46 protein-coding genes and 2 tRNA genes (1 of these 48 running past the window's edge) are annotated in these 57,671 nt (G+C 47.0%); 24 read left to right on the forward strand and 24 right to left on the reverse strand.

Annotation, left to right across the window (positions count from 1 at the left end):
* The first annotated feature begins 675 nt into the window (after window positions 1–675).
* The 6 genes from J3P40_RS17235 to J3P40_RS17260 are packed head-to-tail and all read left to right on the forward strand — an operon-like array spanning window position 676 to window position 6,916.
* Window positions 676–1,608 carry an outer membrane protein assembly factor BamD gene (locus J3P40_RS17235; RefSeq protein WP_256007520.1) on the forward strand — a complete coding sequence of 311 codons (933 nt, stop codon included), beginning with the start codon at window positions 676–678 and terminating at the stop codon, window positions 1,606–1,608.
* 5 nt (window positions 1,609–1,613) lie between these two features.
* Complete coding sequence (locus J3P40_RS17240; RefSeq protein ID WP_305120598.1) at window positions 1,614–1,931, forward strand: DNA-directed RNA polymerase subunit omega; 318 nt, start codon at window positions 1,614–1,616, stop codon at window positions 1,929–1,931.
* Between the two features lie 42 nt (window positions 1,932–1,973).
* Window positions 1,974–3,173: a bifunctional phosphopantothenoylcysteine decarboxylase/phosphopantothenate--cysteine ligase CoaBC gene (gene coaBC, locus J3P40_RS17245; RefSeq protein ID WP_256007521.1), complete on the forward strand. Its 1,200-nt coding sequence runs from the start codon at window positions 1,974–1,976 to the stop codon at window positions 3,171–3,173.
* Entirely contained in the window at window positions 3,170–4,108 is a 939-nt protein-coding gene (gene porD / locus J3P40_RS17250; RefSeq protein WP_256007522.1) for a type IX secretion system protein PorD, read from the forward strand. The genes coaBC and porD overlap by 4 nt, the downstream gene beginning before the upstream one ends.
* Before the next feature lie 57 nt (window positions 4,109–4,165).
* Entirely contained in the window at window positions 4,166–5,821 is a 1,656-nt protein-coding gene (gene recN, locus J3P40_RS17255) for a DNA repair protein RecN (protein WP_256007523.1), read from the forward strand.
* A gap of 33 nt (window positions 5,822–5,854) precedes the next feature.
* Window positions 5,855–6,916, forward strand: coding sequence for a PA0069 family radical SAM protein (locus J3P40_RS17260; protein WP_256007524.1), 1,062 nt, complete (start codon window positions 5,855–5,857; stop codon window positions 6,914–6,916).
* A 13-nt stretch (window positions 6,917–6,929) separates the two neighbouring features.
* Here the strand turns inward: J3P40_RS17260 and J3P40_RS17265 are convergent, their stop codons facing one another.
* The 5 genes from J3P40_RS17265 to J3P40_RS17285 all read right to left on the reverse strand — a co-directional run bounded on the left by J3P40_RS17265 (window position 6,930) and on the right by J3P40_RS17285 (window position 13,875).
* On the reverse strand, window positions 6,930–7,865 hold the full coding sequence (locus tag J3P40_RS17265; protein WP_256007525.1) for a hydroxypyruvate isomerase family protein: 936 nt from the start codon (window positions 7,863–7,865) through the stop codon (window positions 6,930–6,932).
* A gap of 25 nt (window positions 7,866–7,890) precedes the next feature.
* Complete coding sequence (locus tag J3P40_RS17270; RefSeq protein WP_256007526.1) at window positions 7,891–8,898, reverse strand: FAD:protein FMN transferase; 1,008 nt, start codon at window positions 8,896–8,898, stop codon at window positions 7,891–7,893.
* 6 nt (window positions 8,899–8,904) lie between these two features.
* On the reverse strand, window positions 8,905–10,227 hold the full coding sequence (locus tag J3P40_RS17275) for a Gfo/Idh/MocA family protein (RefSeq protein ID WP_256007527.1): 1,323 nt from the start codon (window positions 10,225–10,227) through the stop codon (window positions 8,905–8,907).
* Window positions 10,228–10,259: 32 nt separating this feature from the next.
* Window positions 10,260–11,216, reverse strand: a complete 957-nt coding sequence (locus J3P40_RS17280; protein WP_256007528.1) for a formylglycine-generating enzyme family protein — start codon at window positions 11,214–11,216, stop codon at window positions 10,260–10,262.
* 118 nt (window positions 11,217–11,334) lie between these two features.
* A complete protein-coding gene (locus J3P40_RS17285; protein WP_256007529.1) occupies window positions 11,335–13,875 on the reverse strand; it encodes an ATP-dependent Clp protease ATP-binding subunit in 2,541 nt (846 codons plus the stop codon).
* A 187-nt stretch (window positions 13,876–14,062) separates the two neighbouring features.
* On the opposite strand from J3P40_RS17285, the gene ettA reads away from it, so the two are divergent.
* The gene (gene ettA, locus J3P40_RS17290; protein WP_256007530.1) at window positions 14,063–15,742 is read left to right on the forward strand and encodes an energy-dependent translational throttle protein EttA; all 1,680 of its coding nucleotides are present in this window, start codon (window positions 14,063–14,065) and stop codon (window positions 15,740–15,742) included.
* A 28-nt stretch (window positions 15,743–15,770) separates the two neighbouring features.
* Here the strand turns inward: ettA and J3P40_RS17295 are convergent, their stop codons facing one another.
* Together J3P40_RS17295 and J3P40_RS17300 are read right to left on the reverse strand one after the other, a co-directional pair.
* A complete protein-coding gene (locus tag J3P40_RS17295; protein ID WP_256007531.1) occupies window positions 15,771–16,691 on the reverse strand; it encodes a sugar phosphate isomerase/epimerase family protein in 921 nt (306 codons plus the stop codon).
* 28 nt (window positions 16,692–16,719) lie between these two features.
* The gene (locus tag J3P40_RS17300; protein ID WP_256007532.1) at window positions 16,720–17,208 is read right to left on the reverse strand and encodes a hypothetical protein; all 489 of its coding nucleotides are present in this window, start codon (window positions 17,206–17,208) and stop codon (window positions 16,720–16,722) included.
* 110 nt (window positions 17,209–17,318) lie between these two features.
* Between J3P40_RS17300 and J3P40_RS17305 the strand changes: the two genes are divergently transcribed.
* Window positions 17,319–18,011 carry an SRPBCC family protein gene (locus tag J3P40_RS17305; protein WP_256007533.1) on the forward strand — a complete coding sequence of 231 codons (693 nt, stop codon included), beginning with the start codon at window positions 17,319–17,321 and terminating at the stop codon, window positions 18,009–18,011.
* Here the strand turns inward: J3P40_RS17305 and J3P40_RS17310 are convergent.
* Window positions 18,008–18,454, reverse strand: coding sequence for a DUF5362 family protein (locus tag J3P40_RS17310; RefSeq protein ID WP_256007534.1), 447 nt, complete (start codon window positions 18,452–18,454; stop codon window positions 18,008–18,010). The genes J3P40_RS17305 and J3P40_RS17310 overlap by 4 nt on opposite strands.
* Before the next feature lie 94 nt (window positions 18,455–18,548).
* On the opposite strand from J3P40_RS17310, the gene ychF reads away from it, so the two are divergent.
* Window positions 18,549–19,643, forward strand: coding sequence for a redox-regulated ATPase YchF (ychF, locus tag J3P40_RS17315; RefSeq protein WP_256007535.1), 1,095 nt, complete (start codon window positions 18,549–18,551; stop codon window positions 19,641–19,643).
* Window positions 19,644–19,665: 22 nt separating this feature from the next.
* Here ychF and mgtE read toward each other — a convergent pair whose 3' ends face one another.
* The gene (gene mgtE, locus J3P40_RS17320; RefSeq protein WP_256007536.1) at window positions 19,666–21,036 is read right to left on the reverse strand and encodes a magnesium transporter; all 1,371 of its coding nucleotides are present in this window, start codon (window positions 21,034–21,036) and stop codon (window positions 19,666–19,668) included.
* Window positions 21,037–21,172: 136 nt separating this feature from the next.
* On the opposite strand from mgtE, the gene J3P40_RS17325 reads away from it, so the two are divergent.
* Window positions 21,173–21,244 (forward strand) — tRNA-Arg (locus J3P40_RS17325).
* 20 nt (window positions 21,245–21,264) lie between these two features.
* Here J3P40_RS17325 and J3P40_RS17330 read toward each other — a convergent pair.
* Window positions 21,265–23,217, reverse strand: coding sequence for a sensor histidine kinase (locus J3P40_RS17330; protein WP_256007537.1), 1,953 nt, complete (start codon window positions 23,215–23,217; stop codon window positions 21,265–21,267).
* 136 nt (window positions 23,218–23,353) lie between these two features.
* Here J3P40_RS17330 and J3P40_RS17335 point away from each other — a divergent pair, with 136 nt between their 5' ends.
* Window positions 23,354–24,358: a basic secretory protein-like protein gene (locus tag J3P40_RS17335; protein WP_256007538.1), complete on the forward strand. Its 1,005-nt coding sequence runs from the start codon at window positions 23,354–23,356 to the stop codon at window positions 24,356–24,358.
* On the opposite strand, the gene J3P40_RS17340 is transcribed toward J3P40_RS17335, so the two are convergent.
* From J3P40_RS17340 to J3P40_RS17365, 6 genes are all read right to left on the reverse strand, one after another.
* A complete protein-coding gene (locus J3P40_RS17340) occupies window positions 24,343–25,695 on the reverse strand; it encodes an FGGY-family carbohydrate kinase (protein WP_256007539.1) in 1,353 nt (450 codons plus the stop codon). The genes J3P40_RS17335 and J3P40_RS17340 overlap by 16 nt on opposite strands.
* A 6-nt stretch (window positions 25,696–25,701) precedes the next feature.
* Entirely contained in the window at window positions 25,702–26,982 is a 1,281-nt protein-coding gene (locus tag J3P40_RS17345) for a sugar isomerase (RefSeq protein WP_256007540.1), read from the reverse strand.
* A gap of 15 nt (window positions 26,983–26,997) precedes the next feature.
* On the reverse strand, window positions 26,998–29,118 hold the full coding sequence (locus tag J3P40_RS17350; protein ID WP_256007541.1) for a bifunctional aldolase/short-chain dehydrogenase: 2,121 nt from the start codon (window positions 29,116–29,118) through the stop codon (window positions 26,998–27,000).
* Between the two features lie 22 nt (window positions 29,119–29,140).
* Entirely contained in the window at window positions 29,141–30,220 is a 1,080-nt protein-coding gene (gene rhaT / locus J3P40_RS17355; RefSeq protein WP_256007542.1) for an L-rhamnose/proton symporter RhaT, read from the reverse strand.
* 85 nt (window positions 30,221–30,305) lie between these two features.
* Window positions 30,306–31,337 carry a GntR family transcriptional regulator gene (locus J3P40_RS17360; RefSeq protein ID WP_256007543.1) on the reverse strand — a complete coding sequence of 344 codons (1,032 nt, stop codon included), beginning with the start codon at window positions 31,335–31,337 and terminating at the stop codon, window positions 30,306–30,308.
* Between the two features lie 17 nt (window positions 31,338–31,354).
* Window positions 31,355–34,018 carry a glycoside hydrolase family 78 protein gene (locus J3P40_RS17365; RefSeq protein ID WP_256007544.1) on the reverse strand — a complete coding sequence of 888 codons (2,664 nt, stop codon included), beginning with the start codon at window positions 34,016–34,018 and terminating at the stop codon, window positions 31,355–31,357.
* Window positions 34,019–34,274: 256 nt separating this feature from the next.
* Between J3P40_RS17365 and J3P40_RS17370 the strand changes: the two genes are divergently transcribed.
* Window positions 34,275–34,952: a hypothetical protein gene (locus J3P40_RS17370; protein ID WP_256007545.1), complete on the forward strand. Its 678-nt coding sequence runs from the start codon at window positions 34,275–34,277 to the stop codon at window positions 34,950–34,952.
* Window positions 34,953–35,034: 82 nt separating this feature from the next.
* Window positions 35,035–35,901, forward strand: coding sequence for a ThuA domain-containing protein (locus J3P40_RS17375; protein ID WP_256007546.1), 867 nt, complete (start codon window positions 35,035–35,037; stop codon window positions 35,899–35,901).
* Between the two features lie 6 nt (window positions 35,902–35,907).
* On the opposite strand, the gene J3P40_RS17380 is transcribed toward J3P40_RS17375, so the two are convergent.
* Window positions 35,908–39,084 carry a PVC-type heme-binding CxxCH protein gene (locus tag J3P40_RS17380; RefSeq protein ID WP_256007547.1) on the reverse strand — a complete coding sequence of 1,059 codons (3,177 nt, stop codon included), beginning with the start codon at window positions 39,082–39,084 and terminating at the stop codon, window positions 35,908–35,910.
* A gap of 63 nt (window positions 39,085–39,147) precedes the next feature.
* On the opposite strand from J3P40_RS17380, the gene J3P40_RS17385 reads away from it, so the two are divergent.
* Both J3P40_RS17385 and J3P40_RS17390 read left to right on the forward strand, forming a co-directional pair.
* Window positions 39,148–39,633, forward strand: a complete 486-nt coding sequence (locus J3P40_RS17385) for a TspO/MBR family protein (RefSeq protein ID WP_256007548.1) — start codon at window positions 39,148–39,150, stop codon at window positions 39,631–39,633.
* A gap of 36 nt (window positions 39,634–39,669) precedes the next feature.
* A complete protein-coding gene (locus J3P40_RS17390) occupies window positions 39,670–40,200 on the forward strand; it encodes a hypothetical protein (protein WP_256007549.1) in 531 nt (176 codons plus the stop codon).
* A 3-nt stretch (window positions 40,201–40,203) separates the two neighbouring features.
* On the opposite strand, the gene tamL is transcribed toward J3P40_RS17390, so the two are convergent.
* Window positions 40,204–42,600 (reverse strand): translocation and assembly module lipoprotein TamL, encoded by a 2,397-nt coding sequence (gene tamL, locus J3P40_RS17395; RefSeq protein WP_256007550.1) that lies wholly within the window; start codon window positions 42,598–42,600, stop codon window positions 40,204–40,206.
* On the opposite strand from tamL, the gene J3P40_RS17400 reads away from it, so the two are divergent.
* From J3P40_RS17400 to J3P40_RS17410, 3 genes are all read left to right on the forward strand, one after another.
* The gene (locus J3P40_RS17400; protein WP_256007551.1) at window positions 42,591–43,340 is read left to right on the forward strand and encodes a TrmH family RNA methyltransferase; all 750 of its coding nucleotides are present in this window, start codon (window positions 42,591–42,593) and stop codon (window positions 43,338–43,340) included. The two genes, tamL and J3P40_RS17400, sit on opposite strands and share 10 nt — an antisense overlap.
* Window positions 43,341–43,387: 47 nt before the next feature.
* A tRNA-Cys gene (locus J3P40_RS17405) sits at window positions 43,388–43,458 on the forward strand.
* Between the two features lie 26 nt (window positions 43,459–43,484).
* Window positions 43,485–43,658, forward strand: a complete 174-nt coding sequence (locus tag J3P40_RS17410) for a spore protein (protein ID WP_256007552.1) — start codon at window positions 43,485–43,487, stop codon at window positions 43,656–43,658.
* A gap of 78 nt (window positions 43,659–43,736) precedes the next feature.
* Here J3P40_RS17410 and J3P40_RS17415 read toward each other — a convergent pair whose 3' ends face one another.
* Window positions 43,737–44,768 carry a quinone-dependent dihydroorotate dehydrogenase gene (locus tag J3P40_RS17415; RefSeq protein WP_256007553.1) on the reverse strand — a complete coding sequence of 344 codons (1,032 nt, stop codon included), beginning with the start codon at window positions 44,766–44,768 and terminating at the stop codon, window positions 43,737–43,739.
* Window positions 44,769–44,806: 38 nt separating this feature from the next.
* On the opposite strand from J3P40_RS17415, the gene J3P40_RS17420 reads away from it, so the two are divergent.
* The 3 genes from J3P40_RS17420 to J3P40_RS17430 are packed head-to-tail and all read left to right on the forward strand — an operon-like array spanning window position 44,807 to window position 48,552.
* Window positions 44,807–46,723, forward strand: coding sequence for an ABC-F family ATP-binding cassette domain-containing protein (locus tag J3P40_RS17420; RefSeq protein ID WP_256007554.1), 1,917 nt, complete (start codon window positions 44,807–44,809; stop codon window positions 46,721–46,723).
* A gap of 37 nt (window positions 46,724–46,760) precedes the next feature.
* Complete coding sequence (locus tag J3P40_RS17425; RefSeq protein ID WP_256007555.1) at window positions 46,761–47,993, forward strand: type IX secretion system plug protein; 1,233 nt, start codon at window positions 46,761–46,763, stop codon at window positions 47,991–47,993.
* Between the two features lie 37 nt (window positions 47,994–48,030).
* On the forward strand, window positions 48,031–48,552 hold the full coding sequence (locus J3P40_RS17430; protein WP_256007556.1) for an acyl-CoA thioesterase: 522 nt from the start codon (window positions 48,031–48,033) through the stop codon (window positions 48,550–48,552).
* Window positions 48,553–48,555: 3 nt separating this feature from the next.
* Here the strand turns inward: J3P40_RS17430 and J3P40_RS17435 are convergent, their stop codons facing one another.
* Window positions 48,556–48,972: an EVE domain-containing protein gene (locus J3P40_RS17435; protein ID WP_256007557.1), complete on the reverse strand. Its 417-nt coding sequence runs from the start codon at window positions 48,970–48,972 to the stop codon at window positions 48,556–48,558.
* Between the two features lie 171 nt (window positions 48,973–49,143).
* On the opposite strand from J3P40_RS17435, the gene J3P40_RS17440 reads away from it, so the two are divergent.
* Window positions 49,144–49,377 carry a TFIIB-type zinc ribbon-containing protein gene (locus J3P40_RS17440; protein WP_370687737.1) on the forward strand — a complete coding sequence of 78 codons (234 nt, stop codon included), beginning with the start codon at window positions 49,144–49,146 and terminating at the stop codon, window positions 49,375–49,377.
* 6 nt (window positions 49,378–49,383) lie between these two features.
* Here the strand turns inward: J3P40_RS17440 and J3P40_RS17445 are convergent, their stop codons facing one another.
* Window positions 49,384–52,032 carry a TonB-dependent receptor gene (locus tag J3P40_RS17445; protein ID WP_256007559.1) on the reverse strand — a complete coding sequence of 883 codons (2,649 nt, stop codon included), beginning with the start codon at window positions 52,030–52,032 and terminating at the stop codon, window positions 49,384–49,386.
* 162 nt (window positions 52,033–52,194) lie between these two features.
* Between J3P40_RS17445 and J3P40_RS17450 the strand changes: the two genes are divergently transcribed.
* A complete protein-coding gene (locus tag J3P40_RS17450; RefSeq protein WP_256007560.1) occupies window positions 52,195–52,632 on the forward strand; it encodes a hypothetical protein in 438 nt (145 codons plus the stop codon).
* Window positions 52,633–52,684: 52 nt separating this feature from the next.
* Here J3P40_RS17450 and J3P40_RS17455 read toward each other — a convergent pair whose 3' ends face one another.
* Entirely contained in the window at window positions 52,685–55,219 is a 2,535-nt protein-coding gene (locus J3P40_RS17455; RefSeq protein ID WP_256007561.1) for a zinc-dependent metalloprotease, read from the reverse strand.
* A gap of 143 nt (window positions 55,220–55,362) precedes the next feature.
* On the reverse strand, window positions 55,363–56,388 hold the full coding sequence (gene holA, locus J3P40_RS17460) for a DNA polymerase III subunit delta (protein WP_256007562.1): 1,026 nt from the start codon (window positions 56,386–56,388) through the stop codon (window positions 55,363–55,365).
* A 57-nt stretch (window positions 56,389–56,445) separates the two neighbouring features.
* Here holA and J3P40_RS17465 point away from each other — a divergent pair, with 57 nt between their 5' ends.
* The gene (locus tag J3P40_RS17465) at window positions 56,446–56,907 is read left to right on the forward strand and encodes a type I restriction enzyme HsdR N-terminal domain-containing protein (RefSeq protein ID WP_256007563.1); all 462 of its coding nucleotides are present in this window, start codon (window positions 56,446–56,448) and stop codon (window positions 56,905–56,907) included.
* A 13-nt stretch (window positions 56,908–56,920) separates the two neighbouring features.
* Here J3P40_RS17465 and J3P40_RS17470 read toward each other — a convergent pair whose 3' ends face one another.
* On the reverse strand, window positions 56,921–57,671 hold the 3' end of the coding sequence (locus J3P40_RS17470) for a valine--tRNA ligase (RefSeq protein ID WP_256007564.1). 1,928 nt of this gene lie beyond the right edge of the window; only the last 751 of its 2,679 coding nucleotides appear in the window; the start codon falls outside the window, past its right edge; the stop codon is at window positions 56,921–56,923.

A 57,671-nucleotide genomic window follows, 5' to 3' on the forward strand; every position in this document is an offset into this window, starting at 1 on the left:
AGAAAAAATTCTGCCGCTGTCAAGAACTTTTTTAAAGTTTTTTTTCGTGCCTCAAAGTTTTAAAACCCTTTCTAACACGATCAGCAGATTTCCTACTCAACCTTTCAATCACTGAAGCTTCCCTCAGCCAACCACTTCCTCCGAAGCGGAGTGCAAAAGTAGAAAAAAATCTGCTCCTGGCAAAACAAATCAGCCTTTTATTGGTTTATCCCCTCTAACTTGCTAACTTACAGCAGGGAAAAATTTCATCCTGATTCCTCGATATCTTAAAAGGCCCGCACCTGTTTAGTTTCATACCAGCTGCTCGCTATATAATAACTCCATACATATACTTATAGTATACTGCTTGCAGCGTTGCTATGTCCCTGTATAGCTATAACAGGATAAGACAAAGTAGCCTCCTCGTAGCCAGTGAGTCCGCCATGAGTCCGCCATGAGTCCGCGGTGAGTCCGCCTTTTCCCAGAAAAAACGCGGACTCATGGCTCACTCACACTACTCCCAAGGCGGACTTACCAGCCACTTGGTGCACACCAGGTAGCATCCAAGACAGATTTCGTGAACCAGTAAACGAATGTTAAATAATGTTAACCGCTTTGCAGTAGCCTGCCGTTTATATAGCTTAGCACCCTATATTTTTAATTGACGGTATCGTATTATTAGCTTATCTTTGCACAATGTTTAAAATTAAACACCTATTTATACTAATTTTCACCACTTTAGCTATTACTTTGGCCGGCTGTAAAAGCCAGTTTGAGAAAATCAGGGCAAGTAATGACGTAGGAAAAAAATACCAGGAAGCGCTCCGCCTATATAAAAAGAAGAGTTACTCCAAAGCACTGATCCTTTTTGAGGACTTGTCTCAGAAATACAGGGGAAGAACAGAGGCAGAGGAATTGAATTATTATTATGCGCTGACGCTGTACAATCTGAAAGACTATACCACAGCAAGATATCAGTTTAAGCTGTTTGCAGATACGTATCCTGCCAGTCAGTATGCGGAAGAATGCAGATATATGGCAGCATATTGCTATTATCTGGAATCGCCAAGGCCCTCGCTGGATCAGGAGAACACTTACAAGGCTATAGATGCTTTACAGTTATTTATCAATTTCTATCCCAACAGCGCGCGTGTTGCAGACGCTACCAAGTACATAGGAATTTTACGGGGCAAGCTGGAAGACAAGGCATATGCAAATGCCAAGATGTATTACGAGCTTGGCGGCGTAGGGGTTAATGCTACTAACTATCGCGCCGCAGTTATCGCATTGCAAAATGCCCAGATTGACTTTCCTGACATTAAATATGCGGAGGAAATGGGTTTGCTTACTATTAAAGCCCAATATGCTTTTGCGCAAAACAGTATTGAGGAGCGCCAGGAAGAGCGTTTCAATGAGGCCATTACTTACGCTGACGAATTTGTAGAATCTTATCCTGAGAGCAAGTCGCTTGAAGAAGCTAAAAATCTAAAAAAGGATAGTGAGGCAGCTATTCTGAATGCCAGGAAAGTTCTGGCTGAGAGAAAAGCCAACTATGAAAGAATCAGGGCTGAAATGGCCGAAGACACTAAAAAAGATACTTTGAATTCAGTAAAAAACTCTTTAAAATAAGCACAATGAATAAAAATACTATACCCAATACTACGGTTACCAGAAACGTGAACGATCTGGACCAGCGCACTGAGAATATCTATGAATCGCTTGTGATTATCGCGAAAAGAGCTAATCAGGTCTCTAATAACATGAAAGAAGAACTTCATGGCAAACTTGCCGAGTTCGCATCTTCTAACGATAACCTGGAAGAGATTTTTGAAAACAGGGAACAGATCGAGATCAGCAAGCATTATGAGCGTTTACCAAAACCTACTTTAATTGCTATCGACGAATTTTTGAACGGCAAGGTTTACCATAGAAATCCTGCTAAAGAGCAATAAATTTCGGCATAGGTTTAATATTGCATTACTGCATCACCAACCATGCTAAAAGACAAAAAAATTCTTCTCGGCGTTTGCGGCAGCATTGCAGCGTATAAGTCTGCTTCTTTAGTCAGACTGCTGGTTAAGGCTGGTGCAAACGTTAGGGTGGTGCTTACACAGGATGCATCAAACTTTATTACGCCGCTCACACTTGCTACGCTTTCTAAAAATCCTGTATACACTCAATATTTTGATTCCGAAACCGGAGTATGGAGCAACCATGTTGAGCTTGGCCTTTGGGCCGACTTCATGCTGATTGCGCCGCTGAGTGCCAATACGCTTGCAAAAATGGCTTCAGGCTTGTGCGATAATCTGCTTACAGCAGTATATCTTTCTGCAAAATGTCCTGTTGTTGTTGCCCCGGCTATGGACCTGGACATGTGGAAACACGAACAAACGCAGGCAAACATTCAAAAAATTATTTCTTTCGGCAATACCGTGATACAACCTGGAAGTGGTGAACTGGCAAGTGGATTACATGGTGAAGGGCGAATGGCAGAACCGGAAGACATACTTGAGCAGCTTTCCAAATTGATCGGGTCTGGGCTCCCGCTTCTTGGCAGGAAAGTCATGGTGACTGCGGGACCAACCTATGAAGCGATTGATCCTGTAAGATTTATTGGCAACCATTCCTCAGGAAAAATGGGTATTGCAATTGCCGAAGAGTTTGCGCGCCTGGGCGCGGATGTGACATTGATTTGCGGGCCTACCGGCGAGAAAAGTGCGGATCCGGTAAAGCGCATTAATGTAACTAGTGCGGCAGAAATGCTTGACGCCTGCAAGAGCGTGTTTCCTGAAAGTGATATCACGGTAATGAGTGCCGCTGTGGCAGATTACAGGCCTGCGACGATGGCTGATCAGAAGATCAAAAAAAAGGATAAAACGCTCCACCTGGATCTTGAGAAAACGGTGGATATACTAGCTACCCTTGGTGAGACAAAGCGCACCAATCAGGTTTTGGTAGGATTTGCACTGGAAACCGAGAACGAAGAAGCCTACGCCAAAGAGAAATTAGCCGCTAAGCATCTTGATCTTATTGTGCTTAACTCCTTAAACGATCAGGGTGCAGGATTCAGGTCGGACGCCAATAAAATCACCGTATTTGATAAGGACCTCCGGAAAAAGGCTTTTGAATTGAAACCTAAGACGGAGGTCGCGAAAGACATCTGCATGGAGGTCTTAAAATTACTGACACCATGAAACTGTACGCCTCTGCCCTATTTTTGTTTTTGGTATTTTGTATCAATTTAAGCCAGGCGCAGGAATTAAATGCAAGGGTTCAGGTTTTGGCTCCTCAGGTAAGCAACATCGAAAAGCGGAATCTGGACATCATCCAGAACGTTGTAGCTAATTTCCTGAATAACAATAAATGGACCGACGAAACTTACCTGGCCCAGGAACGGATTGAGTGCGATTTCGTTATTACACTCACCGAGTGGGACGGAAGTTCTGGTTATAAGGCTGAAGCGCAAATTCAGTCGAGCCGACCTGTATATGGCTCGTCGTACAACAGTGTTCTTTTGAATTTGAGCGACAAGGATTTCAGTTTCAACTACGCAGAGGGACAGCCCCTGGATCTTTCCAACGAGACCTTTACCTCCAATCTTAGTTCATTGCTTAGTTTCTACGCATATGTAATCGTCGGCCTGGATAAAGACAGTTTTTCCAGATTAGGCGGAACGCCTTACTACGGTAGGGCTGTTAAAATACTCAATCTGGCGCAGACAGCCGGTTACCCGGGCTGGAAAGCGGGCGACGGTCTGCGAAACAGGTTCTGGCTAAGCGACAACCTGACGAACCAGAACTTTGAGGCGCTCAGATCATTTATATATGACTATCATTTTGGGGGGCTCGACCAGTTGCACGAAAACCCTGCTCGTGGGGTGAAAAGGATCATAGGAATGCTTCCGGACTTGAAACAGATGGACAAGCAGCGACTAGGTTCACCGTTTCCTTCCTTCTATTTTACTTCTAAAGCTGACGAGCTGGTTAAGGTTTGTTCTATCCCGACCGGCGATCCTTCGGACCGGATCAAGGCCTATAATATCCTTGTGGATGTGGATCCGGCCAACATCAGCAAATATGACCTGCTTAAAGCAAACAATGATCAGGCAGGAAACCAGAGACTGAATTGATAAGTATTGCCGCTACGATGAATACGCAATGGCTAAAGTTTGCTAATTTAGCAGCGTATGCTACAAAGACTTTCTATTCGCAATTATGCATTGATCGACAGTGTGGAACTGGAGCCAGATGGCGGTCTGAATATTATAACAGGTGAAACCGGGGCTGGTAAGTCAATCATCCTGGGGGCGCTTTCACTGATATTGGGACAAAGGGCCGAAACGCGGTTCTTCTTCAATCAGGACCGGAAATGTATTATTGAAGGACACTTTCTTTTAAAGAACGAAGCACTGAAAGGGCTTTTTGACAGCATTGATATTGACTTCAGTACGGAGACGATTTTAAGGCGCGAGATTTCAACGGATGGGAAGTCGCGGGCTTTCATTAACGATACGCCGGTCAACCTCTCGCTCATGAAACAGGTAGGCGAGCAACTCATCGACATCCACTCGCAGCATGCAACGCTGGAGCTTAACGATCCTGAGTTTCAGTTGCTCGTGGTAGATACCCTGGCAGATCATCAAGGTTTGCTTGACGACTACAGGACAAAATTTAGGTTGTTTCAGAAAACGCAGCAGAAATTAAAATCACTTCGTGAGCAGGCCGTTGAAGCGAACAGTCGCCAGGACTATGAACAATACCTGTTTAACGAACTGGACGCTGCGCGGCTTAGCAGTGGCGAACAAGAAGTTCTGGAACAGGATCTGGAAACGCTGACACATGCCGAGCAGATTAAGCATGCCCTGGTCGGCACCTACAATATCCTCACTGAGCAGGAAATCTCTGCTTTGCCTTTGCTGAAACAGGCGCTGAGTCAATTGAGCAGCGTTGAGCGGTTTAACACGCAGTATGCCGAGATGGCTGAACGCCTGCGTTCGAGCCTGATCGAGATCAAAGACATTTCTGATGAGGTTTTGTCGGCCGAGGAAAGCATCATCTTTGATCCTGCAAGGATCGAGGAGATTAACCTGCGACTGAGTACCATTTATGCGCTGCAGCAGAAACACAAGGTCTCCTCTGTTGAAGCGCTGATAGCAATAAAACAAGACCTCTCCGACCGCCTCGAGGCGATATCTGCGGGCGACGATGAGATCGCGCAAATTGAAGCTGAGCTGAAGGCGCTGGAGGAAGAGCTAAGAAAAATAGCCGGAACATTGGCTGACAACAGAGGCCGGTCGATAGCCAACGTAGAGGGCCAGCTGGCCGAAATACTGGTGAAGGTAGGCATGCCCAAAGCGAAAATAGTGATTGCGCACGAAATAGGAACGCAACTGCACAAGGACGGGCTTGATCATGTTAAGCTTATGTTTTCGGCGAACAACGGGCAAAACCCGGCGCCGATTGGAAAGGTTGCTTCAGGAGGGGAATTGTCGAGGCTTATGCTTGCGATCAAGTCGGTACTCGCGCAACATACCTCTTTGCCGACCATGATCTTTGATGAGATTGACACTGGGATCTCCGGGGAAATCGCCATGCGGGTAGGCGATGTGATATCAGATCTTCAGAAAAATATGCAGGTTATTTGTATCACACATTTGCCCCAGATCGCTGCAAAAGGCCATAGTCATTATTTTGTGTACAAGCAGGAGGACCAGGGTAAAACGAATACCGGGATCAGAAAGCTGGACCTTTCGGAGCGGGTATTGGCCATCGCGGAGATGCTAAGTGGTAAAGATCCTGGAGAGTCTGCCATCAGTCACGCTAAAGACTTGTTGCGAAACTAATATAATTAGTATATTAGCTAAATATTTTAGCTAATGGAGTTTTCTGAAGATTATTATAAAGGCAGGGGTGCCCAGATCAATCCGGGTAACAAATTTGAGCGTAGCGCACATGAGAAGATACATGCGGAGGGCATAGACGATTGGGCTGAACCTGATCACAAAACGCGCTTTATTACGGGCGCTGCAAAGTCGATCGTGAACAAGGTTGACAGCCCAGATGTAGGGATGTCTTTTTCACTAAACCCCTATCAGGGCTGCGAACATGGTTGCATTTATTGTTACGCGCGAAACTCACACGAATACTGGGGCTATAGTCCGGGGCTCGATTTCGAACGCAAAATTGTTGTGAAGACTGATGCGCCTGAGCTGTTCAAAAAGTTCCTTAACCGCAAGTCCTGGGATGGATCGGTTATTTCAATTTCGGGTAATACCGACTGTTATCAGCCGGCAGAAAAGAAGTTCAGGCTAACCCGGCAGTTGCTTGAGATCGCGCTTGAATACAAACAGCCCATTGGGATGATTACCAAGAATGCGCTTGTTCTGCGCGATCTTGATATTCTGCAGGAGATGGCGAAACTCAATCTTTGTATGGTCTACGTGTCGATCAACAGCCTGAATGAGTCGCTCAGGCAAAAGATGGAGCCTCGGACGACCACGGCAAGTCAGCGGCTCAAAGTTGTGCAGAAACTCTCGGAGGCAGGGATACCTGCGGGCGTAATGGTTGCACCGCTGATACCCGGACTAAGCGATCATGAAATACCGGCGGTGTTAACGGCCGTGGCCCAGGCGGGCGCCGTTGCAGCCGGCTATACGGTGGTACGTCTGAACGGTGCGATCGGCGGAATTTTTAAAGATTGGTTACAGAAGAATTATCCGGACAGGTTTGATAAGGTATGGCATGCCATACAGTCGTGCCACAACGGCCAGGTGAACGACAGCCGCTTCGGTGAGCGCATGCGTGGAGAAGGGAACATAGCCCGGATGATCAGCGATAATTTCAGATTGCATTGTCGGCTAAACGGGCTCAATATACAGCAAGTTGAGCTGGATAGCAGCCGCTTTTGCGTGCCGAAAACCCAACTCAGCTTGTTTTAAATTGATGGTAAACCTACTTTTCGAGGAAGTTATCTACCTCACGATAAGCCTGAATGAGCCGGGTTTCACCTTCTTTTCCTTTGATGGAATTGCCGTGTTCCATGCCCATTATTCCTTTGTAGCCTTTGTTGTAAATATGCTTAAACAAGTTTTTGTAGTTGATCTCCCCTGTTGTAGGTTCGTTTCTTCCCGGGTTGTCTCCTATCTGTATGTAGGCAATTTCATCCCAGCATCTGTCGATATTCACGATGAGCTGTCCCTCGGTTTTCTGCATATGATAGATATCATATAGAATTTTACATGAAGGGCTGTTTACAGCCTTGCATACGGCGTAAGTTTCATGTGTTTGCTGCAGGAACAGCTCAGGCGTATCGCTCAGCGTTTCGAGTACCATGATCAGGCCATGTGGTTCAAAAATCTCCGCACCGGCGCGCATGGCATCTATAATGTTGGCAAATTGATTACCCCAGGGCAAACGGCGCTCATAAAATCCAGGTACTACGGTAAGCCATTTTGCGTTACAGCGCTTCGCTGCTTCCGCCGAGCGCTTGCAGGTTTCTACGAATTTATCTTTAAACTCCTTCTTCCCTGTACTCAGGGAAGTTTTCCAGTTATCGCCGCCGTCGACAACGAATACGCCCATACGCATGCCGAGCTTGGCAAGCAATTCGCCAATCTTGGTTTGCTCTTCTATGGACCGGTTCAGATAGCCATTGTCCTCTATCGACCGGAATCCCTGATCGTGCATGAATTTGATCTGGTCCAGAAAATCCTTCCCTGCATGATTTTGAAACATTCCCTGATGGGGTGCGTAATCAAGGTTAAAAGTCTTTCCTGCATATGCGCTTTGAGTGGCCGACTGATCCTTTGCAGCCGCATTCAGGACAGATCCTGTAGCAATTGCTCCAGTGGCAATGAATCCGTTCCTTAAAAATTCCTTTCTGTTCATACTTTAATATTGTTTGGTTTTCTCATTAATCAATAATCAACTTCCTGAACCCGGAAGTAAGTGTGTCTGCCACGCTTCCGTCGTCACGCTGGTAAATAAGATATGCTTCAAATTTTTGAGCGCGCGCCACAGCCAGAGCCTGTTGCACATCCATTGCCATTAAGGCATTGTCATAACCGTCTGCCGTCAGCGCATCTTTGGCGTAGACCGTAACGCTGATCATTTTGCTTCTTAACGGGTAGCCCGACTTAGGGTCGACCAGGTGACTTATGCGCTCGCCGCCAACATCAATATATTTCCGGTAGTTGCCCGAGGTTGTCACAGCGCCGTTCCTGAGCCCCAATACATGCCGGATGCCTGGCTCCGGGCTTACTGCTGATGCAGGACCCTCTACCCCGACTTTGTACAATGAGCCGTCCGGCTTTCGACCATGAACACGAAGTTCACCGCCCAGCTCTACGACAAAGGAGCTGACGCCTTTTTTTAAAAAGTGGCTGGCCAGTACGTCGACCGTATATCCCTGGGCTATGCCGTTCAGGTCGACCTCCACACAGGGCTGAAGCTTCTTCAAATAACTCCCCTGCAGCTTTAATTTTTCCATCCCAACGCATGGCAGTAAACTACGGATGGTCGCACTGTCTGGTATCTTATTTATTTTGGCAGGACCAAAACCCCACGCATTTACAAGAGGGGCAACCGTAGCATCGAATCGTCCGGCTGTTACTTTATTAATTTGCCAGGCCTTCAAAAGAACCTTCCTGAAATGCTCATCGATCTGAATGCCCTCCTTTGCCTGATTAAACCGTGTAATTCTGGAATATGGTTTATAAAGGGACATGGACGAGTCTATTTGCATTAAGATCTGTTCAATATCCTGCCGGGTAACCACACTGTCTTTTGCGTAGTACTTAATGGTGTAGTCGGTACCTTGTGCAATACCAGAAATAGTAAACTGTCGCTGCTCATCCCTAAAAACAATGGGGACAAGAAGCGACAGCAGACATGTCAGGATCAGGTTCTTGAAGAAAAACACTGCACCCTAGATTACTTTAGTCTTCCCTGGTGTAGGTATCGGGTAACAGCCCTGTGCATCCGGCAGGATTTTAGGGTTTGCATCCCAGGCTAGCTTATCAGGAAATAAGCTGTTCTCGGCCTGAAGGGCAGTATCCCACTTAATAATCTCGCCCGAATAGGTCGCATACCTTCCGATGATAGAGGAGAACGTACTTTTTGCGGTGCGTTCTGCGTCGGTAAATTTAAACTCACCTTTAGCTATGGCCTCAAATAATTCGTCGTGCTCTGTTTGATACGGGTTTTTATTGCCCTTTACATCGTGGTTATACAACTGCTTCCCTGCATAGTCTGATATAATGCCCTGGTTGCCCGCAGAAAGGTACACCTTTCCCTTGGTTCCTTGAAACGACTCATCGACACGATTGGAAATACCTTCAAAGTGCCTGCACTGGCTATGGATTATGGTTCCGTCAGCGTAGGTCAGCTCGATAGAATGGTTGTCATAGATCTCGCCGTATTCTTTTCCGGTGCGCCATGCCCTGCTGCCAGTACCCTGAACGGACACTGGATAGGCGTTTTTCACCCAGTTTGCAATATCAATATTGTGTACATGCTGCTCTACGATATGGTCGCCACACAGCCAGTTGAAATAATACCAGTTTCTCATCTGATATTCCATCTCGGTCTGACCTGGCTGCCGAGGTTTTACCCATACACCACCACTGTTCCAGTATACCTGTCCGCCAGTAATGTCGCCAATTGCACCATCTTCGAGGCGCTTAATGGTCTCGCGATAATTGGTCTGATATCTCCGTTGCAGGCCAGTAACCACATTTAATTTCTTTTGCTTAGCAAGTTCAGCCGCAGCAAGCACCCTGCGGATACCTGGCGCATCAACCGCCACCGGCTTTTCCATGAACACATGTTTCCCTTGCTTTACAGCTTCTTCGAAATGCATTGGTCGGAAGCCGGGAGGCGTAGTTAAAAGCACAACATCTGCCAATGCGATGGCTTTCTTATAGCCATCAAAGCCTATAAACCTGCGTTCTTTTGGTACACTGATTTTATCCTTGAAGCGGTCGGCCAGCGTACCATAACTCTTCTCGAGCCGGTCTTCGAACGCATCGGCCATGGCAACCAGCTTGATGTTATACTTTGTGCTCAGGGCTTGAAATGCGGCTCCTGTACCTCTGTCGCCGCAGCCTATAAGCGCAATTTTAATGGTATCATCTACCGAGGAATGCCCAGGTGCAGCAAATGCAGCACCGTTCAACATCATTCCACCGGCGAATAAGGCTGACGCTCTTAAAAAGTCGCGCCGCCCGTTCTGTGGTTCGTTTTTGTTCATTTTATTCAGGTTATATAAAGGTTTCAGGTATTCTAGTAATCGGAGATCGGCGCCTTGTTATAGTAGGCTTCAATCTCTTCTTTGGAAGGTGGTACCGCCGGACGCACGAGGCGGATGCCTACAAAAGGCGCTTCAGGGAACCACCAGTTGCTCTTTGGTATTTGCGGATCCAGCTGCTTCCAGGAAGGGTCCGACGCCATTCTTGCGGCCGATCGAAGCATAGAGGCCTCATCACTATAGGATCCGCCCCTTACCGCATGCGGATACAATTTCTCGGGAACGGCAACAGGGTTTTCCGCCTGCTTCTGCGTGTAAAAATCTGGCAGATACTGGTCGTAAGTCCATTCCGCTACGTTACCGTATATGTCGTACAAACCCCAGGGATTCGGCTTTTTCTGACCAACAGGATGTGTTTTATTGTCACTGTTGCCCTTATACCATGCGTATTGATCGAGTGAAGCTGCATCGCTTCCAAAGAAGTATTCCGTAGATGCACCAGCCCTGCTGGCATATTCCCACTCGGCCTCCGTTGGCAGCCGATAGAAAACACCCGTTCTGGCATACAACCATTTGCAATACTGAATGGCATTATAATGTGTCATGGCCAGTGCCGGCTGACCAGCCTTACCCATTCCGAAAGTCATATCAAGATAGGGTTTAGTAGGCCGGGTTACGGCGTCCACGTTCGCCGGAACAGGCGAGGTGCTGTGTGTCTTTTCGTAGTCCTTGTACAAAAAGGGTTCATAAATATCCCAGGTTACCTCATGGGTACCAATCCAAAAAGGCGATAGTTTGACCTTGTGAACCGGCGCTTCATCAGCGTTACCACTTTTGCTGCCCATCATAAACTCCCCGCCCGGAACTCCAGCCATGGTAAATGAGAGCTTTGTACCCGATATCTCCTGAGTATAATCTTTTGGTTTCTGCTGAGCGTAACCCGATACACAATTTGCAACAAGTATGGCGACGCTCAAGATTTTCTTTCGCATGTATGTTATATATAATGACCTAACCTAGTAAACCTTAAAAATAAGGTCAATTATCCGTAAATGCAAAAGCCCTTGTCAAATAAATGACAAGGGCCTTTGCATTACAGTTATTGAGAAACTATTCTATATTTCCTTCTTCTTTCTTACGCTTTTTTGAAGGTGCCTTATTTTCAATAACGATTTTATCGGCTTCTGCATCATAATTGATCTCCAGAATATCGCCTTCGTTGATCTCCCCTTTGAGTATCTCTTCTGCAATAGGATCTTCCAGATATTTCTGTATGGCACGCTTAAGGGGTCTGGCTCCAAAGTTAGAATCGAATCCTTTCTCAGCTATGAATTCCTTAGCGTTGTCAGTCAGCTTGATCTCATAACCCAGATTGTGAACGCGGCCGAACAGTGACTTCAATTCAATATCAATGATTCTGAAAATATCTGACTTACCTAAAGAATTAAACACAACCACATCATCCACGCGGTTCAAAAACTCAGGAGCAAAAGCGCGTTTCAATGCGTTCTCTATGACGCCACGTGAGTGCGCATCAACCTGGTTGATTTTGGCCGAGGTTGAAAAGCCTACACCCTGACCGAAATCTTTCAACTGGCGGGCACCGATGTTAGAAGTCATAATGATTATGGTATTTCTAAAATCAACCTTACGTCCCAGACTATCGGTCAGCTGCCCTTCATCAAGCACCTGCAAAAGAATATTAAATACATCAGGGTGTGCTTTCTCGATCTCGTCAAGCAAGATCACGGCATACGGTTTCCTGCGTACTTTCTCAGTAAGCTGTCCGCCTTCTTCGTAGCCAACATATCCCGGAGGAGCTCCTACCAGACGAGAAACCGCAAATTTCTCCATGTATTCGCTCATGTCAATCTGAATCAGTGAATCATCGCTGTCAAACATGAAGCGGGCCAGCTCTTTGGCAAGCTCTGTCTTACCGACACCAGTCGGCCCGAGGAAGATGAACGATCCGATCGGCTTTTTTGGGTCCTTAAGCCCTGCCCTGGTCCGCTGTATCGCACGGGTCAGTTTTTTAATGGCATCGTCCTGACCAATGATCTTCTCGCCAACAGTTTCGTACATATTCAGCAGCTTCATGCTGTCTGTTTGTCCGACCCTTTGAAGCGGGATACCGGTCATCATCGAAACCACTTCAGCAACATTATCTTCGCTTACAGTGTAACGTTTCGTTTTTGTCTCGCTTTCCCATTCCGCCTTAGCGCGATCAAGTTCTTCCAAAAGATTCTTTTCGGTATCCCTTAATTTAGCTGCCTCTTCGTACTTCTGGCTCTTAACGACCTTGTTCTTTTCGAGCTTTATCTCTTCTATCTTACTTTCTATATCGATAATGTTCTGAGGAACATGGATATTGGTAAGGTGAACTCTTGAACCAGCTTCATCCAGGGCATCTATAGCCTTATCCGGCAAAAATCTGTCGGTAATATATCTTGAGGTAAGAGCCACACAGGCGTTTATTGCTTCCTCAGTATAGGTAACGCCATGATGATCTTCGTATTTCTCCTTGATCCGGTTCAGAATCTCGATGGTTTCATCCGGTGTTGCCGGCTCTATCATTACCTTTTGGAAACGGCGGTCTAGCGCCCCGTCTTTCTCAATATACTGGCGGTATTCATCCAGCGTAGTGGCGCCTATACATTGTATTTCACCCCTTGCCAAAGCAGGTTTGAACATGTTTGATGCGTCGAGGGAACCTGAAGCACCACCGGCACCCACAATGGTGTGGATCTCATCAATAAACAAGATAACGTCGGTAGACTTTTCCAGCTCGTTCATCACAGCTTTCATCCTTTCCTCAAACTGGCCGCGGTACTTTGTACCTGCAACCAGAGATGCCAGATCGAGCGTAACCACGCGCTTGTTAAATAAAACGCGGGAAACTTTGCGCTTTACAATACGCAGTGCCAGGCCTTCTGCAATGGCAGACTTACCTACACCAGGTTCGCCAATCAGGATAGGGTTGTTCTTCTTCCGTCTGGACAAAATCTGGGATACGCGTTCAATTTCTTTTTCACGCCCTACGATAGGATCCAGCCTTCCCTCCTCGGCAGCCTTTGTTAAATCCCGGCCAAAATTATCCAACACCGGGGTTTTAGATTTTATATCAGACACCTTTTTAGGCGCACTGAAACTGTCTTCCTCCCGGTAGTCGTCGTCTCCCCCTGTAGATGCGCTGCTTTGCGGATCGTCTCTAAAGCCACCCTTGTTCATCTCAACCTCCTGTTTAAATATCTCGTAATTTATACTAAACTGAAGCAGTATCTGAGAGGCAATATTGTCATCGTCCCTCAGGATTGACAATAACAGATGCTCCGTTCCAATAAGATCGCTCTTGAATATCTTAGCTTCCAGATAAGTAATCTTCAAAACTTTTTCTGCTTGTTTGGTCAGAGGAATATTACCCAGGTTTACTGTCACGCTCGAAGTACCCCTTACAGATTCCTCGATAGATCGCCGCAACTTTAGCGTATCAACGCCCAATGATTTTAATATCTTAATAGCCATACCATCGCCTTCGCGGATGAGGCCTAGTAAGAGATGCTCCGCACCGATATAATCGTGCCCCAACCGCAGCGCTTCTTCCCTGCTGAATGAGATAACATCCTTTACTTGTGGTGAAAATTTAGCTTCCATATATACCTTTCTAAAATGCGGAATGCCCTAAACTAAAAAATTTTGATTTATAAAAGCACCCCTGCTTTTTTTATTTTATCAACAATTACGCCAGTGCCTGTTATATGGATGCCCCGCCTGTCGTTATTTCATAAATGTTACCGACTTTTGACTAAGTTTCTTCATATTTGCAGGCCAACAAGCAACTATGTCAGACGAAAAAATAATCTTCTCCATGGCTGGGGTAAATAAGATTTACCCTCCCCAGAAACAAGTTCTGAAGAACATATACCTGTCCTTTTTCTACGGCGCCAAGATAGGCGTGATCGGTCTCAATGGATCAGGAAAATCCTCTCTTTTGAAGATCATTGCAGGAATTGATAAGTCGTACCAGGGGGAAGTTGTTTTTTCTCCAGGATATAGCGTAGGTTACCTGGCACAGGAGCCCGAACTCGACAATGAAAAGACCGTCCGCGAAGTAGTTGAGGAAGGCGTTGCCGAAATCACCGCAATCCTAAAGGAATACGAAGAAATCAACGAGCAGTTCGGCCTTCCTGAAGTATACGAAGATGCTGATGCGATGGACAAGCTGATGGTGAGGCAGGGCGAACTCCAGGACAAGATCGATGCTGTAAACGCCTGGGAGCTAGACAACAAACTAGAACGTGCGATGGATGCGCTGCGCTGTCCGGACCCCGATACAAAAATAGCGGTACTCTCGGGAGGTGAACGCCGCCGTGTGGCCATGTGCCGTTTGTTACTTCAGGAACCAGATGTACTTTTACTTGACGAGCCTACCAACCACCTTGATGCTGAAAGTATCGACTGGCTTGAACAGTTCCTGAAAAATTACAAAGGAACCGTTATTGCCGTAACGCACGACAGGTATTTCCTTGACAATGTTGCGGGATGGATCCTTGAACTGGATCGCGGAGAAGGTATTCCATGGAAAGGTAACTATTCGTCGTGGCTAGACCAAAAAGCTAAGCGTTTGGCCCAGGAGGAAAAGACAGAATCAAAACGTCAGAAAACATTAGAGCGGGAATTGGAATGGGTACGCATGGCGCCGAAAGCCCGGCATGCGAAATCAAAAGCCAGGCTGTCTAACTATGACAAACTGGCATCAGAAGATTCTAAAGACCGTGAAGAAAAACTGGAATTGTTCATTCCCGCCGGTCCGCGTTTGGGAAATGTAGTCATCGAGGCAAACGAGGTCACAAAAGCATACGGCGATAAAATACTATTCGAAAACCTGAGCTTCTCGCTTCCGCCTGCTGGAATCGTTGGTATCATTGGGCCTAACGGCGCCGGAAAGACCACACTTTTCCGCCTGATAACCGGACAGGAGACACCTGATTCGGGAACTTTTAGGGTGGGCGACACGGTTTCTCTTGGCTATGTGGATCAGATGCACAATGACCTTAACCCGGACAAAACCGTCTACGAAAATATCACCGATGGGCTGGACAACATCCAACTTGGAAACAAGGCTGTAAACGGCAGGGCCTATGTATCGAAATTTAATTTTAATGGAGGCGACCAGCAGAAAAAAGTCGGCATTCTGTCCGGTGGCGAACGTAACCGCGTTCACCTGGCAATTACCTTAAAGAAAGGCGCCAATGTGTTGCTGCTTGACGAACCAACCAACGATATTGATGTGAATACCTTAAGAGCATTGGAGGAGGCGCTGGAGAATTTCGGAGGTTGCGCTGTAGTCATCAGTCACGACCGCTGGTTCCTTGATCGTATCTGTACGCATATTCTGGCCTTTGAAGGCAATTCACAGGTTTACTTTTTTGAGGGCAACTACTCAGACTACGAGGAGAACAGGAAGAAGAGACTAGGCGATGCTACACCGCACCGTATTAAATACAAAAAGCTGGGTTAACCCAGCTTTTTGTATTTAATACCGATTGTTATTTATACTTTTCCTGCATCCGTACCAGCAGATCTTTAGTCTTCTGTATCCCCTCAGCTTCTGAATATTTGGATCCTTCATACTCAATACCGATAATACCGGACCACTTAGCCTCCCGGATGATCTTGAACATCCTGTCGTAGTCGATATTTGCTTCGTTACCTGCTTCGTCAAAATCGTAGGTTTTAGCGCTTAGGCCTTTAGCATAGGGCAAAAGTTCTTTCACACCCTGATACTTATCATAGGTCTTTTCTGCACTGATCCGAAAATTACCAAAATCAGGAAGAGTTCCGCAATAGGCATTATTTACCTGCTTCATTACATCCGCCAGCCATTGCCCGTCAGACGAATATCCTCCATGATTCTCAACGATGATGTTGATCTTATTCTTTTTGCCATATTCGGAGAGCCTTCCCAGACCGTCGACCGCCGCTTTCTTCACGTCGTCGGCACTACCCCTTCCGGCCGCATTGACGCGGATGGTCTTACATCCTAATACTTTTGCTGCGTCTACCCACTTATAGTGATTCTCCACCGCCTTAATCCGGGCCTCCTGGTTTAGGTCGCCAAGATCTCCCTCGCCGTCTACCATAATCAAATGGTTTTTTACACCCTCGCCCTTGGTAATGCTGAGCAATTCCTTAAGATATGCAGAATCTCTTTCCTTTTTGTTGAAAAAAGGGCTCACATACTCCACGATGTCGATACCAAAATCCTTTTTGGCTCTTACCGGAAATTCGAGATTTGTCATTTTACCGCCGAACAATGCATTATGGAACGACCACTCTGCAAGGGATATCTGAAAAAAAGGTGCTTTAACAGAAGCAAAGAGGTCGACCGGCAGCATGGTAGATAAACCGGTGGCCGCGGCAAACAAGCCGGCACTTTTAATGAATGACCTTCTATCTGTTGATTTCATAATATTTAATAATTAGGTTACTAGTTCGTTATAAAGAATGCGCTTCAAAGCTTCCTTCCAGCTCGGCCTGGTAGTTCAGCAAATCACGTTTTCGTTCCTCGCATAATACCTCATCCGGTTCTGTGTCTTCGGCAGCACATTTATACGCCCGGTATTTTTCCTTCAACGTGTCAAGCTCAAACCGCCGGGCAGCAATAAAATGGAAGTAACGAAAGGCATCCAGATCCAGCTGAACCAACTTTCCTTCCAGTATTTTCAAGCTTTTTTCAGCGCAGCGCAGTGTATCCCCCGCTTCGGTAGCTGTTTCAGCTTCATTCCGCATACACAAAACTTGCTGTCCCAAAATCCGGGCCTCAGCTATTAAGTTTATCGCCTCATCCGTAAAAATCTCTTCCGGTCCGCAAGCCGGAATCTGTATTGGCTTGCTGTAGACATCCTCCAGATCTTTAATAAACGGCTCTCTCAAATCGAAATAACCATTATAAAGTGCAGGGTATTCACTATTTACTTTGTTCATTTGGTCGGCGGCTAGTATACAAATAAACGCATTTCTGTTTGATTCCTAAAACTATATAATTAAGAATTTTGTTGTTCAGACATATATAAACACTATCAAAAGCAATCAGTATGAAAGCACACGAGAACCGTTTTAAACTACTGGCCGGCAACTTTTCCATAGAAAAACAGCACTATGCAAATATCGGTTTAGACGAAAGGCTTTTGTCTATGTTCCTCGGCGGCGTGCTGATGGGACGTGGGTTGAAAAAGCCACATAAGCTGCCGTTTCTGGCAGGTATCTACCTGGCCTATCGTGGTTCTACCGGAAAATGCGCTATCTATGAAAAGCTTGGCATTGACAGCAGACACCCAAAAGCTGTTAATATAAGGGGAGAATTTGACATAGATAAACCCGCAGCAGAAGTATACGCGTACTGGCGTAACCTCGAGAATCTGCCAGGAAGCCTGAAACACCTGCTGGACGTAAAGGTGATCGACAACAAACTTTCTCACTGGAAGTCTAATATATTAGGAAACATGTTCCCGATTGATTGGAATGCGCAGATCGTGAAAGAAGAGCCAGGGCGACTGATTGGCTGGCGATCTCTGCCTGGTTCATCTATACATCATGTAGGCCGGGTGACTTTTACCGAAACCGCAGATGGTCTGGGCACAAAGCTCCATATCATCCTTTCCTACCATCCGCCGATTGGCGGCATTGGTGCAGGCATCGCAAAACTGTTAAATCCAGTTTTTGAGAACCTCCTGGTTAAGGAAATAAAAAGCTTTAAGCACAATATTGAGGAAGCCGTGCCCTTTTAAGCTGCGCTCATAAAAGCCAGGGCTGAAATAAAGGCGATGAGATAAAAGGCCAGTACAACGATGGTGAGTATTCCCCAGAATTTAAAAAAGCTCTTCATGGTAGCCATCGCGACCTCCAGTTTTGGCTGATCACCAAACAGCACCGCCTGCTTCGCCGCATTAGCATACTTAAAAAGCATGAAACTCGGATAGAAATAGATCAGCGCAATGATCATGAACATCACCGTTAGCCCAGAAGCACCCATAGCTGCGTATGGGTTACTTTCTCCTGCCACACTATTCATGCTTGCCAGAAATGCGCCCGGACTAAAGGCCAGCAACACAATAAATACGGTGATCACGAACCCGATTATCGATAAAAATTTCGCCCATTTTGCAGTCTCATACAGATAGCTTCGAATATCTTCTGATATCATTAAAGGCTGCTCTTCCAGATTTTCCATAGTTATTACTCGTCTCTTTTAGGTTGCCTAAACTTAAAGATTATTTTTAAAAAAATGATACCTTTGCCGCTCAAATCAAAGAATAAAACACTCGATGGCATTACAATGTGGTATAGTGGGTTTACCAAATGTTGGAAAATCAACTTTATTTAACTGTTTATCAAACGCAAAGGCTCAGGCAGCGAATTTCCCGTTCTGTACTATAGAACCAAATGTGGGCGTGATATCGGTACCGGATGATCGATTAACAAAGCTGGCCGAACTGGTAAAGCCAAACCGTATTGTACCAAACACCATCGAGATCGTAGATATTGCCGGATTGGTAAAGGGTGCTTCCAAAGGGGAAGGGCTTGGAAACCAGTTCCTGGGGAATATCCGGGCAACGAATGCGATTATCCACGTACTTCGTTGTTTCGATGACGGCAACGTAATCCATGTTGACGGATCAGTTGACCCTATCCGCGACAAAGAAATCATTGACACAGAACTGCAGCTTAAGGACCTTGACACTGTTACAAAGCGCATCCAGAAAGTTGAAAAACTAGCCAAAAACGACAAGGACGCGAAGAAAACGTTTGATGTGCTTAGCGTTGTAAAAACCCATATTGAGAGCGGTAAATCTGTGCGCTCAGCTCCGCTCACCGCAGAGGATTTTGATCATATACAGGATTTAGGCTTGCTGACGCAGAAACCGGTGATGTATGTATGTAATGTTGATGAGGCTTCAGTAGTGAGCGGCAACAATTATGTAGAGCGGGTAAAGGAAGCGGTTAAAGACGAGCACGCGGAAGTATTGGTGATTTCAGCCAAAATAGAGTCTGAAATAGCAGAGCTTGAAAGTTACGAGGAACGTCAGGAATTTCTGGCCGACCTTGGATTAGACGAGTCTGGCGTGAATAAACTGATTCGGGCGGCATACAGACTTCTTGACTTATACACTTATTTTACAGCCGGGGTACAGGAGGTTCGGGCCTGGACAATCACTAAAGGTTTCACCGCACCTCAGGCTGCCGGTGTTATCCATACTGACTTCGAGAAAGGGTTTATTCGCGCTGAGGTCATCAAGTATCAGGATTTTGTAACGCTGGGATCTGAGAACGCCTGCAAAGAGGCTGGTAAGCTAGGTGTGGAAGGTAAATCTTACGTGGTAGAGGACGGCGATATCATGCATTTCCGCTTCAACGTATAAAGCGCCGGCAACTTTTTCCGGCTTAAAGCAGAACGCCTTTCAGGAAATACAGCGCCATCGTGAAATAAATGAGCAAGCCGGTAACGTCTACAAGGGTTGCTACGAATGGCGTTGACGATACCGCGGGGTCAGCGCCGAGCCTTTTCAATAGAAGCGGCAGCATCGATCCCATGAGCGTTCCCCAGAGCACAACCCCAACCAGCGAACAGCCCACGACCATGGAGATCAGCACCGGCTCTGTAAGTGCGCCGCCAAGTAACTGCCAGCTAAGGATCACACAGAAACTCAATAAGCAGAGCGTAGTGCCTAAAAATATTCCCGAAAATATTTCCCGCCGCATAACGCGCCACCAATCTTTAATGGTTACCTCGCCGAGCGCCATAGCCTGGATGATCAATGTGGCAGCCTGAGATCCGCTGTTTCCTCCGCTCGACATGATCAGCGGAATAAACGTAGCCAAAATGACTACCTTCTCGATTTGACTTTCAAAATTTGACATCGCAAAAATTGTCAGCAACTCGCCAAAGAAAAGCAATATAAGCCAGACTATACGCTTTTTGTAAAGCTGGAAAACAGGAACGTCGAGATACGGCTCGTCCAGCGCCTGTGTTCCCCCGATCTTATGAATATCCTCGGTGTATTCCTCGTTGGCAATCCACAGGATGTCATCGACGGTTACGATGCCCAGGAGAACCTGGCTATCGTCGACCACTGGCAACGCTACCCGGTTATTCATCCGGAAAACGTTGATCGCCTCTTCCTGCGGGTCGTTTACATGCAGAGAGATCAGGCGTTGATCGGTAAGCGTCCCGATTTCGGCTTCCGGATCTGCCAGGAGAATCTCCCGTATCCTGATGTCGTCTAATAAAACGCCATCCTTATCTATAACATAGATTACATCAATCGTTTCAGAATTCTTCCCGTACCTGCGAATATGCGATAGGACCCGGTTTACCGTCCAATGTTTCTTTACAGCAACGTAATCCGGGGTCATCAAACGGCCAACGCTGTCCTCCTTATACCCTAAAAGGGATAAGGCCTCCACCCGGTCCTTTGCGGGAAGCAGGATAATCAGCTTTTTTACCGCATCACCGGTTAATTCACTAAATAGCGCGGTACGGTCATCCGGCGGCAGCAGGTTAATAAGTTCGGCCAGCTTGGTACCGGGCAGTTTACCTATGATGCGTTCCTGGGTAGGGAAATCAAGAATTCTAAATACATTTACCGCGCGTTTGGCAGACAGGGTCTCAATAAAACGTACGGCATGCTGGGGTAATTCGTCAATTAAGTGCTCTACATCAGATATGTTCAGATCGTCCAAATAAATCTTCAACTGTCCATCGTCCTCAATTTCTATCAGTTTTTCGATTTCTTCAACGATTCTTTTCTCCATATGCCGACGTGTTTACATGATATATTACCTTCCCGCAAAAATGCCTCTTTTTCTCGTAAATTCAGTCATTCGCTGACATATATTTAAGTCAATCTCATATTTATCTGAGATCATTTTTATATATTTGCGGACTTTTGTTTCCGTAGTTCAATGGATAGAATGTCAGATTCCGGTTCTGATGATGGGGGTTCGAATCCCTTCGGGAACACTTAAGGGGAGTTAGCAATGCTAACTCCCTTCTTTTTTAACCGGTAATTCAAACGAGAAAAATATCTTTCCGTTGCCCCCGGTTACGCTCAGGTCGCTGCCGTTATTCTGTAAATAGGTTTTGCATAGATTTAAGCCCAACCCTACACCAGCAGAATAGTCGGTACTTTTCATTACCCCGTTTTCCGCTGTAGCCGCCCTAATCGCACGTTGCAGAGCCCCGGTATCTTCCAGCGAATTTGACACAACAACCTTGCCTACGCCCCTATCTTCGCTTAAACCGATCGAGATTAGTCCGTTTTTAGGCGTAAATTTAATCGCATTATCTATGAGGTTCCTTAACACAAGCACAACCTCATTCCTGTCGGCGTAAACGGACAACGCTCCGGCAGTTTGCATTTCAAGCTCAATGTCCTTCCGGTGTATCAGTGGCATGTACGCTGGTATAAGTTCATCCAGCACTGCTTTAACGTCGAACGTGACGGGCACTGATTGAGAACCTTCCATCCGCCCCTTAGCCCAATGCAGGAGCGTATTCACGGTGCTATTAATCCTGTGGATGTTCGCTGTGTTTTCCTTGAGCAAAGCCCGGAGTTCTTCATTATTCAACGCCTGCATATCATTTAGCTCAAGTATACTCATCAAGCTGTTCAACGGGCTTCTCAGGTCGTGAGCCACAATAGAGAAAAACTGATTCAGCTCCTGTGTCCGCTCCTTCACGCGTTCTTCAAGTTTGAGGTTATGCGTTTGTACCAGACTTAAGTTCTCATCACGCGCACGCTGTTCCGCAGCAATGATGGTGTTGTACCTGTCACCAAGCGCAAATGACAACAGTAAAAGCTCTCCTGTAGATGCGAGAGGCACCAGTTGCATCGTGTATTCGTTCACTTCGATAATACCAGCCAGGCTGAGGGTCACGATAGCTACGCTGACCCAGATGAGCGACCAGGCGGCGACGTAGTATTTTGCAGCCTTTAATCCACGCCTGTAAGCAATAATTCCGGAGATCCAGAGGGTCAGGGCGACAGATATAGTAAGCACCTGCGCGATAGATGTCGAAATACTCTTAAATCCGGCAGCGCTCAAAAAGAATAGGACTATCCCGCAAATCCCGAAAAAGTAATAGTACTTAAGCATGGACGGAACCGTTACTTCCAGGTTGAGCAGGCGACGGCAAAACAATAGCGAGGTGACGACAGAAAGACTAAGGAATACATGCGGATGCATGCTCATGAATATCCGCAAATCTGACCCCAACAGATAACTATAGCCTCTTATGTATATGAGCATGTAAAGCGACAAACTGAGCACGTAGAGGGTATAATAAAGATATGCTTTGTCTTTCAGACTGAAATACAAAAAGAGGTTGAACAATAAAAGGGCAATCAACACCCCGATATACGCATATTCAATCCTGTCTTTATAAGGCACCCTTTCTATCATGGCCTCTGCGGTAGAAAGCTTAAGCGGAACGAGCATAATGTTATTGGTGGCAAGCCGCATGTATACCGTTGCCACCGTATCTGGACTTAAGGCCGGTAAATCGAAAACATAATCGTTATCTACCTTCACTCCTTTAGCCTCCTTGAATAAACTTCCCGCACGTACGTGCCATATACTACCGTTCGGACGGGGCGCATACAAATCGATCTGCTCGATATTTGGGGCCTCGAGAACCAGGTAAATCTTTTTGAATCCCTGGTGCCTTACCTGAAATTTAATCCATACGGCACTGCTGGTATTCCCGAAGTTCAGGATATCTTTATCGCCGCGTTTGAAGTGTGGAGCCATAGCCGGAGAACTGATTTGCGCCAGATTTAACGTCGCAGTACTATCGGAGTAATAACTAACCAGCTTGCCAATATTACTTAGGTCGAGCGGAACAACGGTACCGGCAACCGCTTTGGAAACAGCAAAACATAACCATAAAAATAAACAGAGAACACCTGGCCTTACGATTCTAAACGTTAACATACAGCTTGCACTTCGGGTATTAAGGGCCTAAATTAGCAAATAATAAGGGATTGCCTTGTATCTTCAATTTTACAAATCCACAGATTTTATATATCGATGCGCAACCGGTATCTTTATACCAAATAATTGAAGAGGTATGATCAGAAACTTTATAATTTCGGCCATTTTTCTGGGTGCAGCTTTATCAGCCGGGGCACAAAACACAAGCCGGGAAACAAACAACGCTAACCGTCAGAGAAGGGGGATGCGTGGCTACCAGGTGACCATTTTAAACAACACAAAGGGTCAGCTTGATACAGCCAGATTAAGAGCTGCATTTAACGCGGTATATCCAGACTTTGCCCGGGCCGATGGCTATCGGACGGTCCGAGAAGCAACCATGGAGGTGTCGGACAAGTTCAATGGCACCATAAGCGCAAAAGCAGGCGAGATTGTTATCAACAGCAAATGGCTGAAAAAGAACGATAAAAACCTCGAGAAAGCCCTGATGCATCAGTTTTCGAAAAACTGGTTTTCGGCAGATACCATCAAAAAGGACGGCTACCAACTGGTATTTATCAGCAAGGCACCAGAATTTGATCCGGTTGTTAAGCAAAATCTGATAGACACTTATTTTAAAGTATACCCCACGCTGGTCAACACGTTTAACCCCAAATCGACCCGCGAGGTTCTCTTCGTTGTTGACACCGCTTATAAAGCAGTAGCAGAAGCAAGCGGCAACCGTATCTTGTTCAGTTATAATTACATGAAGCGCAATCCTACAGATATTGACGTGGTTACACATGAAACGATGCATATTGTGCAAGGCTACGGATACGGCTCGGGACCAGGCTGGCTTACGGAAGGGATTGCCGACTACGTGCGCTACAAATACGGTGTGGACAACATCGGATCTAAGTGGGCGCTACCTGAATTTAATGAGAAGCAAAGCTATACCAATGCTTACCGGGTAACTGCCCGTTTCTTTGAGTGGCTTGAGCAGAAAGTTAAACCCGGACTTATCGCTACACTTGATGACCAGTTGAGGAAACACACGTACAAGGAAAGCTCATGGAAAGAGCTGACCGGTAAAACGGTGGATGAGCTTTGGCAAGACTATGCGAAGGCACCGGAACTAAAACTCACTTACAGCGGCAAGTAATTTGCCGCTGCATAATATTTCAGCTGAACAAGATCATTTGGCACGGGCAGACTGTTCCATGCCTGATGGATAGCCAAAGCCGCGCCTACAGCCGTTCCTTGCGGCATATGCGCGGCATATACCTCCGTTTTAGGAAATGCTCTTGCCAAAAGGTTCATAAAAATGGCGTTCTTACTAAATCCGCCGTCCACAACAATTCGTCGGACATCAGTATCCTGCAAAACAAGATTTGTCGCATTTCGTTGTTTGTCTACCAGGTTGAGCATAAGGATATGATAAGCCCGCACATCATCGGGCTGCGCTATCGGGTCTCGCCTGTCCGGAGGCAATTGATCCAGTTCCTCTATTAAAAAAGGATCATACCTCATGCTCCGATATTTAATCGCATCTGCACCAAAATGCTCCGCAATACGTTTAACCTCTTGCTCGTGCTCATAGCCCAGAAACAACCTCGATGCCTTTACGGGTGTGCCTTGATATTGTAAATAACATAAGCAATCACTTTTTAATTCATCGGCTTGGAGTGGCCGTGAGTTAAAAGGATTGAGACTAATACACCAGGTTCCGGTGGAAAGAAGAAGAAAAGGCTCATGAAAACTAACCAGGTAGGGCACCAAGGCGGCCGAACTGTCGTGCAGGCCAGTCCCAACAACGTAACCACTACCAGGAAAGGCCACAGGCAATACCTCGCTAGCACTGAGAATAGGTGCCAGTTTCTCCTCCAATCCCTCGATACTCAGCCATTCGTGATAGTCATGACGCTCAAAGTCCCACAAATTGGTATGGCAACCCAGACTCGTAAGATCTGAACAGGGTTGTCCGCTGATCAAATAACTCATGTACTGAGGTAAATGCAAGGCGTAGCGAACGCGAGCGAAGACATCAGGCTGCTCATATTTGAGCCGGTACAACTGCATTCCGGAATTCAGACTTCCAAGTACCGGCGAGGCAGTCCGCATAGAAAAATCCTCTTCCCCGCCAAATTGCTGATAAAAGCGTGCTTTGAGTGCTTCCGGGTAAGGCTTCAGGTAATTGTAAAGCGGTGCTACAGGGTTGCCATGCGCGTCGATATAAACCAGGCTTGCGCCATAGGCCGCAAAATTAATGGCTTTCAACTCAAACTTTCCATTGCGAAAAACCTCTCTCAGTGAGTCAAAAACAGAGAGGCGCAAGCTTTCGAGGTTCTCACACGGATCGCCATCCTCGTCTACGGTTTCCGTAAAACGGGCGGTACGCTCTAAAACAACCTGGTAATGCTCGTCGAACAGAAAAAGCTTCTTGTTCGTCTTGCCCACATCGAACACGGCAATTACAGGAATCCTATTTTGTGCCCCCATAAGCTGCTACAACCCGGTTGCTACAGTGTTTTCACCCCTGGTTTTAATAAGCTCAGTACGTAACCCAAGGCTCCTGAAAGCTTCAAGAGGAGCTAAGGCGGCACCATTCCTAAGCCGAGCCTCTGCCACCAGTGGCCGAAGGTCGCTCCGGAAAGCATGTTGCAATATTTCCTGGGCAAGCGCTGCATCATTTGCTTCCTGCGCCTTCTTCAAAGCCTCACGATCAATGACCAATGCCTGTGCATAGGCCAGCATAATTGCCTCTACCGATTGCAAAAGATCTTCAAGAGGGTCTTTTACATTATGTGAAGCATCGATCATCCATCCGAGATCTTTGGCATGATCCATACCGCGACTGTCCATTCCTTCAACAAGTTCGTTAAATATGAGAAACAGCTGGTACGGCTTAATGCTTCCGGCGGTCAGATCGTCGTCGCCATATTTTGAATCATTGAAATGGAAGCCTCCAAGTTTACCCTCCATGAGCAGGAGCGAAACGATCTGTTCAATATTCGCGTTCGGCAAATGGTGACCAAGGTCTACGAGTGTATAGGCCTGCGGGCCCAATTTAGAGGCGTAAAGTAAAGACTGGCCCCAGTCGCCCACCGTCGTAGAATAAAAGTTAGGCTCAAACGCTTTATATTCCACAAAAAGTTTCCAGTCGGCCGGCAAAGCTGCATAGATCTCCTGCAGTGATTCAAGTGTATTTTGAAAAGCCCTGCGGAAGTTAAGCTGACCCGGAAAAGAAGATCCGTCGGCCAGCCAAACCGTTAATGCCTTCGAGCCTAAGGCCTCGCCTTGCCGGATCACCTCGATATTATGTGCAATGGCTTGCCTCCGCACTTGCGGATCTACATGCTGCAGCGATCCGAACTTGTAACTAAGCGGCTGGCCTGACTGATCCTGAAAAGTATTGGAATTCATGGCATCAAAGCGAAGGCCATGCGATGCCGCCAGTTGTCTGACGGATTCCGCTTCGCTGGCCTTGACCTGATCCCAGGGTATGTGCAACGAGATCGCGCCGCTCGAGCCGTTCAGGCGATGCAGCAAACCAACATCAGAGATTTTCTCTTCCAGGTTTCTCGGCTCTCCGCCAGAGGAAAACCTTCCGAACCGTGTGCCCCCCGTGCCTAACGCCCAGCTGGGAATAGCGATCTGGAATTCCATCAGGCGGCCAATAATTTCGGTAGCCCCCGGAATTTCGCTCAAGCAGTGGTCTAGCCGGCGGTAATGCGCATCCAGCAGCGGGGCATTTACCGCATCGATATGATGATTTTCAAGTTTCATAAACAACGATTTTAATTAACGGACGAAAGCAGCAGCTACCCCGCCGTCTACGTTCAACATATTTCCGGTCGACTTACCAAGCAAACCACCGACGAAAGCAAAACAAGCGTTCGCAATATCGTCCGGAAGGATAACCTCATTCAGCAAGGTACGTTTTGCATAGTAAGCTGGCAACTCATCGACTGAAATTCCATAGGCCTTGGCTCTCCCTTCGGCCCAGCCTCCAGCCCAAATATTGCTATCGCTTATCACGGCATCGGGGTTCACCACATTAACACGGACACCCTCAGCACCCAATTCCGCAGCGTTTAGTCTGCTTAGATGCAATTGTGCCGCCTTCGCACTGCCATATCCGGCGTTGTTAGGTCCGCTTACCAAAGCATTTTTGCTTACAATATTTAAGATGTCGCCTCCCAAGGCCTGCTTTTGCATCACTGCTACCGCAGCCTGGGTAACCAAAAACTGACCTTTCACAAGCACATCATACAAAAGATCCCAATCGCCTTCAGTATGGTCGCCAATCGTCTTGGAAATGGAAAGACCTGCGTTATTTACCACAATATCTACCCCGCCAAACGCACATGCAGCAATATTGAATGCCTCCGAAATCTGCGCGCTGTCTGTAACATCAAGTACCGCAGTAGCAAAGGCATCTTTGCCATACCATTGCTCAAATTCAGTTGCTGCTACCGACAAACGTTCCTGGTTCATGTCGTTCAGCAATACGACAGCTCCTTCTTCTGCAAACTTGCGGGCAATCGCCTTACCTATACCCCCCGCACTGCCGGTCACCAAAGCAATCTTTCCTGTCAGCGGCTTAGGCTTTGGCATCCTTTGTAATTTAGCCTCTTCCAGCAACCAGTACTCTATATTGAATGCCTCCTGTCTCGGTAAAGAAGTGTATTCAGAGATGGCCTCTGCGCCTTTCATAACATTGATAGCGTTGATATAAAACTCGGCAGCAACGCGGGCCGTCTGTTTGTCCTTAGAAAAAGAGAACATGCCGACGCCGGGGTATAAAATGATAACGGGGTTAGGATCGCGGATCGGGGGACTATCATCGTGTTTGCACGACTCATAGTATGCCGCATACATTGCTCTGTAGGCCTCAAATTCCGGTTGCAGCTTCTCCCTCAATACCTGCACATTGCTCAAATCCTCTGAGGGTTGCAGCTTCAGGACAAGCGGACTGATCTTGGTGCGCAGAAAGTGGTCGGGGCAACTGGTACCCATGGGCGCAAGACGACCGAGATCACTTGAGTTAATAAACTCCAGCACCCGAGGGTCGTCCGTAAAATGGCCTACCATATGTCTATCGCTCGAACAGAAACCCCGAAGCACTGGTGCAATCCCTGCCGCTTGCTTTCTGCGAGCATCTGCTTTCAGACTCTCCAGCCGCTGCCCGCCGAAAGCCTGTCCGGCGCCCTTATAATGCTGCTCCAGGTAATCGGCACATTTCTCGATCACCTCAAGTGTATTCAAATAACTTTCGTAGGCTGTTTCGCCCCAGGTGAACAAGCCGTGCGACCCTAACATGATGCCGCGTATTCCCGGATTTTCTTCCAGACAGCGACGAAGCATGAGGCCCAGCTCAAAACCAGGCTTTTGCCATGGCACCCAGCCAATTGTACCGCCAAAGAGCTCCTGCGTAATGCGCTCACCATCTTTCGAGGCCGCGATGGCGATGGCTGCATCCGGGTGCAAATGGTCAATATGTTTAAAAGGCAGAAAGCCATGCAGAGGCGTATCTATAGAAGGTGCCTTCGACTCCAGATCGTAAATACAGTGATTGAACAGCGCCACCATTTCATCCTCGTGCGCCAGTCCGCGATACCTGCGTTCCAGGTTCCTCAGGCGGTCTACATACAAAGCGGCCAGTCCACTACGCTTCAGCGTACCCAGGTCGCCGCCCGATCCCTTCACCCACATCACCTCCTTCATCTCCCCTGTCAGCGGATCCTCAGCCATGGCCTTACAGGACGTGTTGCCACCGCCATAGTTGGTCAACCGCAGATCGGCTCCGAGCAGGTTAGACCGGTAAATCAGGAGGGCAACCTCATCGCCAGCCAACTCGGCAGCCTTCTCATCATCCCACAAATAGCTCACATGCTTAAAATCAGTATTTCTGATAGTCATAAACGTATATCAATTATGTTTTTCACTTGATAGAATTTCCGTACCCCACAATGAGTACTGAAAGAATAATAATCGCAATGCCTGCTGCCACGGTTGCATACGTACGCCGGCTCATCCCTTTCCACTCCCGCAGTATCAGTCCCCATCCATTTGCAATCAGAATGATAAAGGCCATATGCAAAATCCACGAACTTGCGCCGTTACCCAATTTACTCTCGCCCATTCCGTAGAAGAAGAACTGCAGAAACCATGTTGTTCCCGCCAGCGCTGAAAACACGTAATTGGCCAGTAAAGGGGCTTTGCGGTTCGTATAATCTCCGAAAGTCTTGTTCCGGGCATTTAGTATCATGCACCAGATCAGGTTCGTTGTAAGTCCGCCCCAAAGGATCACGATGTAACTCACATTGTTCTGGAAAAGAAACTCTCCACGACCCGGGTTTACCGCCTTCCAGGCTTCGTTGGCCTGATTGGCCATATCTTTGCCGGCGTCGATCCCGAATGCAAAACACGCACTCAGGATACCTGAGATGATAGATACAGTTAAGCCTAGACCGATTTTATACTCGTTGTTCGACGGATCGGCCTTACCACCAGCCACAAGATCGCGCTCCTTCATACCCCCGGCTCTCCCGCAAATAACGATCCCGATGACACACACGAGCAGCCCCAAAAGCACCATATTCCCCCACTGCGACGACAGCATATCGTTTAAACTGTCCTTCCCCGGGGCCGGATTAAAATTATAGTATACAGAGGGAATAAGAGCACCGAAGACCGAACAAAGCCCCAGAATAATCGAACTTCCAAGCGAGACCCCGAGATAACGCACACCCAATCCATAGGTAAGTCCACCAATGCCCCATAGCGCACCAAAAATATAGGTGAGCAGCAATACGCTTGTATCCGTTCCTGCGATGATCTCAGCGAAACCGGGAATCGTCAGGTAAGCAGCAATGGGTGGGACGATGAGCCATGAAAACAGGCCACCCACAATCCAGTAGCTTTCCCAGGCCCAGCCCTTTACCTTTTTATACGGAATGTAAAAACTGCCGGAAGCGAATCCGCCAATAAAATGAAAAATTACTCCGAGAATTACCTGCATAGCTGTTCAGTTTATATTGGTTTGTGGTAATCTAAAATAAGGTTATAGATACGCAATACTGTCATGCACCATCATGGTAAGGCGGTTATACCGACGCCCGGTGGATGTAATAGAAAGGCACCTCAATATGACTTCGCACATTGTCAAGTATAAGCTGTGCCGCTGCTGTACCCATAAAACGGAAATCGGTAGAGATCGTTGTAATACCGTTTAAAATGATCTTTTTAAGGGGCGTCTCGTTATAGGAAATCACACCGATCTCTTTTCCTACCTCCATATGCATACCCATGGCTTTTTCGAGCAGCGTGACCAGATCATCTTCCATAAGCGTAATAAAAGCCTCACCAATGGCCAGGGTTTCTTCTGCAATATTGCTCACTACCCGATGCGAAAATGCGTATTGTAAACAAAATCGCTGAAAACCGTCCAGTATCTCTCTTGGAAAATAACTCCGCTTCGGAAAAATGATCTTAAGCATGTGGTACTTACTCAAATGCTCCCGGGCCTCGTCCAGGGCATTATAAATATCATGTTCAAAATTCTCATATACCGCAGCGAAGTCGCCCGTAATACCCGCCAGCTTCTTATCCAGCAGAATCAATTTCTCCTTCGGGATCGCGTTGATGATATCCCGGGCCTGCGCCTCACCTTCTATGAAATGCGGGATAATGACATAGTGCGAATACTCGTCTTTCTGGTTAGCCAGGAAACGCTTAAAAAGCGTAAAGTCGTTATTGTATATATAGAAGTCGACCGACACATCCTGCCCTAACGCAGCAACGAAAGCGTCGTATACGATTTTCTTATGCGCGCTCAGCTTGTTAAACAGCAGAAACACTTTTAGTTTGCGCTTTACGTCTGACCGGGCCACATAATAGCCTTTACCCGGCACGGAGCCTATCACATCAAGTTTCTTCAGGTACCGGTAACCTTTTTCGGCAGTATCCCGGGAGATTTCCAGGACATAACTCAGCTCATTGATAGAAGGCAGCATCCCGTCCTTCTGCAGCTTTCCCTGTTCTATGGCTTTGATCACCGCATTGCTCAACTGCAGGTACTTCGGTGTGGCCGAATACTCGTCGATCGTAATAAAATCAAAAAAGTCAGGCAACTTCATGCTTAAAAGTACCGAATTTATTTTATTTCAAACCGGTGCTTACCGGCAACGATGTTAAGCGTGCTGCTTACCGCCGTTCCATTACGGTAAGCCTTCTTATCTGCCGGAAAATGCACTGTCGCCGTCGAGTTGGCCGGAACTACCACATCATAGAACACCGAGGACCCGGATCGCTTCCAGGAAGAGACAATCTCCCCATAAGGGCCTGTATGCCGCGCCTCAAACTCATTAAGACCCGATACGAAATTCGGCCGCAGCATGACATTTTTAAATCCCGGGCGTTGCTCATCTGGTTTCAAGCCTCCAAGTGCTTTGTAAAGCCAGGCGCCGATCTCACCAAACATAATGTGGTTTAGTGAAATATCATTTTTGGCATCAATGCGCCAGTTCTCATACAAGGTTGTAGCCCCGTTCACGATCCACCAGCCCCAGGAAGGATAAGTTTCCTGTGAGGCTACTGTGTAAGCCAGATCGGCATAACCGTTTTCACTTAGCGCATTCAAAATCGACTTCGTGCCCAGCAAACCCACATCAATGTGATTGTTGCTCTCGGAAACTTTCTTAGCCAGATTCGCCGCAACCTTAGCTTTCAGGTTCTCAGGCACCAGTCCCCAGTACAACGGCATGCTCAATTCCGTTTGGAGGCCGGCACCGTATATGGCGGTCGACTCGTTCAGATATTTTTTATTAAAAGCAGCCTTTATCTTATTGGCCAGGGCAGCATACCGATTCGCGTCGACCGTATTGTTCAGCAATCGGGCCGTTTTGGCCATGATCGTCACGTCTACAAAATAATATACCGACGAAGTAAACTCCACAGGAGGCTTGGTACTCACCGGAACCCAGTCGCCCAGCCCCCAGGTGGTCAGACCCGATGGCGCAATATCTGTAATGTGGTCTACATACCGCCTCATATTGTCGTAATTAGCGCGCAGAATCCGGTCGTCGCCATAATACTGATAAATGTTCCAGGGAATAAGTACCATCGTACTCGTCCAGTCAGGCCCGTTGCCCCATTCATAGCCCCATCCGTCGGTAGGAATGATAGAAGGCAAAACGCCGTTTGGCTGCTGTTCATCACGATGATCAGCCATCCACTTCTCATAAATCGTTATGCCATCAAAACTGAAAAGACCTGTTTCCACAGCAATATGCGCATCGCCCGTCCATCCGTTCTTTTCGCGTTGCGGACAGTCGGTCGGATAACCGAACAGGTTAGACAAATAGGAACTGTTTGTGGCAAACCAGATCTTGTCGACCGTTGGGTTCGAAGACTTAATGTGGCCGGTAACAGGTACGTCGCTATGCATAAAATATCCTGTAATGTCCGATTGTTTCAGCTTAACCGGCTTGCTTGCCGTCACCTCCACGTACTGAAAACCTTTGTAGTTGAACCGGGGCATAAACGACTCTTCTCCCCTCCCGCTGAGTATAAAAATATCCGTCTGGAAAGGATCTGTATCGTCGGTAGGCCGATAGTGCTGATCGATATTCGACATATCTACCCGACCGCTCTTATATAAACGCTCCGCATGTTTAAGCCTTACCACAGTACCCGCTTCGCCGGTGACAGTGATCTTGCTTACCCCAGAGATATTTCTACCGATATCAAATACGTATGCCGTGTCATTGATCTTGTTCATATGCACCGCCGGTAGGGTATCCACATTTCTTATCGGATGCAAAGCCTGCGCAACCACGTTGTCAGAAGGTGCGCTTCTCGGAATGGAGCCTTTCCATTTTGAATCATCAAAGTTCACCACATTCCATCCAAACTGCTCCAATCGAGCGTCATAATGCTCAGCAGTGTATATGCTATTAAAAATAACCGGACTTAAAGAGGTTTTCCAGTCACGATCGGAACCCAGGGTTTCCACAGAGCCATCGGCATAAGTGATGCGCAGGTCCATACAAAAGGTTGGCCTGTTGCGCCAAGGGGCGTTATGGAAGTCCCACACGGCGGTCGACTGATGATTGTACCATCCGTTACCGAGCAACACGCCCACGGCATTCTTGCCATTTTGCAAATGCCCTGTTACATCATAAGTCACGTACAGCGTACGCCTGTCGTACCGGGTATAGGTCGGGTCCATCCTATGATTGCCTACTTTCCGGCCGTTTAAGTATAACTCATAGAGCCCCCCGCAAGCGATATAAGCCCTGGCGGATTTAATCTTCTTTTCTGCCGCGAAAACTTTGCGGAAATAAGGCGCTGGCCTTGTATCACGGTTCTGACTGTCGCTGATCCAGCTTCCCTTCCAGTTGCCGCCCTTCATCATGCCCATTTCAAAACTGGATCCTGCAGAAGCTGGCCGACCATCCTTGTCCCATACTTCAACCAGCCAGAAATACTTCGTAAAGGGCTCAAGCGGAGTGCCTTTGTACGCTACCAGACTTTTATCGGCACCGATTTTTCCGGAATCCCAAACCACATTCTTTTTAAGTTTCAAACCCGCAGAATCTTTCCCGACGATGATGCGGTAAGCAGTCTGCCGCGCACCTGTCCGGCCGTCAACCATCACCCATGAAAACCTTGGATTGGTCACGTCAATTCCCAAAGGTCTCACCAAGTGTTCAGTTTGCAGTTTGGCTGGCCTGCCAGTCTGGGCAACCGCCCCGAGGGCCGTTACGAAGTGAAAAATAAAAATACATGCCAGCAGGGATCTGAAAATATAGCTCATAAAGTTCATTTGGATAAAACGAGTATCGCGATTTTTTTCCAGAACAGCATCATGCACCATCCTGCAATATAATTGCGAAGCTATACAGGCTAATTCTCCTTCCGTTGCCCGTCGGTAGCTAAGCATACCTCGGCCACCGATCAGTGGATGACAAATGGACAACAAGTGGATGACAAGTGGATAACAGCTGGACAAAAGACGAACTGATTAGCTTGGCAAACTGTAACGTTTGCCTCAGCTCATACGTTTAAAGGACATGAAAAAATTAACACTTCTAATCACATTCGTTGCCCTGTCATTGCTGGCTTGTAAAAAACAGCCCCTCGACAAAGCAGACAAACCGAAGCTTCCTGAAGATCCGATGGAAAGCGCTCCTGTAAGCGGAACTACTTTGGGTGACAATCCTAATGCTGAAATAATATGCAGGGAGGTAAACGCAGTTCTGGGATATAATCAGCACGTTTCTCTCGATGTAGATGCAGATGGTAACGCTGACTTCAATTTCTTCTCTATCCTGATTCATCATAACGACAAGCCGCATATGTACCTGATGGTAAGCCCTAAATCAGCTAAAAGCGCAAGAGTTATGGTTCGGGATGGCGAGGAACTGGTGATCAACGCACTATGGACGCAACCACTGGAGAAAGATGAACTGATCTCGGAAACGCCGGTTGATGGCTGCATCTGGACGGACGCCCTCACTAAAGGTTTCATCACTGGTTCATCTAAAACCGCGCAGCAGGAAAGCTACACTGGTCTCTGGGCAGGTAAATCGGATAAATTTCTCGGGATCAGGTTTAAAATTGACGGAAATCAGCATTACGGATGGATCAAACTGAGCCATGATAAGATCTCCGACAAGATAAGCCTGATCAGCTATGCTTATCAGAAGATTGCCGGTAAGGCTATTGAAGCGGGCCATACTGGGTCCTGATTAATGCTTAACTGAAATGACGATATTATTGGGGAAATATTTATTAGATTCGTATGTACCCAATAGCAAAACCAAAGAAAACTTGAAAACTTTCCCATTTTTATCCTGTCTCACGCTGTTGCTTTTCTTTTTGGTCTTAGACTCAGATGCGCAGCGTCGTGGCGACCGGGGAGAAAAACCTTTGGTTGTCTTCGTAACCGGCGATCATGAATACAGCAGCGAGGCGACGATGCCGCTTATTGCTGCTGAACTGGAAAAGCATTACAATATACGGACCCGGATACTCAAATCGGCCCCAGATCATAACTCCGAAGAAAACATACCCGGACTTGAAGTGCTGCAGGAAGCAGATCTGGCCGTGTTTTTTCTGAGGTGGAGGCGACTACCTGCGGAACAGATTAAATATATCGACGCCTATTTGAAGTCGGGCAAACCGGTGATGGGGTTTCGTACCAGCACCCACGCTTTTAACTATCCTGCAGGACATCCACTAGTGAAATGGAATGAATTTGGTGAATTTGCTCTCGGTGCTCCCGGTGGCTGGGGTAAAGGCGGACATACACATTACGGGCACAATTCTACCACAGAGGTTACGCTTATTAAAGATCAGGCTAAGCATCCGGTCTTAACGGGTGTTTCAGCTAAGTTTCCGGCTGCCTCCTGGCTGTATCATGTACTGCCAGACTACCCTGTAAAGGGCGCTACGCCATTATTGATGGGCAGAGCTATTCGTCCGGACAAAGAGGCTGTCGACAATCCCGTAGCCTGGACCTGGTGTACACCCGCAGGCGGCAAGGTATTTATGACTACCCTGGGCCATCCGGCTGATTTTAACGAAGAGGCGTTACAACGCCTGGTTATCAATGCCGTTCATTGGTCGCTTGGCAAACCGGTACCGGTCAAATGGGCAGGAAAATTTGCGATGAACGTTCCCTATCGGGAGCCATAAGCCTGATTATTTATTATTTTCCAACGGGTGCTGCTTTAGAAGTTCTGCCGGAGAATAAAATCCGGCTTTAGCTTTTGTCGCGGCCCGCAAAGCCTTTACCTTTTCGGGGCTGATTGCCGGCGCCTTGTTCCCAAACGCGTTGCGCACATATGTGGCTACTGCTGCTACTTCTTCGTCTGTCAGCATACCGCCGAAAGGCGTCATGGGTACTTGTCCGCTATACTTCCTGCCGTTTACTGTAATAGGGCCCTGGAGGCCTTTTAGAATGATTTTTACAAGCCTGTCCGGGCTGCCTGTAACCCAGGCCGTACCGGCAAGCGGCGGAAAGCCGGAGGAGGGAAGCCCTTTTCCATCGGGTTGGTGACAGGTGGTACAATAACCTTCCTTCATGTATATCGCTTTTCCCTTCACATAGATGTCTTTTGAGGGACCGGCCGGCGCGCTGTCTTCTGGTTCGATTTTAGCGCCTTTGGGTCGACCATTCAGATGAGCTACCGCGGTTTCGTATGGCGACTTCATCCATTCGTCGAGCGGCTTATCGGCCACATAGCCTAAAAGCGACAGCCCCTGCTCTTTGGGCATCCAGGAGGCCGCGGCTATTACCTCCAAACGTACTCGTCCGTGTGGATCAGCGCCGGCCTGTCTAAACATTTCCTGCTGATTGCTTATCTGGTGACTCATATAGCGAAGTACACGTACTGCGGCAGCTCTTGCACGGAAATCGCGCGCGCTAAGCAGTTGCTCGAGCAATTGCTGGTCGACCTTGTTTAAGCCCCAGCTCACCCAAAGCGCTTCAAGCAAATGATGTTCATATTTCGGATCATTACGATCAAGTGCCGCCACCCAGGCCTTTAACTTGGGTAATACCTCCAACGGCTTGCGCCCTCTCAATTCATTTCTTGTGCGGTAACGCGTACGGTATTCTGGCAGCTTAAGGTTATCGAGCAGTTCTGATACACTTGCCCCGGCCACCTTTGCAGGCTTCACCAGCGGTCGCGCCGGGTAAGTGACCCGGTAAATGCGGCCATGCTCATGATCTCTCAGCGGATCCCTGGCGTTGTGCTGCATGTGACCGATCAACAAATTGTGCCAGTCGGCAATGTAAAGCGACCCGTCGGGCGCAAATTCCAGGTCTACCGGCCGGAAGTTCTTGTCGGACGACTGCAGCAGATCTGCCCGGTGGCTGCTTTTGTATCCGGTACCCGCATCGTTAAGCGTGTGCTGCTTGGTACCAAGAAAACCAATGGTATTGTTAATAAGAAAGTCGCCCTGCATTTCTTCAGGAAAATGGCGACTGGAAACAAACTCAAGCCCTGATGTGGGCCTAACAAGATGTTCCTGCTGAATGAGGTTGGGCGATGACTCCGTGGTTTGCCCGTAGCGTGGCCTCACTGTAACCGGCATCATCCAATGTGCGCTCGGACTTGAGGTTTCGGCATAAAAAGGCTGGCCCCAGTCGTCGAAAGCTATGCCCCAGGGATTTGGAGCATATGGCTGGGCCGTCCGTTCAAGGTGCCTGCGCTGGGGATTGTATCGATAGAAGCCACCAGTAGACGCGCGCACGGGCCCGTAGGAAGTCTCCACATTGGTATGCAAAAATATTCCCTCACCCATATAAATGGCACCTGAAGGGTCGGTTGTAAACGCATGGATATTGTGATGGGTATCATGGTCATCAAATCCGCTCAGTAAGATCTCCCTGCTGTCTGCACGATCGTCGCCGTTGGCATCTCTCAGCAACACGAGGTCGGTACCCTGCGAGAGGTACACCCCCTCTGCCGTCACTTCAAAGCCAAGCGGCAAATGCAGACCATCGGCAAATACAGTCTGCCTATCCGCTTTTCCGTCCTGATCGGTATCTTCCAGGATAATTAGCTTATCGTTAGGCTTCGAATCGCCCGGTTTATAGTGTGGGTAACTGGGCATTGTGGCCACCCACAGACGACCTCTATTGTCGAAGCTGATCTGGCATGGCTTAGCCAGCTCCGGAAATTGTTCTTCCGAAGCAAAGAGATCAATCTTAAAGCCCGGCGCCATGTTGAACTTACTAAGCGTTTCAGCACCTGATAAATACCTTAAGCTCTCTCCCGGGCCGGGGTTATAGTTGGATTTGACTTCAGGTACTGCAGGAGTACGCGCATCTGCGGCAGCAAGATCCATGTTTAGTCCCCGGGCGGCTTGCCAAACAGCCGTATCCCGGTTGGCCGTAAGTGCGCGGATCTTGGCTATCTCGGCGGGATAATTGTCCGGGCCAAATGGATCGTAGCGGCGACCGTATGCATGCACGCCGTTAGGGATTTTGAAATCGTTGTGCCACATCCAGTTCTTCTCCACTACGGCCTGCCTTACCTGTTCGCGGCGGGCGGGTGTCTTTACGGTAGCTTTCCCGAAAATAAGGTCGGCCAACACCGGGGCAAGCTTTGCATATCCTTCGCTGGTAAGCTGGGAGCCATCTATAGTGAGCGGCACTTTACTTGTGGCAAACCACTGTTTGCTTGGATTATATAGGTCGGCAAAGAGGACATTATTCTCGGCAGCGACGTCTTTCATGACAGCAGCATATAAGACGAGGTTTGCATTCTGTGTCTTTCCATCGGGCAAGTCCATGACGGATGACAAGTCCTGGAAAGCAATTGGCGAGATCAGCACTAAGCGTGGCGGCGTTTTACCGTTGTAACGTTGCTTTAAAGTATGTTTAACAAAGGCATCGAGCTCCCGCCGGTAATTCTCCACACCAGCAGGCCCGTCAAAGGATTCGCTGTAACCAAAAAAAGCTAGTATCACATCTGCTTTTAAACGTGTAAGCCACTGATCTTCCGTCTCAAAAAAGCCCTGACTGTCGGCATCCGCGGCAAGTTCCGTCTGGAACTGCTCTGCACCAGGAAATGCCCAGGGCGAATTACGGCTCGAATGCGGCCGGAAACCTGGCGTATTGCCACCATCGCACATATTGCGGATGAACAACTGATGATCAGGATAACGCAAATGCAGCTCCGTTTCAAAATGTCCGTAGTTCATCATCCGCGATCCCAGATTGTTACCGACAAGCACAATATGTGACTGCCGGTCGGGACCAACAGGTGGAGTTTGCTTTTGTGTGAAATGCAGACAGACGACGGCGACGATAAAAAGCAGAAGCACCCGGAATAAAATCTTCCAGGATTTGCGTACAGGTTTGTTCATTGGTTAACAGTGTGTGGGCTTAAAGATAAAAAATTGGCGCTTACTTTGCTAATATCCATAGATATGGCAAACAACAGCAAAATCAATGTCCCCGCGCTAATCATCAATGTGGCAATTACGCTTTCAGTGGGTTTTATCGGCAGCTTTTTCACACGAAGTTCAACCGACACTTGGTACAGAGGTATCAATAAGCCATCGTTTAACCCGCCCGACAGTGTTTTTGGACCAGTCTGGACTTTGTTGTATATTTTGATTGGCATTGCGGCATACCGGGTATGGCAGAAACGCGATACGATCACTCATTTCCCACGTACCTTTGCTATTTATGCCATCCAGTTAATATTGAACTTGTTGTGGTCATACATATTCTTCTATCTTCGTGATCCCGCAATGGCTTTGGTAGAGATATTTATTCTTCTGGCAATGATTGTTGTGAACGCAATAGTGTTTTATAAGGTAGACAAAGCATCTGGTCTGCTTTTTATTCCTTATCTTTTGTGGGTAAGTTTTGCTACTGTATTAAACTACAGCATCGTTCAGCTGAATTAGTGATATGGTATGGAAAGCCTGTAATATTTAAGCTAAATGAAACGATTTCGCCTGCCTGTCTTGTTTGTTCTTTTTTCGGTGACTGCCTTTGCACAGGGCGCCGACATCAATAACTTTATTGTAAAGGAGAGTCTTCTGAAAAACCAGAAGCTGGCCGTAATTGCGACCGATTCGCTCGGAAACCCTATGGAGCATATTAAAGGTGTTTACACCTTTACGGTGAGCGGCTTTAAGCATGAGTTGAATTTCAACGACGGGGTGGCCGTGCTTCCTATGCAACTGGAGCGCTCTGCTTTTGTGTATGTAAAGCATAAAAACATGAATGGCACGCATTCCCGTTTGCTCTATGTGTACGAGAATGACGGGGCATTGAATCCGTTTACCATCAGCAGTTTCTGGCTTGTCATGTTCCCGGTGATCATTGTTCTGATTGCGCTGGCTTTCAGGAAATTCATCATCTTCGCCGTTGTCATTCTACTGATCTACATTTACTTCAATCACAGCAACGGATTAAGTCTGTCTACCTTTTTCGAGACGGTGTTTGACGGTCTGAAGTCTATTTTTTAGGCACTAGAACGGCATGCCTATACCGAAGTTGTATTGAACAAAGCGGTAGCGTTCGGGGCTGTGCGATATAGCGTAGGCATCCTTAAATGCGCGTCCGCCATTGATGAATTTCTTAATAACCCATTGCTCTGAACCGTCAAACTGCGGATCCTTAAGTTTCAAACCAACGTCGAACCGAAATACAAAGTATTGAACATCATACCGGAAACCCATTCCTGTGCCCAGGGCTATCTGTCGACCAAGCTTACTAAAATCAAAGTGGGTTTCAGGATTGGTTGAATTTTTGGAAATGTTCCACACGTTACCTGCATCTAAAAACACTGCACCTTTTAACTGTGCTCCGAAAAATCTGTTAAGAAGTTTATACCGGTACTCCAGGTTGGCTTCTATATGCGTATCGCCCAACTGATCAATCCCAAACAGTGCGCGACGGGTCTCTTCGTCGGGTATGCTTTCTCCCCTGTTATAATTGCCTGGCCCCAGGGTACGTGCCTGCCAGGCCCTGATGCCGTTAGAGCCTCCTGCAAAAAACAACTTCTCAATAGGCATTACCAATGAATTACCGTAGGCATAACCAATTCCGGCATTGACGCGGGCAACAAACTGCTGGGCGCCCCCCAGGCCCTTATACCACCTGAAATCGACCTCAGGCCTGATGTATTGATTATAAGGCAATCCGAATATCGTCGTGTACTGGTCGGCAGCCGGATTTGATCGCGTCCCCGTAAGCCGGGAAACCAGGTCGAGCATGTTGCCGGCAACATCCATATTAGCCCGAAGATAAACGAAGTCATTGCCTGTAAGCAACTTATCAAAATTCAATGAGAAGGTATATTTGCTGCCGAGCGTGATGTTTCTACGCGCCAGCAAAATGATATTGTAGGTGTTACTCTCAATGATACGCTGACCGAATTCTGAATCCGGATCGAGCAGAAGCTTGCCGAAACGATATTCGAAATTCAAGGGTGTTACGGTGTGATATTTCGATTTGGACTCCACAAACTCATAAGTGACTGAGTTCAACAGCACATGGCGGTCAAAAATGTCTTTCTGCTGCGCATAGACATAACTGGTTGAGAAAATCGTGCGTGGCATCCCTCCCCTGCGGCCTGGCCTTGCGGTAATCAGCGGAAGCATAAGTCGCGGCACGCTCAGGTTAGCGCTCAACGAGAAATCGCGCTGATAAATATCGCTGAACAGCGCACTGCCTCTGCCCAAACGAGACTGCAGACCGCCCTTAACCTGAAATTCGAAGCGTTCGGCACCCCTGAACATATTGTTATTGGTATACGTGTTGCTCAGCGTAAAGCCCACCGTACCGGCATTAAAGGGCACCTCACCCTCAATCCGGTTACTCATGATCTTTTGCGGAATGAGTTGTATTACAGGAAACACCTTGCTGCCACTATCAGGCATTTTATTGTAATCGATCTTTACGTTTTTAAAGACATTGAGCTCATACATCCGGTTATACGTCAGCTCTTCATTCCGAATGTCGTAACGCTCGCCCTGCGTCAGGAAATTGTATCGGGAAATGGGATTTCGCCGGAACTTTCCGGACAGATCTGTATATCGAAGTCCGCGAAAAACCCTGGGATTCATTGAAATCGTATCCGGAAACCCATCGGCATCGGGTGCTATGATGAGATTGCCCTCACCTATGGTATACTGCTGATGCGCGGGTTTGTTGACAGGATTGTCAATAATCAGCGTAATATTGGCTTTACTCGCATTCAGGTTGGAGTCTACAGTATACTTTACATAGGGCCGGGAAAAGTCGAAGTAACCATTTTCCCGCATTACCTCATAGATCCTGTCGCGCTCCAGCGCCAGCGAATCATCGTCATAGCGCTCGCCAGACCTGATATGGGTAAAGGCAGCCTTGTTGCTCAGATAGATATCTTTGACCACCGGATCCGGGATGTCATAAGCAATGTCATTGAACGAGAAAAGCGGACCTGGCGAGGCGGTAAACCTCACCTTTGCGCGTTTACGCTTTACACTGATATCTGACTGAACACGTGCGTTGAAGTAACCTTTGCTCATCAGAAATTTCTCTACCTGCGTCCGCGAGATCTCGACCAGCGTACTGTCTAGAATAGGCGGCGGCGTTCCGAGCGGTTTTACACCACTGGTTTTATATCTGCCGTCTTTCGTATTAAAGATATTGTATATCCAGACATTGATGCCAATACCCGATATCGGACGGATGTCTTTCTGAATGTAATTGTAGGCTTCCTCTTCAAAGGCTTTATCGACACTGTCGATGGTGACTTTTTTGACGATCGACTGGTAGTCTGCAATATATTTTGTGGATGAACACCCTGTAGCAATGACGATAATAAATAGTATTATTGCAAGGTCAAGAACATTGCTTTTAGTATTCGGGTATGCTTTCAAAATCTCAGGTCAGTTTTATAAAATCTCTACATCAAAAAAAATACCGCAGGGAAAACGGGCTGTTTATTATTGAAGGTATAAAATCTATCTCAGAATTTCTTCAATCGCCGTATCGGGTGCACAGCATCTATTTTTTGCCGCAATTCCGTTCCGCATTACCTCAGCTGGCTGCAAATATAAAGTTATTTGAAGTAAACAACGCTGAGTTAGACAAGATTAGTACGCTACAGGCTCCTCAGGGAATTATGGCGCTGGTGCATATGCAGCATAGCGAGGAGTTGTCCGAGTCCGGGTTAAGAAATACCTTCTCCCTGTTGCTCGACGGGATACAGGACCCGGGCAATCTGGGCACAATAATCCGCACGGCCGACTGGTTTGGCTTTAAAAACGTAATATGCTCGCCCAACACCGTAGAAGTGTATAACCCTAAGACTATACAAGCCACCATGGGTTCGCTTTGCAGGGTTAATGTGATGTATGCAGAACTGGAGAACCTTGTAAGGAGCACTGATCTTCCTGTATTTGCCGCGGTCTTAAACGGCACAAGCATCTACGATACGAAATGGGGACACGAGGGATTACTTATTTTAGGCAATGAAGGGCAGGGTATTTCGGAAGGACTGCTGAACCTGGTGAGTAAGCCTGTGACCATACCGAAGGTGGGTGGTGCCGAATCTTTAAACGTCGCGATCTCGGCGGCTATCCTCTGTGCAGACATCAGCAGAAATTTACACAAATAAATTGCATCCTAACTTATAATGTTTATTTTTGCAGCCTGATTTTATAGGGTCGAGTGGCCGAGTGGCTAGGCAGAGGTCTGCAAAACCTTCTACAGCGGTTCGAATCCGCTCTCGACCTCAGGATTTACGATAAATTAAAAAGACATGGCAGTTACCAGACTAAAGAGAAAAGACAGAAGAAATAAAACTTTTGCAAAGTTAGATGTTAAGCATTTGAAACAAGCCACCAACTTAGAGCTTGGAAGCCGTTCAAAGCAGTCTACTAAAGATCAGCTTGCTAAGAACAATGCTGTTTTAGCTCAGCTTGCTAAAGGTTAATTTTAAAATTGCCTGAAAGATCTGGCCTCCGCAATGCGGGGGCTTTTTTGTGCCCGTAACCTTAGGGAAGGCCGTGGCCTAGTTAACGAGGGATTTACAAATGGCTTTGATAAGTCCCGGCCCCTCATAGATAAACCCGGTATAGAGCTGCACAAGTGATGCGCCAGCGTCAAGCTTTTCTTTTGCATCTTCCGGCGAGTGAATGCCGCCTACCCCAATAATAGGAAATGCACGATTTGATTTGCTGGAAAGGTAACGGATCACTTCAGTAGAACGGCTTGCGAGCGGTTTGCCGCTAAGGCCACCCACCTCCTTTTTGACCGTATCTGAAGCGTATAAACCGTTGCGGTCTATCGTTGTGTTAGTAGCAATTACCCCTGCGATCTTCGTCTCTAATACAATCTCTACAATGTCATCCAGTTGTTCGTCGGTAAGGTCTGGCGCAATCTTTAAAAGGATAGGTCGGGATATATCGTTTTTCCGGTTGCGTTGCTGCAGGGTATTAAGCAATTCCATCAGCGGCTCCTTTTCCTGCAGTGCACGCAGGCCTGGTGTGTTTGGCGAACTCACGTTCACCACGAAGTAATCTACCACATCGAACAAGCGATCAAAGCATTTGATGTAATCACTTGTGGCCTCTTCGTTCGGTGTGTTCTTATTCTTGCCAATATTGCCCCCAATCACAATACCGGTGTTCTTTGCTTTCAGTATTCTCAGCCGCTCGGCAAGCGTATCCACACCTTTGTTATTAAAACCCATCCGGTTGATCAATGCTGCATCCTCTTCCAGACGGAACATGCGCGGCTTGTCATTGCCGGGTTGGGGCAAAGGTGTTACCGTGCCCACCTCAATAAAGCCAAAGCCAAGGTCGCTCAACGCTTCAATGTATTCGCCATTTTTGTCGAAGCCCGCAGCCAGCCCCACAGGGTTGCGGAAACGGATGCCAAATACTTCTCTTTCAAGCCCCTTGATGCTGACATCGAAACTGCTTCGCAAGATGGTTTTACCAAGCGGAAAATGCTCATGAAACCACTTCAGGCGTTTCACCACGAAATAGTGCACTTTCTCTGGATCAAACTTGAAGAATATGGGCTTAATTAGCTGATACATGGAGCGAAGATAGGAAAAAAACGTATTTTTGCGCCCAAATGATTTCAATAAACGACTTAACTTTTCTTATCGGCGCAAGGGCTTTGTATGATGAGGCGAACTGGCATATTAAACCGGGCGACAGGGTTGGACTGATTGGTGCCAACGGAACAGGAAAATCTACCTTACTCAAGATAATCGTTGGTGAATATGCGCCAACATCGGGGACAATTTCGATGTCGAAGGACTTAAAAATTGGCTACCTGAACCAGGATCTGCTTTCTTACGACTCTCATCATAGTATTCTGCATGTGGCCATGGAGGCTTTTGAACGTCAGAACCAGCTGCACGACGAGATCGAAGCGTTATTGAAGAAAATTGAGACCGACTACTCCGAGGAGGTGCTGAATAAACTAAGCGATAAACAGCAGGAGTTTGAGGCCCTTGACGGTTACAATATTGAATACCGGGCCAATGAAATCCTGGCGGGACTTGGCTTCAGCACGGAAGACCAGCAGCGTCCGCTGAACACCTTCTCGGGAGGCTGGCGTATGCGTGTTATGCTGGCTAAGATCCTGTTGCAGACACCGGACATACTATTGCTGGATGAGCCGACCAACCACATGGACTTACCTTCCATTAAATGGCTGGAAACCTACCTGATGGGTTTTGAGGGAGCCATCGTAATTGTTTCGCACGACAGATATTTCCTCGACAAGATCGTCAACAAAACGGTCGAATCAAGAAAGGGCAAACTGACCACTTATGCGGGCAATTACAGTTTCTACCTTGAAGAGAAAGCACTGCGTTCGGAAATACAACGGGGAGAATTTAAAAACCAACAGGCGAAGATCAAGCAGGAAGAACGTCTGATTGAGCGCTTTAAAGCTAAAGCCTCGAAGGCGAAAATGGCTCAGTCCAGAATGAAGGCGCTCGACAAGATGGAGCGTGTAGAGGATGTAGATGATGACAACCCGACGGTAAACTTCCAGTTTAAGTTTTCCAAACCCTCCGGCAGACATGTGGTCAGGATTGAAAATGCTACGAAAAGTTACCCGAACGTCGCCATTCTTAACGATGCTGAAGCAGTGATTGAGAAAGGCGATAAGATCGCACTTATTGGCGCGAACGGTAAAGGTAAATCTACGCTTTTGCGCATCATAGCGGGGACGGAATCTTTTAGCGGAAAGTGTGAAACGGGGCACAATGTAACAACTACTTTCTTTGCTCAGCACCAGCTTGAGTCGTTGCACCTGGACAACACGATCCTGGGAGAACTTCAGGCCTTTGCGCCTAAGCATACGGACACCGAACTCCGCGGGATATTGGGCTGCTTTTTGTTTACTGGTGATGACGTCTTTAAAAAGATACGCGTATTATCGGGCGGCGAGAAATCCAGGGTTGCGCTTGCGAAATCGCTTACCACGGATTCAAACTTCCTGATCCTTGACGAGCCGACCAATCACCTGGACATACAGTCGGTCAATATCCTGATCCAGGCACTTCAACAATATGAGGGTACGTTCATAGCGGTATCGCACGACAGGTATTTCCTCGACAATGTAGCCAATAAGATCTGGTTTATAGAAGATCAGAAAATTAAGGAATATCCGGGTACCTACGCGGAGTACGAAGAATGGAACAGTAAGCGTCCGCCGGCCAAGCCGTCGAGTATACCCGTACGGCCCGACAAGGAAGTGAAGAAAGTGGCTGAGGAAAAACCCGCTACTCCTAATCTCCAGCAGCAGCTGAAGAAACTGAACGATCAGCTGAAGAAGATCGAAACTGACATCAGCGACTTTGAAAGCCAGGTAAAAGCTATAGAAGCGGAGATCGCCGATGAACGCACTTATGCGGACTCAGCGAAATTAAATGATGCAAACACCCGTTATTCGGCCGCCAAGGCACTGCTGGATACCGCTCAGACGACCTGGGAAACGCTTGCTTCAGAAATCATGGAGCTCGAGGGAAAGTAATATGAGGGCGGCGATATGGGTTCTGTTTTTATGGCTCATGGCAACCGCCCATAGTGTTCCGGCCCGCCAGGCTTTTACTTTTGAAAACAAGGTATATCAGCCGCATATCGGGACTGTGCAATGCTATAATCTTAAGAAAGAGCAATGGATCCCTTTGGTTGTACTGGGGTCGGACGAGAAGTTGCTTTTTTCTTTCGACGATTTACGGGGCGGCTCAAGAATATACTGGTATACTATTGAACATTGCAGGTCAGATTGGCAATCCTCGGGTCTTTCTACGACTGACTACATGGAAAGACTGCCGGAGGATCGGATCACGGACTATAAGTACTCCTTTGGAACATTGCAGAAATATACCAGTTACGCACTGGCCTTCCCAAACGAGCAGGTCAGGCCTAAGATCCCGGGCAACTACCTATTGAAAGTTTACGAACAGGGGGATCAAAGGAAACCCGTCGTGTCTCAGCGCTTCTATGTGCTGGCTCCCTCAGTGAATATTAGCGCGGATGTGGTGGCTAGCCCCCAGGTAGCCTTGCGGCAAACGAATCAAAAGCTGAACTTCACGGTTTTTCACTCTTCACCTATTCAGAATCCGTATGCGGACCTCAAGGTGCTGGTCATGCAAAACGGCAATCCTCTGGCTACTAAACTCAACACACGTCCTCAGTTTATCCGCCAGGGCTCGCTGGTGTATACGGAGATGACCAGCAATGATTTTCCCGGACTAAATGAGTACAGGAAATTCGACATCCGCAGTCTGCGGTATAAAGCCGAAAATGTTCAGCAAATTGTGCGTGATACCGGAGTGAGGGTCAGGCTTTTCGCTGATTTAAAAACTGCGGGCGACAAATACAGCAACCGGATTGACGAAGATGGCAGATTTTATATCCGAAACCAGGATGGCCGGGACGACCGCACAGAAAGCGACTATGTGAATGTCTCTTTTACGCTCAACGCTGTTGCACCTACCGGGGATGGAGAAGCTTATGTGATTGGCCGGTTTAATAATTATCGGCTCGACGATGAATCAAGATTAACTTATGACGCCTCAAGCAAACAGTTTTCGGGCACAATGAAGCTTAAACAGGGACTGTACGACTACCGGTACGTGTGGGCCGATAAATCTACACATATGACAGACCAGGCAGTGTTTGAAGGCTCTTTCTATGAAACCGGTAACACCTACCAGGTCTTTGTGTATTACCGGCGGCCGGGTTCGCGCTGGGAGGAGCTGATCGGCTTTACGGAAACCGATACAAGGGAAAGGTAAATATGCCCTTTTGCCATAGATTACTTACCTTTGCCGCATGAATACACAAGGAAAGAGCCCTAAAGATTCCTTCACGATAATGAATGAGCTTGTGCTGCCCAACGACACCAATATGCTGCACAACCTGATGGGAGGCCGGCTGCTGCATTGGATGGATATTGCGGCGGCGATCACTGCACAGAAACATTGCAATCGGATTGTGGTCACGGCGTCGGTAGACAATGTATCATTTAAGCAGCCCATAAAACTTGGAGATGTGGTCACTATAGAGGCCAGGGTAACCCGTGCCTTTAACACCTCCGTCGAGGTCAGACTAGACGTATGGGCGGAGAATGTGCCCTCGGCGACCAGGAATAAATCTAACGAAGCTTATTTCACTTTTGTAGCACTTGATGCGGAAGGCAAAACAGTAGCTGTGCCGGAACTGGTGCCTGAAACGACCGAAGAAAAGGAATTATATGCAGGTGCCTTAAGGCGCAGGCAACTACGCCTGATACTCGGTGGTAAAATGCAGCCAAATGATGCCCTTGAATTGAAGGCGCTGTTCTTTTCAGAATAGGCGTTATTTTTCCGACATCTCTAATATCTTATCAAACTCCGAGGGTTTGAGCGACATCACCGATAATCGCCCCTGGCGAATCAGCGAGATGTCTTTCAGGCTTTCTTCTGCTTTGATCTGTTCCAGCGACACAGGATTTTTAAGTGTTTCTACCGGCGACAAATCCACCACCACCCAGTTGGGGTCCTCGGTGGTCGGATCCTGGTAATATTCACGTACTACTTTAGCTATGCCGACAACATGCTTACCTTCGTTGCTGTGATAAAATAATACCAAGTCGCCCTCCTTCATTTCTTTCAGATTGTTTCGTGCCTGATAATTGCGCACGCCGTCCCAGAAGGTACGCCCGTCTTCATTAAATTTCTCCCAGCTGTATTTGAAAGGTTCGCTTTTTACAAGCCAGTATTTAGTATCGCTCATGATCGTTTGTTGTTATGCAAATTTGATAAAATAGCCCGAGATAACCTCATATTAATAGTAATTCTCCCGGGGCTATATGCAATCACGACTTTAAACGTTATATTTAAAAACCTATAAATTAAATAAAAGAGCTATTCCATGAAATGTCCGTCTTGTAACGAAACACTCCTTATGAGTGAGAAAAAAGGTGTAGAAATTGATTACTGTCCGAATTGCCGGGGAATATGGCTGGACCGTGGTGAACTTGAAAAAATCATCGAACATTCCGCGAACCACTATGCTCAAAAAGACAACTACGAGCAGGACTACCGTAAATATGGATATAGTGATTATAATGATGATTATAACAAACGATATCCCCATAAAAAGAAGAAGTCGTTCCTGAATGATTTCTTTGATTTTTGATCCGGCCTACCGTCGGCCGCCCCACTTACTTACCCTGTAAGTAAATGAAAACATAAAATACCGTCCCAGGCGGTTTACCCGCCTGTCGACGGTAATGTTATCATACACGTCGTAAGATATACCTGTATTCTGGTTGAACAGGTCAAATCCATCTATTCTTATATTGGCCATGTCGTTCTTCATGAACCGGTATTCAGCATACAACCGCAACACCAACGGATTGCGCACCAACTGGCTCTCCAAACCATAGTTGATCACCTTAGAAAAATTATATCCCAACGTTATATCCTTAAAAAAGAAATTGCGCCCGTTAACGCCAAATTGCAGACGGTTGATCTGCCGGTCGTCAAAACCCTCAAGAGAATAACTGGTATGATTCTGAGAATACGAGGTCTCAAACTCCGTGTCCATGACGTCCTTAATATCGATCTCGAATTCAAGTTCCTGACGCCATACCGTATTTCTGCCAATATTTCGGTTATTATCAATAAAGTTTACATTGTTAGAGAGCGAACCACCCCCTGAATATGTCAGCGTATACTTTCTTTCAGCAAAAGGTTTGCTGTAGGAATACTCTGTACCCATATTGTAATATCCATCAGTGTTGGTATAACTGGTCACCTGATTTGCCGTGTTTGGGATCAGAACCTTGGTCGTTACAATACGGTCCTTGGTAATGTTATACCATGCCCTGGCATCAAGCAAGAAACCCTGCTTCCAGTCTGACTGCTTATAATGAGCGTTCATTGAATGGATAAATTCAGGATTCAGATCCGGGTTTCCAGTTACTGTATTCTGAAGGTTGGAATTGTCCGTGATTGGTTGCAATTGTAAAAATCCTGGTTGATTACTCCTTCCCCAATAATTGACGTCAAAAGATTCCTGATTGGAAAACTTATAAACGAACCTTGCATTGGGTATGACATTAAAGGTCTCTTTTCTGGTATCGATGTTCTGGCTAAGGTTCTGGCCGGTAAGCACCGCCGGCTGCACGTTAACGCCAAGAGTATAGTTAAGTTTCTCATCAATAAAGCGATAATTTAATCCAATGCGGTTTGTGATAAACTGATACTCATAATCGTTGCTCAGGTTTGGATTAAAAATCTCAGTACCACCTTCTACATCTCGTGTATATCTCGAGTTAGAGGTTGCTGATCGGTTCCAGTTATAACTTAGCTCAACAAAGGTTTTATTCCAGATGGGTTCCATGTACGAGCCGCCTGCATTTACCCCAAGATTGTCATTTGCGTTATCTATCAACTGGCTTTGCAACTGAGCCAGATCCGCTGTGTCGGGTACGACGGTCAGATAATCATTGAAAACATCTCTGAAACTGTCGCCCTGCGAATAGTTGACACTCCCCCAAAAGCTGAAGTTCCTGCCTTTTTTTGCAAATTTATGGTTGTAGAATACATTTGTCCGGCCATTAAAGTTGTTGCCATTACTAGCGTTCTGACTATTGCGATCGGTACGCAGGTTAGGTTGTGTGATCGATGAACCGCCGAAACTGCTCCCTTCATTTCCATTATAAGCAAGCCGCGGCGATATCTTCAGGTAATTCATGGTGTCGATCTTGTACTCCAGCTCACCTTCCAATTCATGGTTGAAATTCTTGTTGAGGTTATTATTACGCGCATCCTCTAACCGTATGAAAGAGTTTCCTAAAACGTCCTTCAGACTATGCCTCGTAAGTGAGGAACTTATGGTATTGTTCCGGTTGTTGTTGAAGTTGTAGCTTGCGTTCCCGGAAATCTTTTCGTTCCACTGGTTCTGATAGTTGGCGCCAAACGCGTTCCGGGTATTGATTCCGTCTCCGCCGCCGCCCCGCATATTTGCATTGTTAAAGGTGCCATGAAGAGAAGTCATCCGATCCTTGTTCTTCATATTGGCACGTATATTTGTGTTGTAGCGATCTTCGCTTCCCAGCCCTCCTGAGACACGTGCAAAATACCCCTTATCCTTATCAGGATCGATGGTTAGATTAAGTATCTTTTGAGGCTCACCGGTTTTTATCCCTGTTAGCTTGGCCTGATCACCATAATCATCTATGAACTGCAGGTTTTTAATGATATCTGCGGGTAAGTTCTTTATCGCAGTCGCCACGTCGGTACCGAAGTAATCTTTACCATTTACGCGAATCTTGGTAACTGGTTCGCCCTGATTGGTTACGTTACCGTCCTGATCCACCTTAATGCCGGGCAACTTTCTCAGCACTTCGTCGACAGCATCTCCTTCGCGTACGGGAAAGTGTGCGGCGTTATAGCTCACCGTATCTTCCGTTACCCGTACCGGCGGAGCTCCTGAAATCACCACTGCGTCGAGCGTGTTGCTTGAAGGCTGTAACATGACCGGGGCCAACGTTATGGTATTCCCTTTTTCGATGTTGTATTCCTTTGTGAAGTTCTTGAAACCAATAAAAGCGGCCGATAGTGTGAACTGACGTGCCTTTACATTATTGAAGCTGAACTTACCATCTCCGCTGGCCGACATAGCGACGCTGTCGGCCGCCCACTTTACACGCACCACGGCGCCCGGCAAAGGCAGGCCGGCGGTATCTACGACGGTACCTTTAACAGTAAATGTCTGCGCTTTGGCATAGTGTGAAATACCCGTAAATACTACGAGGAATAAAATTATCCGCTGAAAAAGGCCCATTCTGGTTGTGTGTGTCCCGCAAAAGTACAACAAGCTAGTACAAACGGTTTTAGAGTAATTAACATGTTACACATTTCGAGCAGTTTCAAGGTGCGATACAAGGTATTTAAGTTTCTCGGAAACCTCTGTCCGACTGGATTGTTGTTCCTTAAAAGACACATTATGGGAAAGCTTAAGAATCTCTTTGCAGGACTGTGTGGTGCGGTCGCTTTAAATATACTGCACGAGTCGTTAAAGCATAAGCGTAACACACCTAGGATTGATTTGCTTGGAGAACAAGCACTTCAAAAGACTGTACGGCATCTGGGCGGAAACATCACCGATGAGCAAGCCCTGTATAACGCAACGCTCGCCGGAGACATCATCTCGAATACACTCTATTACAGCATGATCGGCAGTAAAAAGCAATCCAATATCTGGCTCAAAGCCATCACAATGGGACTGCTTGCAGGAGTAGGTGCCGTTAAGTTGCCCGAACCGATGGGGCTTAACGAGAAACCCGTGGCAAAAACAAAGACAATATCTGCTATGACCGTAGGATACTATCTCTTCGGCGCGTTGGTTACGGCCGCAGTGCTCACAGTCTCGCGGAGGAAATAAAAAAAGGGCTGTCTTTAGAAAAAACAGCCCTTTTTTTTGGAATAAATTCAGGTTACCCTTTACCTTTTAAAGCATCGTCAATACGTTGCGACAAGTCTTCCAGGTGAAATTTACTCATCCCTGAAGCTGCTGGTGTAGCAGATTTAATCGCCGACGAAAGCTCTCTCAGCTGAGCCTTAGCCAGTGAGACGGCATCGCTTTGCATCACGTTAGAACCACCTCTGCCAGATGTGCTTCCCGCAGCAGGCGCTGGCGGCTCAAGCAAACTGATCACTGTGTTCACATACGTTTTTTGCAGGTTCCTGCGGTATACATCGATTTCTGTGTTCGACTTCAGCTCCGAGAATATTGAACCTTGCAAATCAGAGAACAGGTCTGTGATCTTATAAGCTGTAGGCCCGTCTGCTGCTTCGGCAGAGATAAGTTTGTTGAATGTGTTAGCGTTGACCAACCGGGCCAGGGCATTAATGTGCAAGCGGTTTGCTACCGATATCGGATCTTCGCCAATATTATCCAGCAGATTCTTATCGAGCAACCACTTCGGCGTGTTAAACACCTGAGCGCCCAGGAAATCCATCGCCTGCTTTTGGCGGGCGGCATTTACCCGGCTATACTGGGTGCCCGATTCCTCCATGGTTTTTGGCGTAGCATAAATACCACCAACATACTTAGCAACATGGCCTATATAGCGGCCAAATTGTCCAACCAGCTCACCATAAAGTGCTTTTGCATTATCGTAACCCTCATTGGGCTCTTTGCTGTACGCAAGAATATTTGGAACCAAACGCTTAAGGTTCTTGATCCCGTATTCCGACGCCAATACGGCATTGTCTCCGAGGTCTTCGCTCTGATTACGCGGATCGTTTGGATCAGTTTCTGTTCCAAACGCAAGTCTAGGATTTTCCGCAATTCGCTTAATAATCGTTTGGTTCGAGTATTTAGACTCATCTTCTGCCGTTTTATACTGAGGCAGCCACTTATAACCCCACTCTATCGCCCACATATCGTAATCACCGATTCGTGGGAAAATACCCTTCGCAGATATCTTATCTTCAGGTTGTGCAACGTAGTTAAAGCGTGCATAATCCATGATCGACGGCGTATGGCCGTTCTTCTCTACCCATTGCTTATCTCTAAGTTTTTCAACCGGAACTGTTGCCGAAGAACCAAAATTATGGCGTAATCCCAAAGTGTGGCCTACCTCGTGCGATGAGACAAAGCGTATAAGTTCGCCCATCAGTTTATCGTCGAATTTCATTTTGCGCGCACCCGGATCTATCGCCGCAGCCTGAATGATGTACCAGTTACGCACCAGTTGCATAATGTTATGGTACCAGTTGATATGCGTCTCCAGAATTTCACCGGTCCGTGGGTCGTGCACGTGCGGACCACTCGCATTTGGTATATCCGAAGGCTTGTAAACGATTACACTGTGACGCGCATCGTCAATGCTCCAGTTCGGATCATTTGGCGCAAGCTTAGCAACGATCGCATTTTTAAAGCCTGCTTGCTCAAAAGCCTTTTGCCAGTCGTTTACACCCTGGATCAGATAAGGGATCCACTTTTTTGGCGTTGCCGGATCAATGTAATAAACGATCTGCTTTTTCGGCTCCACAAGCTCTCCGCGCTTATATCTTTCTACGTCTTCTGGTTTAGGTTCTAGCCTCCAGCGCGTTATAAGCGCCTGATTCTTGATACCTTGCGGGTTAGAGTCGAAATCTACGTATCCTGTGGCGAAATAACCCACCCTGGCATCAAAAAACCTTGGCTTCATCTGCTTTTTTGGAAGCAGAACCATGGAACTGTTCAGTTCATAAGTTACCGGAGTCGGCGATCCGGCCATAGCGGGCGGCATGCCTGGAATCTGAGCAGGTGTTTTGGTATAAGTCTTCACCGTTCTGATTTCTATATTGGTTGGGTAAGACTTGATTTCCCTGATATAGGAGCGATCGTTTAACTGGTTGCTTAACGACAACGCTCTTTTAGCTCTTGACTCAAAAAAGAAAATTTCATTATCTCCATTCATATAATCTGTAACGTCGATTACGCTTCCTTTAACCTTAGTTACAGAATCGTTTGCCAGTGCCTTTATATCAAAAGACGCCACAAGAGGCTGAATGTTAGAACTCATCAACGAGCGGTACATGCCTTGCTCAGTAGAGTCAGCCGAGCGCTCGCCATAAGAGATCGTCCTGATGAAAATCTTATTCGCGGGGCCCTTTTCAAAGCTGATCACATTATCACCTATATGGTCGCCGCCATAGCCCATCATGGAGGCACGGTTTCCCGCAGCAGCTTTACTGATCCTGTTTACCGTAAGAATTTCACGGCCAAGCAGGGAATCTGCGATTTCAAAATAATACCGGTCCTGAACCTGGTGAACCTTAAACAACCCATGGTCCGTTTTGGCGCTGTCGGTGATCACCTGCTTGTAAGGCTTAGGCCCGTTAGTTGGTGCAGCCGGACGGTTCATGGCATTTGGATTAGCCGCAGCCGGCTTTGCAGGCGGAGTTGCAGGCTTGTCCTGGGCATTGACGTACGCAGCTGAGGCAAGGCCCAGCAATGTCAATAATACGTTCTTTTTCATTGTTGATCTAATAAGTTTGTTGGTGCTCTCAAAAACACAGGGTTGAGACCGGTGGCTTTGAAGCCCGTAAAGGTAAGCGAGTTAGCGGACAGAAAAAATTGCTGAATATAACTTTACAGTTACAAAGCGGCGAAGCAAGTGCCTCAGTGTAGAATTTTAAATAACAGCTCTTTAAGAAGTTCACCATCAGTAGTGTTTCCTGTACTGTCGACCCCTTTGCTCTTAAGGTCGTATTCGCGAAGCATACTGATAATCTCAAACACTTTGTTGACCGGGTAAGTGCGCGCCGCAGTTTCATAATCTTTCACAAAGAAAGGGTTCACGCCAAGTTCTTTGGCTGCATCTCCACGGTTTTGCAGGTAATGATACTTGAGGATTTTAGAGAAATAGGCATTCAGATTGGCCATCACCATAACCATGGGATTGGCCTTGGGATTGTCGGCAAAGTAATTGATAACCTGGTTGCATTTCAACACATTTCGCGTAGCCAATGCTTTCTGGAGTTCAAAAACATTGTACTCTTTACTGATCCCAATATTTTTCTGCACAAGGCCCGTGTCAATCACAACATCCTTTCCGATATTAAGCATCAGCTTCTCCACCTCATTAGCGATTTTGGAAAGATCCGCCCCAAGATACTCAGCCATCAGGGCAGACGCCTGCGGGTCGATTTTATATCCCTTTTCTTTCACAAGATCTTCAATCCAGGAGGCAAGTTTGTAATCGCGTACGGGATCCGACTGAAACACCAGGCCGTTCTTGTCGATGGCTTTATAAATCTTTTTACGCTTATCAAAGTTGGCATATTTATAGGCCAGCACCAAAATGGTCGCAGGCATGGGCTTTTCAAAATAGCTCAGCACAAATTCGGCCTGCTTACTGTTCCCCTCTACTTCTTTCGCCCACTTCAATTCCTGCGCCTCCTTAACGATCACCACCTGATAGTCCGACATCATCGGATAGCGTTTTGCCGCATTCATAATGGTTACCATGTCTGTATCCTTGCCGTATAAGACCGTTTGGTTAAATCCCCGCTCCATGTCATTGAGCGCGTTATGCTCTATATAACTCACAACCTGATCAATGTAGTAAGGTTCTTCACCATGAAGCAGGTACACCGGCTTAAACTTTCGGGATTTGATGTCTTTGATAATCTCAGCAGCAGTCATAGAATTGTTCAAACATAGCGGAAAACTTACATAATATTTTATCTATTTTTACAATATATGTCGTTTGTACCAACTGCCCTCAGTCTGCCGCAATATCCCTTCAGAATCACCTTGAAAGACTCCAGGCATTACATTTTTGATGAAGTACGCAGGAAACATCTGGTTCTCACGCCCGAAGAATGGGTACGCCAGCATTTTATTCAATATCTGATCAGCCGGAAAAACTTCCCTAAGTCACTTATACAGATTGAAGGCGGGCTGCAGCTCAACCGGCTGCAAAAACGAACAGATATTGTCATCTTTAATTCGCAGGGCGAAAAAATCATGATCGTTGAATGCAAAGCCCCTTCAGTAAAAATTACGCAGGCCACCTTCGACCAGGCTGCACGATATAATTCCGTACACAAAACCAGATGGCTTGTCGTTACAAACGGAATCAAGCACTGCTATGCACAAATTGACCATACACAAGGAAGCTTTGCATTCGTCGCCGACCTCCCTGAGTACACGTTGTTATAAGCGAGGCCCGGATTTACTTTTCCAGGGCGCTTAAACTATCTTCAATAATCCTGATCTTCGCTTCGGCATCTGCTTTTTTGTTGCGCTCGTTCTGCACCACTGCCGGCTTCGCATTGGCCACGAACTTTTCGTTACCTAGTTTTGCGTCTACAGATTTCAAAAAGCCCTGCAGGTACTGTAGGTCCGCATTTAAACGCTCACGTTCCGCATCAGCATCTACGGCCTCATTCAAATGAATAAAGAACTCGTCCGCGCCTGTCATAAACGCAACAGCCCCCGGAATTTTATCGTTCACCAACTCTGTCTGACTGATATTAGCCAGTTTAAAGACAATATTCATCCATTTCTCGTAGTCCATACCCGAGTTAACCTTTATAGCGAGCGGCAAAGCCTCTTTAGGTGAGATCTGTTTGGTGTTACGGACGTTACGGATTTCTGCGACCACATTTTTGATTGCCTCAGCCTCCTTAAGAAGAGCGCCATCAGCCTCGCCCGCTACAGGGTAGCTGGCAACGATACAGCAATCCATCTCTGCCCTGCTGCCAAACAACTCATCGTGCCATAATTCCTCGGTTATAAAAGGCATAAACGGATGAAGAAGTGTCAGTATCTTACTGAAGAACCCAGTTGTAGCCCGCATCGTTTCCTGATCCACAGGATGCTGATAAGCCGGCTTCACCATCTCAAGATACCATGCGCAGAAATCGTCCCACACCAGTTTATACGTAGCCATCAGGGCCTCCGACAAGCGGTACTGCCTGAAG

It is taken from the genome of Pedobacter deserti, assembly GCF_024436415.1.
GTDB classification, from domain to species: Bacteria; Bacteroidota; Bacteroidia; order Sphingobacteriales; family Sphingobacteriaceae; genus Pedobacter; species Pedobacter faecalis.

Coding starts and splice junctions, on each gene's coding strand:
- J3P40_RS17235 (WP_256007520.1), top strand. CDS start 676: ATGTTTAAAATTAAACACCTATTTATACTAATTTTCACCACTTTAGCT.
- J3P40_RS17240 (WP_305120598.1), top strand. CDS start 1,614: ATGAATAAAAATACTATACCCAATACTACGGTTACCAGAAACGTGAAC.
- coaBC (WP_256007521.1), top strand. CDS start 1,974: ATGCTAAAAGACAAAAAAATTCTTCTCGGCGTTTGCGGCAGCATTGCA.
- porD (WP_256007522.1), top strand. CDS start 3,170: ATGAAACTGTACGCCTCTGCCCTATTTTTGTTTTTGGTATTTTGTATC.
- recN (WP_256007523.1), top strand. CDS start 4,166: ATGCTACAAAGACTTTCTATTCGCAATTATGCATTGATCGACAGTGTG.
- J3P40_RS17260 (WP_256007524.1), top strand. CDS start 5,855: ATGGAGTTTTCTGAAGATTATTATAAAGGCAGGGGTGCCCAGATCAAT.
- J3P40_RS17265 (WP_256007525.1), bottom strand. CDS start 7,865: ATGAACAGAAAGGAATTTTTAAGGAACGGATTCATTGCCACTGGAGCA.
- J3P40_RS17275 (WP_256007527.1), bottom strand. CDS start 10,227: ATGAACAAAAACGAACCACAGAACGGGCGGCGCGACTTTTTAAGAGCG.
- J3P40_RS17280 (WP_256007528.1), bottom strand. CDS start 11,216: ATGCGAAAGAAAATCTTGAGCGTCGCCATACTTGTTGCAAATTGTGTA.
- J3P40_RS17285 (WP_256007529.1), bottom strand. CDS start 13,875: ATGGAAGCTAAATTTTCACCACAAGTAAAGGATGTTATCTCATTCAGC.
- ettA (WP_256007530.1), top strand. CDS start 14,063: ATGTCAGACGAAAAAATAATCTTCTCCATGGCTGGGGTAAATAAGATT.
- J3P40_RS17295 (WP_256007531.1), bottom strand. CDS start 16,691: ATGAAATCAACAGATAGAAGGTCATTCATTAAAAGTGCCGGCTTGTTT.
- J3P40_RS17300 (WP_256007532.1), bottom strand. CDS start 17,208: ATGAACAAAGTAAATAGTGAATACCCTGCACTTTATAATGGTTATTTC.
- J3P40_RS17305 (WP_256007533.1), top strand. CDS start 17,319: ATGAAAGCACACGAGAACCGTTTTAAACTACTGGCCGGCAACTTTTCC.
- J3P40_RS17310 (WP_256007534.1), bottom strand. CDS start 18,454: ATGGAAAATCTGGAAGAGCAGCCTTTAATGATATCAGAAGATATTCGA.
- ychF (WP_256007535.1), top strand. CDS start 18,549: ATGGCATTACAATGTGGTATAGTGGGTTTACCAAATGTTGGAAAATCA.
- mgtE (WP_256007536.1), bottom strand. CDS start 21,036: ATGGAGAAAAGAATCGTTGAAGAAATCGAAAAACTGATAGAAATTGAG.
- J3P40_RS17330 (WP_256007537.1), bottom strand. CDS start 23,217: ATGTTAACGTTTAGAATCGTAAGGCCAGGTGTTCTCTGTTTATTTTTA.
- J3P40_RS17335 (WP_256007538.1), top strand. CDS start 23,354: ATGATCAGAAACTTTATAATTTCGGCCATTTTTCTGGGTGCAGCTTTA.
- J3P40_RS17340 (WP_256007539.1), bottom strand. CDS start 25,695: ATGGGGGCACAAAATAGGATTCCTGTAATTGCCGTGTTCGATGTGGGC.
- J3P40_RS17345 (WP_256007540.1), bottom strand. CDS start 26,982: ATGAAACTTGAAAATCATCATATCGATGCGGTAAATGCCCCGCTGCTG.
- J3P40_RS17350 (WP_256007541.1), bottom strand. CDS start 29,118: ATGACTATCAGAAATACTGATTTTAAGCATGTGAGCTATTTGTGGGAT.
- rhaT (WP_256007542.1), bottom strand. CDS start 30,220: ATGCAGGTAATTCTCGGAGTAATTTTTCATTTTATTGGCGGATTCGCT.
- J3P40_RS17360 (WP_256007543.1), bottom strand. CDS start 31,337: ATGAAGTTGCCTGACTTTTTTGATTTTATTACGATCGACGAGTATTCG.
- J3P40_RS17365 (WP_256007544.1), bottom strand. CDS start 34,018: ATGAGCTATATTTTCAGATCCCTGCTGGCATGTATTTTTATTTTTCAC.
- J3P40_RS17370 (WP_256007545.1), top strand. CDS start 34,275: ATGAAAAAATTAACACTTCTAATCACATTCGTTGCCCTGTCATTGCTG.
- J3P40_RS17380 (WP_256007547.1), bottom strand. CDS start 39,084: ATGAACAAACCTGTACGCAAATCCTGGAAGATTTTATTCCGGGTGCTT.
- J3P40_RS17385 (WP_256007548.1), top strand. CDS start 39,148: ATGGCAAACAACAGCAAAATCAATGTCCCCGCGCTAATCATCAATGTG.
- J3P40_RS17390 (WP_256007549.1), top strand. CDS start 39,670: ATGAAACGATTTCGCCTGCCTGTCTTGTTTGTTCTTTTTTCGGTGACT.
- J3P40_RS17400 (WP_256007551.1), top strand. CDS start 42,591: ATGCTTTCAAAATCTCAGGTCAGTTTTATAAAATCTCTACATCAAAAA.
- J3P40_RS17410 (WP_256007552.1), top strand. CDS start 43,485: ATGGCAGTTACCAGACTAAAGAGAAAAGACAGAAGAAATAAAACTTTT.
- J3P40_RS17415 (WP_256007553.1), bottom strand. CDS start 44,768: ATGTATCAGCTAATTAAGCCCATATTCTTCAAGTTTGATCCAGAGAAA.
- J3P40_RS17420 (WP_256007554.1), top strand. CDS start 44,807: ATGATTTCAATAAACGACTTAACTTTTCTTATCGGCGCAAGGGCTTTG.
- J3P40_RS17425 (WP_256007555.1), top strand. CDS start 46,761: ATGGCAACCGCCCATAGTGTTCCGGCCCGCCAGGCTTTTACTTTTGAA.
- J3P40_RS17430 (WP_256007556.1), top strand. CDS start 48,031: ATGAATACACAAGGAAAGAGCCCTAAAGATTCCTTCACGATAATGAAT.
- J3P40_RS17435 (WP_256007557.1), bottom strand. CDS start 48,972: ATGAGCGATACTAAATACTGGCTTGTAAAAAGCGAACCTTTCAAATAC.
- J3P40_RS17440 (WP_370687737.1), top strand. CDS start 49,144: ATGAGTGAGAAAAAAGGTGTAGAAATTGATTACTGTCCGAATTGCCGG.
- J3P40_RS17445 (WP_256007559.1), bottom strand. CDS start 52,032: ATGGGCCTTTTTCAGCGGATAATTTTATTCCTCGTAGTATTTACGGGT.
- J3P40_RS17450 (WP_256007560.1), top strand. CDS start 52,195: ATGGGAAAGCTTAAGAATCTCTTTGCAGGACTGTGTGGTGCGGTCGCT.
- J3P40_RS17455 (WP_256007561.1), bottom strand. CDS start 55,219: ATGAAAAAGAACGTATTATTGACATTGCTGGGCCTTGCCTCAGCTGCG.
- holA (WP_256007562.1), bottom strand. CDS start 56,388: ATGACTGCTGCTGAGATTATCAAAGACATCAAATCCCGAAAGTTTAAG.
- J3P40_RS17465 (WP_256007563.1), top strand. CDS start 56,446: ATGTCGTTTGTACCAACTGCCCTCAGTCTGCCGCAATATCCCTTCAGA.